The sequence below is a fragment of the Dyella mobilis genome (assembly GCF_016904945.1).
Lineage (GTDB): Bacteria > Pseudomonadota > Gammaproteobacteria > Xanthomonadales > Rhodanobacteraceae > Dyella_B > Dyella_B mobilis.
In genome coordinates, this window is record NZ_JADIKF010000039.1 from 620,951 (window position 1) to 676,840 (window position 55,890).

Annotated in this window: 59 protein-coding genes (2 of these 59 only partly in view); 30 read left to right on the top strand and 29 right to left on the bottom strand. The window is 59.9% G+C overall.

Annotated elements, in window-relative coordinates; translation table 11 throughout:
- The 4 genes from ISS99_RS13810 to ISS99_RS13825 form a co-directional block, all read right to left on the bottom strand.
- Positions 1-225, bottom strand: the 5' portion of a protein-coding gene (locus ISS99_RS13810) for a CheR family methyltransferase (protein WP_204632177.1). The gene continues 621 nt to the left of window position 1, outside the view; only the first 225 of its 846 coding nucleotides appear in the window; the start codon lies at positions 223-225; its stop codon lies beyond the left edge, outside the window.
- Positions 226-241: 16 nt separating this feature from the next.
- Complete coding sequence (locus tag ISS99_RS13815) at positions 242-3,892, bottom strand: response regulator (protein ID WP_204632178.1); 3,651 nt, start codon at positions 3,890-3,892, stop codon at positions 242-244.
- Between the two features lie 154 nt (positions 3,893-4,046).
- Positions 4,047-5,447: an FAD/NAD(P)-binding protein gene (locus ISS99_RS13820; RefSeq protein ID WP_204632179.1), complete on the bottom strand. Its 1,401-nt coding sequence runs from the start codon at positions 5,445-5,447 to the stop codon at positions 4,047-4,049.
- 75 nt (positions 5,448-5,522) lie between these two features.
- Positions 5,523-6,110: a cysteine dioxygenase gene (locus ISS99_RS13825; protein ID WP_204632180.1), complete on the bottom strand. Its 588-nt coding sequence runs from the start codon at positions 6,108-6,110 to the stop codon at positions 5,523-5,525.
- Positions 6,111-6,616: 506 nt separating this feature from the next.
- On the opposite strand from ISS99_RS13825, the gene ISS99_RS13830 reads away from it, so the two are divergent.
- Positions 6,617-7,783: an AAA family ATPase gene (locus ISS99_RS13830; protein ID WP_204632181.1), complete on the top strand. Its 1,167-nt coding sequence runs from the start codon at positions 6,617-6,619 to the stop codon at positions 7,781-7,783.
- An 8-nt stretch (positions 7,784-7,791) separates the two neighbouring features.
- Here the strand turns inward: ISS99_RS13830 and ISS99_RS13835 are convergent, their stop codons facing one another.
- Positions 7,792-8,937: a beta-propeller fold lactonase family protein gene (locus tag ISS99_RS13835; RefSeq protein ID WP_204632182.1), complete on the bottom strand. Its 1,146-nt coding sequence runs from the start codon at positions 8,935-8,937 to the stop codon at positions 7,792-7,794.
- Positions 8,938-9,127: 190 nt separating this feature from the next.
- On the opposite strand from ISS99_RS13835, the gene ISS99_RS13840 reads away from it, so the two are divergent.
- The 3 genes from ISS99_RS13840 to hmpA all read left to right on the top strand — a co-directional run bounded on the left by ISS99_RS13840 (position 9,128) and on the right by hmpA (position 11,909).
- Positions 9,128-9,496 carry a hypothetical protein gene (locus ISS99_RS13840; protein WP_204632183.1) on the top strand — a complete coding sequence of 123 codons (369 nt, stop codon included), beginning with the start codon at positions 9,128-9,130 and terminating at the stop codon, positions 9,494-9,496.
- A 134-nt stretch (positions 9,497-9,630) separates the two neighbouring features.
- The gene (locus tag ISS99_RS13845) at positions 9,631-10,596 is read left to right on the top strand and encodes a hypothetical protein (protein WP_204632184.1); all 966 of its coding nucleotides are present in this window, start codon (positions 9,631-9,633) and stop codon (positions 10,594-10,596) included.
- Between the two features lie 104 nt (positions 10,597-10,700).
- Complete coding sequence (gene hmpA / locus ISS99_RS13850; protein ID WP_204632185.1) at positions 10,701-11,909, top strand: NO-inducible flavohemoprotein; 1,209 nt, start codon at positions 10,701-10,703, stop codon at positions 11,907-11,909.
- Here the strand turns inward: hmpA and ISS99_RS13855 are convergent.
- From ISS99_RS13855 to ISS99_RS13875, 5 genes are all read right to left on the bottom strand, one after another.
- Positions 11,906-12,340, bottom strand: a complete 435-nt coding sequence (locus ISS99_RS13855) for an RrF2 family transcriptional regulator (RefSeq protein ID WP_204632186.1) — start codon at positions 12,338-12,340, stop codon at positions 11,906-11,908. The genes hmpA and ISS99_RS13855 overlap by 4 nt on opposite strands.
- Positions 12,341-12,403: 63 nt before the next feature.
- Positions 12,404-13,207, bottom strand: a complete 804-nt coding sequence (locus ISS99_RS13860) for an alpha/beta fold hydrolase (RefSeq protein ID WP_239537929.1) — start codon at positions 13,205-13,207, stop codon at positions 12,404-12,406.
- The gene (locus ISS99_RS13865; protein ID WP_204632187.1) at positions 13,204-14,280 is read right to left on the bottom strand and encodes an NAD(P)H-dependent flavin oxidoreductase; all 1,077 of its coding nucleotides are present in this window, start codon (positions 14,278-14,280) and stop codon (positions 13,204-13,206) included. Before ISS99_RS13865 ends, ISS99_RS13860 begins: the two co-directional genes overlap by 4 nt.
- Positions 14,281-14,424: 144 nt before the next feature.
- On the bottom strand, positions 14,425-14,904 hold the full coding sequence (locus ISS99_RS13870; RefSeq protein WP_284343731.1) for a GNAT family N-acetyltransferase: 480 nt from the start codon (positions 14,902-14,904) through the stop codon (positions 14,425-14,427).
- A 56-nt stretch (positions 14,905-14,960) separates the two neighbouring features.
- On the bottom strand, positions 14,961-16,529 hold the full coding sequence (locus ISS99_RS13875; protein ID WP_239537930.1) for a tetratricopeptide repeat-containing diguanylate cyclase: 1,569 nt from the start codon (positions 16,527-16,529) through the stop codon (positions 14,961-14,963).
- 9 nt (positions 16,530-16,538) lie between these two features.
- Here ISS99_RS13875 and ISS99_RS23320 point away from each other — a divergent pair, with 9 nt between their 5' ends.
- A complete protein-coding gene (locus ISS99_RS23320) occupies positions 16,539-16,745 on the top strand; it encodes a hypothetical protein (protein WP_239537931.1) in 207 nt (68 codons plus the stop codon).
- On the opposite strand, the gene ISS99_RS13880 is transcribed toward ISS99_RS23320, so the two are convergent.
- Positions 16,742-17,056 carry a hypothetical protein gene (locus ISS99_RS13880; RefSeq protein WP_239537932.1) on the bottom strand — a complete coding sequence of 105 codons (315 nt, stop codon included), beginning with the start codon at positions 17,054-17,056 and terminating at the stop codon, positions 16,742-16,744. The genes ISS99_RS23320 and ISS99_RS13880 overlap by 4 nt on opposite strands.
- Before the next feature lie 131 nt (positions 17,057-17,187).
- Complete coding sequence (locus ISS99_RS13885; protein WP_204632189.1) at positions 17,188-18,015, bottom strand: SAM-dependent methyltransferase; 828 nt, start codon at positions 18,013-18,015, stop codon at positions 17,188-17,190.
- Positions 18,016-18,360: 345 nt separating this feature from the next.
- Between ISS99_RS13885 and ISS99_RS13890 the strand changes: the two genes are divergently transcribed.
- Positions 18,361-18,765: an ASCH domain-containing protein gene (locus ISS99_RS13890; protein ID WP_204632190.1), complete on the top strand. Its 405-nt coding sequence runs from the start codon at positions 18,361-18,363 to the stop codon at positions 18,763-18,765.
- Positions 18,766-18,914: 149 nt separating this feature from the next.
- Positions 18,915-19,982, top strand: coding sequence for a serine hydrolase domain-containing protein (locus ISS99_RS13895; RefSeq protein WP_204632191.1), 1,068 nt, complete (start codon positions 18,915-18,917; stop codon positions 19,980-19,982).
- A gap of 5 nt (positions 19,983-19,987) precedes the next feature.
- On the opposite strand, the gene ISS99_RS13900 is transcribed toward ISS99_RS13895, so the two are convergent.
- Positions 19,988-20,833 carry a helix-turn-helix transcriptional regulator gene (locus ISS99_RS13900; RefSeq protein WP_204632192.1) on the bottom strand — a complete coding sequence of 282 codons (846 nt, stop codon included), beginning with the start codon at positions 20,831-20,833 and terminating at the stop codon, positions 19,988-19,990.
- Between the two features lie 93 nt (positions 20,834-20,926).
- Between ISS99_RS13900 and ISS99_RS13905 the strand changes: the two genes are divergently transcribed.
- Positions 20,927-21,823, top strand: a complete 897-nt coding sequence (locus tag ISS99_RS13905; protein ID WP_204632193.1) for an SDR family oxidoreductase — start codon at positions 20,927-20,929, stop codon at positions 21,821-21,823.
- 107 nt (positions 21,824-21,930) lie between these two features.
- Here ISS99_RS13905 and ISS99_RS13910 read toward each other — a convergent pair whose 3' ends face one another.
- Entirely contained in the window at positions 21,931-23,004 is a 1,074-nt protein-coding gene (locus ISS99_RS13910) for an alkene reductase (protein ID WP_204632194.1), read from the bottom strand.
- A 100-nt stretch (positions 23,005-23,104) separates the two neighbouring features.
- On the opposite strand from ISS99_RS13910, the gene ISS99_RS13915 reads away from it, so the two are divergent.
- Positions 23,105-23,980 (top strand): LysR family transcriptional regulator, encoded by an 876-nt coding sequence (locus ISS99_RS13915; protein WP_284343732.1) that lies wholly within the window; start codon positions 23,105-23,107, stop codon positions 23,978-23,980.
- A 14-nt stretch (positions 23,981-23,994) separates the two neighbouring features.
- Here the strand turns inward: ISS99_RS13915 and ISS99_RS13920 are convergent, their stop codons facing one another.
- Complete coding sequence (locus ISS99_RS13920) at positions 23,995-24,357, bottom strand: VOC family protein (protein WP_204632195.1); 363 nt, start codon at positions 24,355-24,357, stop codon at positions 23,995-23,997.
- 329 nt (positions 24,358-24,686) lie between these two features.
- Between ISS99_RS13920 and ISS99_RS13925 the strand changes: the two genes are divergently transcribed.
- Positions 24,687-25,064 carry a YciI family protein gene (locus ISS99_RS13925; protein WP_204632196.1) on the top strand — a complete coding sequence of 126 codons (378 nt, stop codon included), beginning with the start codon at positions 24,687-24,689 and terminating at the stop codon, positions 25,062-25,064.
- Here the strand turns inward: ISS99_RS13925 and ISS99_RS13930 are convergent.
- Positions 25,053-25,817, bottom strand: coding sequence for an SDR family NAD(P)-dependent oxidoreductase (locus tag ISS99_RS13930; protein WP_204632197.1), 765 nt, complete (start codon positions 25,815-25,817; stop codon positions 25,053-25,055). The two genes, ISS99_RS13925 and ISS99_RS13930, sit on opposite strands and share 12 nt — an antisense overlap.
- Before the next feature lie 224 nt (positions 25,818-26,041).
- Here ISS99_RS13930 and ISS99_RS13935 point away from each other — a divergent pair, with 224 nt between their 5' ends.
- Positions 26,042-26,977, top strand: a complete 936-nt coding sequence (locus ISS99_RS13935) for a GlxA family transcriptional regulator (protein ID WP_204632198.1) — start codon at positions 26,042-26,044, stop codon at positions 26,975-26,977.
- Positions 26,978-27,119: 142 nt separating this feature from the next.
- Entirely contained in the window at positions 27,120-28,112 is a 993-nt protein-coding gene (locus ISS99_RS13940; protein ID WP_204632199.1) for a VOC family protein, read from the top strand.
- A 25-nt stretch (positions 28,113-28,137) separates the two neighbouring features.
- Here ISS99_RS13940 and ISS99_RS13945 read toward each other — a convergent pair whose 3' ends face one another.
- The 3 genes from ISS99_RS13945 to ISS99_RS13955 all read right to left on the bottom strand — a co-directional run bounded on the left by ISS99_RS13945 (position 28,138) and on the right by ISS99_RS13955 (position 30,427).
- A complete protein-coding gene (locus tag ISS99_RS13945) occupies positions 28,138-28,482 on the bottom strand; it encodes a TfoX/Sxy family protein (RefSeq protein ID WP_204632200.1) in 345 nt (114 codons plus the stop codon).
- Between the two features lie 89 nt (positions 28,483-28,571).
- Positions 28,572-29,243, bottom strand: a complete 672-nt coding sequence (locus tag ISS99_RS13950) for a CPBP family intramembrane glutamic endopeptidase (RefSeq protein ID WP_204632201.1) — start codon at positions 29,241-29,243, stop codon at positions 28,572-28,574.
- A 425-nt stretch (positions 29,244-29,668) separates the two neighbouring features.
- Entirely contained in the window at positions 29,669-30,427 is a 759-nt protein-coding gene (locus tag ISS99_RS13955; RefSeq protein ID WP_204632202.1) for an NIPSNAP family protein, read from the bottom strand.
- Between the two features lie 932 nt (positions 30,428-31,359).
- On the opposite strand from ISS99_RS13955, the gene ISS99_RS13960 reads away from it, so the two are divergent.
- The 18 genes from ISS99_RS13960 to ISS99_RS14045 all read left to right on the top strand — a co-directional run bounded on the left by ISS99_RS13960 (position 31,360) and on the right by ISS99_RS14045 (position 41,720).
- A complete protein-coding gene (locus ISS99_RS13960) occupies positions 31,360-31,659 on the top strand; it encodes a hypothetical protein (protein ID WP_204632203.1) in 300 nt (99 codons plus the stop codon).
- 411 nt (positions 31,660-32,070) lie between these two features.
- A complete protein-coding gene (locus tag ISS99_RS13965; protein ID WP_204632204.1) occupies positions 32,071-32,463 on the top strand; it encodes an SCO4402 family protein in 393 nt (130 codons plus the stop codon).
- Positions 32,464-32,607: 144 nt separating this feature from the next.
- Complete coding sequence (locus tag ISS99_RS13970; RefSeq protein WP_204632205.1) at positions 32,608-33,219, top strand: hypothetical protein; 612 nt, start codon at positions 32,608-32,610, stop codon at positions 33,217-33,219.
- A gap of 216 nt (positions 33,220-33,435) precedes the next feature.
- The gene (locus ISS99_RS13975; protein WP_204632206.1) at positions 33,436-33,873 is read left to right on the top strand and encodes a hypothetical protein; all 438 of its coding nucleotides are present in this window, start codon (positions 33,436-33,438) and stop codon (positions 33,871-33,873) included.
- Between the two features lie 75 nt (positions 33,874-33,948).
- A complete protein-coding gene (locus ISS99_RS13980) occupies positions 33,949-34,275 on the top strand; it encodes a hypothetical protein (RefSeq protein ID WP_204632207.1) in 327 nt (108 codons plus the stop codon).
- Positions 34,276-34,432: 157 nt separating this feature from the next.
- Positions 34,433-35,158, top strand: a complete 726-nt coding sequence (locus ISS99_RS13985; protein ID WP_204632208.1) for a hypothetical protein — start codon at positions 34,433-34,435, stop codon at positions 35,156-35,158.
- 98 nt (positions 35,159-35,256) lie between these two features.
- The gene (locus ISS99_RS13990; RefSeq protein WP_204632209.1) at positions 35,257-35,634 is read left to right on the top strand and encodes a hypothetical protein; all 378 of its coding nucleotides are present in this window, start codon (positions 35,257-35,259) and stop codon (positions 35,632-35,634) included.
- Positions 35,635-35,815: 181 nt separating this feature from the next.
- Entirely contained in the window at positions 35,816-36,145 is a 330-nt protein-coding gene (locus ISS99_RS13995; protein ID WP_204632210.1) for a hypothetical protein, read from the top strand.
- A gap of 185 nt (positions 36,146-36,330) precedes the next feature.
- Entirely contained in the window at positions 36,331-36,600 is a 270-nt protein-coding gene (locus ISS99_RS14000; protein WP_204632211.1) for a hypothetical protein, read from the top strand.
- A gap of 88 nt (positions 36,601-36,688) precedes the next feature.
- Positions 36,689-36,949: a hypothetical protein gene (locus ISS99_RS14005; protein ID WP_204632212.1), complete on the top strand. Its 261-nt coding sequence runs from the start codon at positions 36,689-36,691 to the stop codon at positions 36,947-36,949.
- A 127-nt stretch (positions 36,950-37,076) separates the two neighbouring features.
- Positions 37,077-37,574: a hypothetical protein gene (locus tag ISS99_RS14010; RefSeq protein WP_204632213.1), complete on the top strand. Its 498-nt coding sequence runs from the start codon at positions 37,077-37,079 to the stop codon at positions 37,572-37,574.
- Positions 37,575-37,662: 88 nt separating this feature from the next.
- Positions 37,663-38,028, top strand: a complete 366-nt coding sequence (locus ISS99_RS14015; RefSeq protein ID WP_204632214.1) for a DUF4288 domain-containing protein — start codon at positions 37,663-37,665, stop codon at positions 38,026-38,028.
- A 229-nt stretch (positions 38,029-38,257) separates the two neighbouring features.
- The gene (locus tag ISS99_RS14020; RefSeq protein ID WP_204632215.1) at positions 38,258-38,803 is read left to right on the top strand and encodes a hypothetical protein; all 546 of its coding nucleotides are present in this window, start codon (positions 38,258-38,260) and stop codon (positions 38,801-38,803) included.
- Positions 38,804-38,878: 75 nt separating this feature from the next.
- A complete protein-coding gene (locus ISS99_RS14025) occupies positions 38,879-39,244 on the top strand; it encodes a hypothetical protein (RefSeq protein WP_204632216.1) in 366 nt (121 codons plus the stop codon).
- 128 nt (positions 39,245-39,372) lie between these two features.
- The gene (locus tag ISS99_RS14030) at positions 39,373-39,837 is read left to right on the top strand and encodes a hypothetical protein (protein ID WP_204632217.1); all 465 of its coding nucleotides are present in this window, start codon (positions 39,373-39,375) and stop codon (positions 39,835-39,837) included.
- Between the two features lie 99 nt (positions 39,838-39,936).
- Positions 39,937-40,269 (top strand): DUF5076 domain-containing protein, encoded by a 333-nt coding sequence (locus tag ISS99_RS14035; RefSeq protein WP_204632218.1) that lies wholly within the window; start codon positions 39,937-39,939, stop codon positions 40,267-40,269.
- A gap of 454 nt (positions 40,270-40,723) precedes the next feature.
- Entirely contained in the window at positions 40,724-41,134 is a 411-nt protein-coding gene (locus tag ISS99_RS14040) for a hypothetical protein (protein WP_204632219.1), read from the top strand.
- A gap of 145 nt (positions 41,135-41,279) precedes the next feature.
- Positions 41,280-41,720, top strand: a complete 441-nt coding sequence (locus tag ISS99_RS14045) for a hypothetical protein (RefSeq protein WP_204632220.1) — start codon at positions 41,280-41,282, stop codon at positions 41,718-41,720.
- Between the two features lie 167 nt (positions 41,721-41,887).
- Here ISS99_RS14045 and ISS99_RS23535 read toward each other — a convergent pair whose 3' ends face one another.
- The 10 genes from ISS99_RS23535 to ISS99_RS14095 form a co-directional block, all read right to left on the bottom strand.
- Positions 41,888-42,373, bottom strand: a complete 486-nt coding sequence (locus ISS99_RS23535) for a YcxB family protein (protein WP_204632221.1) — start codon at positions 42,371-42,373, stop codon at positions 41,888-41,890.
- 158 nt (positions 42,374-42,531) lie between these two features.
- Positions 42,532-42,879 (bottom strand): hypothetical protein, encoded by a 348-nt coding sequence (locus ISS99_RS14055; RefSeq protein WP_204632222.1) that lies wholly within the window; start codon positions 42,877-42,879, stop codon positions 42,532-42,534.
- 62 nt (positions 42,880-42,941) lie between these two features.
- Complete coding sequence (locus ISS99_RS14060; protein ID WP_204632223.1) at positions 42,942-43,328, bottom strand: hypothetical protein; 387 nt, start codon at positions 43,326-43,328, stop codon at positions 42,942-42,944.
- Positions 43,329-43,460: 132 nt separating this feature from the next.
- Positions 43,461-44,198: an alpha/beta hydrolase gene (locus ISS99_RS14065; protein WP_204632224.1), complete on the bottom strand. Its 738-nt coding sequence runs from the start codon at positions 44,196-44,198 to the stop codon at positions 43,461-43,463.
- Between the two features lie 151 nt (positions 44,199-44,349).
- On the bottom strand, positions 44,350-45,195 hold the full coding sequence (locus tag ISS99_RS14070) for a sulfotransferase family protein (protein ID WP_204632225.1): 846 nt from the start codon (positions 45,193-45,195) through the stop codon (positions 44,350-44,352).
- A 57-nt stretch (positions 45,196-45,252) separates the two neighbouring features.
- Positions 45,253-46,260 carry a LacI family DNA-binding transcriptional regulator gene (locus ISS99_RS14075; protein ID WP_204632226.1) on the bottom strand — a complete coding sequence of 336 codons (1,008 nt, stop codon included), beginning with the start codon at positions 46,258-46,260 and terminating at the stop codon, positions 45,253-45,255.
- Between the two features lie 16 nt (positions 46,261-46,276).
- On the bottom strand, positions 46,277-48,973 hold the full coding sequence (locus ISS99_RS14080) for a glycoside hydrolase family 2 protein (RefSeq protein ID WP_239537934.1): 2,697 nt from the start codon (positions 48,971-48,973) through the stop codon (positions 46,277-46,279).
- A 4-nt stretch (positions 48,974-48,977) separates the two neighbouring features.
- Positions 48,978-50,366 (bottom strand): APC family permease, encoded by a 1,389-nt coding sequence (locus ISS99_RS14085; protein ID WP_204632227.1) that lies wholly within the window; start codon positions 50,364-50,366, stop codon positions 48,978-48,980.
- A 209-nt stretch (positions 50,367-50,575) separates the two neighbouring features.
- Complete coding sequence (locus ISS99_RS14090; RefSeq protein ID WP_204632228.1) at positions 50,576-53,794, bottom strand: TonB-dependent receptor; 3,219 nt, start codon at positions 53,792-53,794, stop codon at positions 50,576-50,578.
- Positions 53,795-53,987: 193 nt separating this feature from the next.
- Positions 53,988-55,890, bottom strand: partial view of a beta-N-acetylhexosaminidase gene (locus tag ISS99_RS14095; protein ID WP_204632229.1) — the 3' portion only. Its footprint extends 434 nt past the window's final position; 1,903 of the gene's 2,337 nt are visible here — the last part of the coding sequence; its start codon lies beyond the right edge, outside the window; it ends in the stop codon at positions 53,988-53,990.

The following is a 55,890-nucleotide window of genomic DNA, read 5'->3' on the forward strand; positions in this document are numbered from 1 at the left end:
GGCAGGCACCGTAAGACCGTCGAGTATGCGCGGCAGCAATTGCGGCTGGTGCATCATCTGCTCGATCAGGCCGCTGATGGTTTTGCATTGCATGTGCTCGGCCAGCTGCTGTATGCGCCGCTTCAACGAAGCGGGGGCATACTCGCTGAAGTCGTAGCCGTGGCGGCGCTGCAGCGCCTGCACGAACAGCTCCACTTCAATGTTGTCGAGCTCGGTTGCATCCATGGTTAGGTTCCTTGCGTCATCCGCGCAGCCAGACGTGCATCATCGATGCCAGCTTGTCCAGGTCGATCGGCTTGGACAGGTAATCGTTGGCACCGGCTTCCAGGCACTGCTCGCGATCGCCGCGCATGGCCTTGGCCGTAAGCGCAATCACCGGCAGATGGCTGAGCGAGGGTTTCGCGCGGATCGCTCGGGTTACCTCGTAGCCATCCATGCCCGGCATCATGATGTCCATCAGCACCAGCTCCACTTCGCCATGCTCTTCGAGCTGTTGCAGCGCCTTGTTGCCGTCTTGTGCCATGGTCACGTTCAGGCCCCAGCTGCGCAGCACCTTGGACAGCGCGAACAGGTTGCGCATGTCATCGTCGACCAGCATCACGTGGTGCCCGCTGAGACCATCGTAGGTGGGCGAGGGCGAGGTGGGCTCCGATGCCGAAGCCTGGCGGATGCTGTGCAGGAACAGGCTGACTTCATCCAGCAGGCGCTCCGGCGAGCGCACGCCCTTGATCACGATGCTGTCGGTGTATTGGCGGATGCGCAGGTTTTCCTCGCGGCTGAGTTCGCGTCCCGAATACACCACCACTGGTGGAAGGCTGCCGCCGCGTGCGAGTTTTTCCAGCATTTCCAATCCGGAGATGCCGGGCAGGCCGAGATCGAGCACGATGCAGTCGTAGCCGGTCTCCGCGATTTTTTGCAGGGCTTCCTCGCCGGAGCCGGCCTCGTCGATACGTACGTCGTCCTGATTGAGCAGGGAGCGCACGGCAGCGCGTGCGCTCGCATCGTCATCGACCACCAGCAGGTGTCGGGTACGGCCCTTGGCAAAGTGCAGCAGTCGCTCGAATGCGTCGTTGATGGATTCGCGAGTGACCGGCTTGGTCAGAAAGCCGACCGCGCCCAGCTCGCGTCCGCGCGAGGCCTCGTCGGTGGCGGAAAGGAAGTGCACGGGGATGTGGCGGGTCGCCGGGTCTGCTTTCAGCCGCTCGATCACCGTCCAGCCGTCCATGCCGGGCAGCATCACGTCGAGCAGAATACCGACCGGACGATAGCGGCGCGCCAGCGCCAGGCCTTCCTCGCCGTCGAGCGAGTGCAGTGCGCGATGTCCTTTCTGGCGCACGGTGTCGGCGAGGATGCGCGCAAAGGCGGGGTCGTCTTCCACGATCAGGATCACGCTATCGCCGGGTGCGATGCGTTCGCGGTCGTCCGCCACGCCTTCGGCGGGCAGCAGCGAGCGCGTCACGGGCCGCATCGCCGGCGGCTGTGCGGCGGCCGGCGCGGGGCTGGTACCGGCCTCGCCCTGCGCACTGCGTTCGGGCAGCAGCAAAACGAATTCGCTGCCTTGGCCTACTTCGCTGCGCAGCACGATATCGCCTCCCAGCAGCGAGGCCATGCGGCGGGAAATGCTCAAGCCCAGTCCGGTGCCGCCAAACTGGCGGCTGGTACTGCTGTCCGCCTGTTCGAAGGCGTTGAAGATGCGTTCCAGCTTGTCGGGCGGAATGCCGATGCCGCTGTCCTTCACGCTGATCGCCAGCAGGCTCTGGTCTTTCAACGCCTCCGGCACGGGCAGGTCGCCTGCGGGACGGCCGATGTGCACGCGAATGCCGCCCTTGGCGGTGAATTTGAAGGCATTGGCCAGCAGGTTGTTGACGATCTGTTCGAGCCGGTTGGGGTCGGTGTAAATCTCTGCCGGCAGGCCGTCGTCCAGCTTCACTTCGTAGTTGAGCTTCTTTTCGCGCGCTACGTGATCGAACGTGCGCCGCAGGCTGCGCGCCATGTTTTGCAAGGGGAGGTCGATCAGCGACAACTCCATCTTGCCCGCTTCGATCTTGGAAAGGTCGAGGATGTCGTTGATCAGCCGCAACAGGCTGGAACCTGCATCGTGAATGATGCGTGCGGACTCCACCTGTTCGGAGTCCAGGTTGCCTTCGCGATTGTCGGCCAGGCTGCGCGAGAGAATCAGCAGGCTGTTGAGCGGCGTGCGCAGTTCGTGCGACATGTTGGCGAGAAACTCGCTCTTGTACTGGCTTGCGCGCGCCAGCTCTTCCGCCTTCTGCTCCGTCTCGCGCTGCAGTCCTTCCACCTGCTGCTTCTGCTGGCGCAGGGTATCGGTTTTCAGGCGAAGCTCTTCGTTGGATGCCTGCAGCTCATCGGCCTGTACGCGCAGTTCTTCTTCGGAGGCCTGCAAGCGCTGCGACTGTTCTTCCAGTTCGATGGTCTTGCCTTGCAGGGTGTCGTTGGCGTTGCGCAACGCTTCCTGCTGCTGCTTCATGGTGAGTGCGGAAATGCGCAGCTCGTCGGCCTGTTCGCGGGTCTGCTCGAGCAGGTCCTGGGTGTTTACCGCGCGATTGAGGTTTTCCAGGGTCAGCGCCGCCATCGGCAGCAGCTCGTTGAGCAGTTCCTCGTGCCACGGCGAGGGTGAGGCAAAGCCGGCGAATTCCAGCACGCCAACCAGTTGGTCACGCAACAGCAGCGGGCGGATGGTGATGTGATGGGGCAGCGAAGCACCGCTGCCGGAGTCCACGTGCAAGTAGTTGTCCGGGATATCGGTCAGCGTTATCGGTTTGCGCATGAGCGCGCTCTGGCCGACCAATCCTTCGCCGGGCATGTAGGCATCGGGGCTGATTTGCAGGCGCATGCCGTAGCTGCCCAGCAGGTCCAGCCGCTGGCGCGCTTCGTCGAAACCGTAGAACAGTGCTACGCCAGCGTGCAGCAATGGCGTGAGTTGCGTAGTGAGGCGCTCGGCGAAATCGCGATGGTTGGTAGCCTGCTGCAGGCTGTTGGAGATCGTCGCCGCCTGGCTTTTCAGCAGTGCCTGTTCTTCGGAGTCGATCACCATCTGCTTGAAGACGTTCAGTGCACGTGCAATCTCGCCGATTTCGTCGCCGCGGCCCATGCTGCGCACTTCGATGTCGCGATCATGCGCCGCCAGGCGCGTCATCTGGTTGGTCAGGCGGCGGATCGGGCGCGTGACCAGGCGCGAAGTAAGGTCGATCACCATCAGGCCCAGGATCAGCCCGACCAGGCCGCTGACGATATTGACGTATTTGGTGGTGCGTACCAGTTTTTCGACCTCCTGGGTGCGCACATCGAGCAACTGGCGCTCGGTGGCGCTCATGTCGTCCATGAGATCGGTAAAGTCTTCCGTCTTGACCGTGCGCTTGGCCAGGTAGTCGGTCTGGATTTGCAACAACTGCGCCACGCCCGCAGCTGAACCCGGATTGCCGATTGCGGCATCCGGAGCCAGCAGCTTGTCGTGCAGCTCTTCGTTCCATTGCGCGATCATTGCCTTGATGCGGTCGATGCGTACCTGCTGCAGCGGGTTGTCCACGGTGAGTTCGCGCAATTGCGCCAACTGTTCCTGGAACAGCTTTTCGTCGTGGTTGATGCGGTCCAGGTCGCTGCTTTTGTGCGCAATCAGATAACCGCGCAACCCCAGTTGCGCGGAAAGCGCCGAGCGCTGCAACGACTGGATCTGCAGCAGCACCTGGTAAGTGTGGTCGGACCAGTGCCGCGTCTGCGCCTCTTTGGCTTGCGAGGCGACGTTGACCATGCTGTTGATCAAGAACAGGCCCAGCAACAGGCCGATCGCAAGAGCGATCTTGTATCGGATGGGCAGGTTGGCCAGCCACGAATACTTTTTCTGGGGTATCGGCGTTGCAGTGAAGCTGACCATGAGAAATCCCGCGTAGGTGGCCCATGGCGAACCCACAAGTCTCGGGGTGGATTTCTTACAGACAGGGTCGCCAGAGGCCAGATTAGCGAGATGGAGGCGCGGGTGGTAGCTAGCGCCGGCAGCAGCCTCGTCAGTGCGACGAGGCTGCTGTTGCTCAGGCGACGGCGGGGGAGGCCCGTCCTGTGCCTTGGGCTTGCTGCCCGTTGCTCAACGCATGGGCGAGCGAGTGCGCGGCCGCGCGTATTTCAGGCATGGCCGTGCACTCCCACAGGTTGCCGCGCAGCAACGATCCGATCGCATAAAGGCCCGCCTGGGCCTGGCCGGCGGCATCGATCAGGCGCCCATCGGGGAGTGCCGATACGCCCAGTTGCAACGGATCGGCCACGGCGAGGCCGTCGGCCATCATTTGCGACAAAAGTGCATGTTCCGTGAAGGCCACGGCCGTATCCAGTCCGGTCGCTTGCACCACCAAGTCGGCCTGCAGGCGCGAGGTCACTTGGCTGGCCCGGTTGCGCACGGTCATTTCCAGCGGTCCGTGCCCGTCCACGCCGAGTACGCGTGCGGCGAGAATCTGCAAACGACCTTCGTCGCGCAATTGCTGGATGCTCTGGGCCGATCCCGGTGCGGTGCGGTGGCGCGCCGCCTCCCAGATCCAACGCGCGTGACGCAGGAACTGCCGCCGCCGCGCCAGCGTCAACCCTTGCCACAGCGAAGCATTGATCGGCCGCATGCCATCGATAAAGCTGCGCCAGTCGACATCGGGCGCCTCGTTCGCGGCCTGGCGGATGGCGTGCAACATGTCCGCGGTGCCTTCGCAGCCGAGCAAGGTGGCATTGAGCCGGCTTTGCAACGAGTACGGCTGGGCCGGCAACGGCGGGTGCACGAACGGCAGCTGCCCGTGGCGCGAAACCGCCACCAGTTCGGCATGGGGCCACTGCGTCGATGCCGAAAGCAGGGTGTCGACGGCAGTAAGCCCGGTGCCGATCACGATCAGCCGACGCGGTGCGCGCACGTGCTGCGGCAGATTCCACGGGTTGAGTTCATAAGCGCCGCTGGCCAGTGCCTCCGCGGCGACCGTGCGCAACGGACGCGGCGACAGGGCGCCAACCGCCAGCACCACTTTGCCTGCTCGCAGTACTTCGCGATTGGCAAGCAACACGTCATAGCCGTGCTGGCGCGGTTCGACCCGCACCGCTTCGGCGGCATGCAGAGCAAAACGCCGCCCGCGTTTCTCCGCCGCGTCGATGCGCGAGCGCAGCTGCGCTTCGACGAAATCGCCGAACCATCTGCGCGGCAGGAAATCGGTGCCGCAGGCATCTTGGTGATCGCTCTGGGCGTGCTGCAGGAAATCCTCTTCCGGGTCCACGTAGAGGCCCATGCCGCTGGCACGCACGTTGAGCAGATGGCGGTCGTCGCGCGTGGCATAAGCCACGCCGCGCCCAGCGGTGGAAGCACCGGTGATCCAGTGCACCGTGGCGGCACTGTCCTGTTTCAGCAGTGCGCCGAACAAGGCCGCGCCCGCTGCGCCGCCACCGATAATTGCGACATCAGTCATGAGACATCCTCAAGCAAAATTCTGGAACCCTGCAAACTCGCCGCGCATCCGGCGCGGCGTGCGTCTTTGATGAAATCAGGCCCGCGCAGGTTCGCGCACGGTTTGATGCGTTTGGCTGCTCCAGCGCCCGTCGTCTTGCGGGTGATAACTGCGGTAGTTGTCCAGCGCGCCGCCATAAACGTGCAGCGACAGCGCGGCCCGGTTTGAAGAAAGATTGCGGCAGCGATGCGCGTAATCGGCATGGGAAAAGGCCAGGTGATCGCCGATGCCGATAACCGAAACCGCGCGCGAAACCAGATGGGGCCGATCCTGTAGCGAAAGGTCGAACGCCTCCACCTGCAGCACGCCGTCGAGCATGATTTCCATGCCCCACAAGCCGTCGTGGTCGTGAATGGGTGTCTCGTGGCCAGGTGGCCACGAGATCAGCAAGGCTTCGTAGCCGTTGCGGGTGTGATCGGCCAGCACCACGCGCCGATAGGATGCGGTCGAGCCGTCCTCGGTGAAATCCGCTGCGCGGGGACATCCCGGACAGGTCGTGGCCGCAGTCAACGCTTGCGCGAGTCGTTGCAAATGGACGTTGCCGTCATGGTCGATACACGTATCGATGGTGCCGACGATGCGTTGCATCCAATCGTTGGCGAAAGGTTTGAGTGCGTCGTGCATGGGGAGCCCCTGAAGTGTTGGCGTACTCGATTTCGAAGGAAACACAGAGGGCGTTAAAGATCCGCTATACCTTCATGGCCAAAACTCACTTGCACGTGACGAAAGTGCCGGGTGTTAGCCTGGTACGTGAAAAAACCACTTTAAAATAGCGATAAGCGCTTGCCGAATAGGCGTAAGACGGATTTCGTCTTACGAGTGCGGGTCGCGCGAATAAGATATTTTCTGCGTGCGTGAATGGTTCTCTTCTTTGTGATGTTTTTGCAAAGTTTCCGGCTGCGCCACCTTGCGCGACCAGGTCGCATGCGTTCTCGTGGTCTTCGAAACCGGCCTGCAGGTAGTCGGGCATCCCCTCGATGCGGCAAGACGCCAGCGTAAAGATGGGCGGTCTTGGGAATTGAGACAGGTCGTCGGGTACGATGCTCGCGCTGCGAACCAAGGCTCGCGAGATCCTGCTTGCACGGATATAGCGAGATCGTCAAAACACTTTTGTTTCGACAAGGATGCCCATGCTTACGACGCTCGCCGTTGCCAACTACCGCTCGTTGCGCTCATTGGTTGCACCGCTGGGGCGCTTGAACCTGATTACCGGCCCGAACGGTTGCGGCAAATCGAACCTGTATCGCGCACTGCGCTTGCTGGGAGAGGCGGCGCAGGGCGGGGTGATCCATGCGTTGGCGCGCGAGGGCGGGCTGTCTTCCACTTTGTGGGCCGGTCCGGAAAATTTTTCGCCGGGCATGTTGCGCGGCGAAGTGCCCATCCAAGGCACCGTGCGGCAGGAACCTGCCGCGTTGAAGCTGGGCTTTGCCGGCGACGATTTCGGTTATGCCGTCGATTTCGGATTTCCGCCGCAGCCGCCACCTGCCACGGCGTTTTCGCTGGACCCGATGATCAAGCGCGAGGCGATCTGGGCCGGCCCGTTTCTGCGCATGTCCAATCTGCTGGTGGATCGCAATCACGCCCTGGTCCGCGTGCGCGACGGCCGCCAATGGCGCGTGCTGACGGACCACCAAAGCCATTTCGAAAGTATCTTCACCCAGCTGGCCGATCCGCAGCGCGCTGCCGAGGTGCTGGCCTTGCGCGAATCGATTCGCGGCTGGCGCTTCTATGATCACTTTCGTTCCGATGCGGACGCGCCTGCGCGCATACCGCAATTGGGAACGCGTACCACCGTGCTGAGTCACGACGGACGGGATCTTGCGGCAGCGTGGCAGACCATCCTGGAAATCGGCGATCCGGCATCATTGCAAGAATCCGTGCAGGATGCCTTTCCGGGCGCGCAGGTGGACGTGTCGATCAGCGATGGCCGCTTCGGCCTGTGCTTTCGCCAGCACGGTTTGTTGCGCGCGCTTTCCGCCGCGGAGTTGTCGGACGGTACCTTGCGCTACCTGCTGTGGATCGCCGCCCTGCACACGCCGCGGCCACCGTCGTTGATGGTATTGAATGAACCGGAGACCAGCCTGCATCCCGATCTGCTGCCGGCGCTGGCGCGGCTCATCGTGCGCGCATCCAGGCACAGCCAGATCTGGGTGGTTTCGCACGCCCAGCGGTTGATCGCGGCGCTGGAAGAAGCGCCCGATTGCAACAGCGTCCACCTGGAAAAGGAACTTGGCCAGACGCGCATCGTCGGCCAGCGTGCACTGGACGAGCCGGCCTGGCACTGGCCTGCGCGCTGAGCAGTCCGTCAGTCCGGCGTCGGGATCAGCGTTACCTTGCGCGCGTCGAACAGCGTGGCGACGAGTGTGTGTCCATCCGGCAGAAAGGCCACTTCGCGCGGAAAACCCGCGGCCGGAGCAGAAAGCAGTTTGCTTGGCGACATCGTGCTTGCATCGGCCAGGCCGGCGACGCGTCCGTCGCTGTCCGGGCCGAAACGACTGGATAGCGCCACCCACACTTGCTTGCCATCCGGGCGAACCGCCACGCCTACCGGACTGGTGCCGATCGCGAAGCGATCAGTCTGCGCGTGCTTGGGCGAGGCGATCCAGTCGTCCGCCTGAAAACGCAGCAGGGTGTTGTCGCCTCGGGCGGTCACCCAGATCTGCTTTCCGCCCGGCGACAGGGTCACGCGCACGGGATTGCATCCGGCTGGTAGCGCGGCGGCGATGACGTGTCCATCGCCAGCCACGACCTTGCTTACGTCGATCCGGTAGAGCACGCCTTGCGGATGCATGCGGCCATCGCTTTGTTCCGGTCTGCAGGTCGGTGCCAGGCCCGAGCCGGCGCCGGCATTCTGGCTGGTGGCGTACAGCCAACGGCCGTCGGGGGAAAACACCAGCCCTACCGGAGCGATCGCCACGGCAATGTGCCTGCTCGCTGCGACATTCTGAAAGTTGCCGGCACGGGCCTTGGCCAGGTCGAACACGTCGATGCGACGTTCCGCTTCGTCGCTTACCACCAGCAGCTTGTCGTCGGGGCTGATCGCTTCGTAGGTCGCTTCGGCATCCACGCCGTCGGGCAGTTTTCCGAGCACGGCATTCGCATCGCCGCGCTCCAGTGCGGCGACATCCACGGCAAAGGTGTCGTCGCCGGCGGCCACCAGCAATAGGCGGCCGTCGTGGGAAAGCGATGCGCCAAGACCGGCGTGATCCAGTGCTGCGGTGTGCTGCAGAACGAAGTTTCCATCCTGGTTGTGCAACACGGCAACGCCGCCGCTCTTGCCTTGATCGAGCGAGACGAACAGCCAGCAATTGTCGGCGGTTGCGGCGGCGGCGAAGGGATGTCCGGGAACGGCGACGTCGGCGGTTTTAGCTGGTGCGGCACACGTGGATGCGTGGGAAGTGGCGGCAAGTGACAGTGCGATGACAGCAAGCAGTGCAACCGGAAGCCTCATGGCGTGCTCTTAGTCCTTGAACTGGAGGCAAAGGATAGCCGCAAATCAGGTGACAGCTGCCATCGCGGCAGCGGCCATGCGCCGCTGTAAACGTTCCTGCGCGAGGCGGCATCCCATCCGGTGTTGAAGCAAAACCGGCCGCCATGCCCGCGGCCGGACGGGTAAGGCTGTGCCATTCGGAGACCTCATCATGCGCAATGCATTGTTTGTGCTTGGATCGATCGTGGCGTCGCAGTCGGCGAGCGCCGCTTCGGCATGCTACGTCGACTTCATCAATCGCGGGGACGATTCGGTCGTTTCGATCGAACTGGCAACACCGGGGCAGCACGACTGGAAGCCCGTTGCGTTGCGTGGCGTAACGAACGGCGGTTGGGTCAGCGATGCCGGTGGCTATGTGGGAGACGCCATGGTCGGCATCGACGTCGAACGTGGCTATGTGTATGACGTGCTGGTCGAATTCGCGACAGAGAAGGCCCTGCTGGTCAAGGCGTTCGACGTTTGTCACGTACATGCACTGGATATCGACAAGGTGCGACGACAGGCACGGCCGATTTCCTGACAGGGCGTCTCAACCGGCAAAGGCTTCCGGCATCTTGCTGGCGCATCGGAGATGCGTCACAGTTGCCGCCCGCGGAAATGTGGCATCGTATCCGCCGAAAATTCAAATACCAGCATCGACGACAGGGGGGCCTAATGATCGAGCTGGAAGTACAGGCTCTCTCGGTAACACGAGAGGGGCTGCTCATCGACGTCGGCCGGGTCGTCGTAGCAAGCGGGTTTACGTTGCTGCGGCAGCGGTTAGTACAAGATCCGAACGGCGTGCTCGTCACGCTGGTGGTGCGTGGGCCGGAACGCAAGCAACGAGTGCTGGAAGCAGCACTGGATGCACACGAGCGCCTGATCAGTTTCCAGGTGCTGCCTTTCGAAGAAGGCGTCGCCAGGTCGCATTTCGCGGCGGAACGCACGTTCGCCAGGGAGGCGCCGCCCGCGCCACCGGCGCCTGAACCCGTCGTGGAGGCAGTGGTTTTGCCGTCGCCGGCCAAGGCCGAACCGACGCAAGCTGTGGTTGTTCCGCAGGAAGCACCGCAAGCTTCCAAGCCCATGGTTGCACCGGAGCCCGACCCGGATTTCACGTTCCTGCTCGAGCCCAAGCCGTCGCCCGCGCCGTCGCCGATGCCGATACCGGTAGAGCCGTACGTCGAGCCCATGTCATTGGGGCCGGATCTGGAGACGATCGAAAAGCTGATGCCGCGCCTGCAAAGCGATTACCCCGGCATTTTCCCGGCGTTGCACGCGTTGGAAAAATCGGTGGCCGCTGCAGCGCTCGAATCATCGTTGCACGCGATGGGACAACGCACCGGCACTTGGCTCTTCATGCAGCACTACCGGGCCAACGGCAAGCTCGGCTTGAATGAAGCGATCCGACGCATCGGCGTGCCGGCGCTTGGGTCCATGCTGGAAGTGGAATACAAGGGCGAAGGGCTGCACATCCGCAACAGTCCGCTGTGCCGGCCGGATCATCCCTCCGGCTGCAAGTTCTTTATCGGCTATCTGGAAGGACTGCTAGGCCCGGTGCTGCCGCCCGACAGCCTGTCGATTTTCGAGGTCTGCTGCCGTAGCTACGGCGCCGACGACTGCGTGCTGGCCATTTCCGACTGAACCGCGCGACGCCTTGCCCGCCGTGGCAAGGCGTCGCAGCGGGACGGGGCTCGCTCTTAAAGATGCATAATATATGCATCTTTAAGAGCGAGAGTGCACGACCCATGCTGACCCAAGCCCAGCGCGACATCGTCAAGAGCTGCGTACCGGCGCTGAAAGCTCACGGACTGGCGCTGACCAGAAATTTCTACACGCGCATGTTCGAGGGAAATCCCGAACTCAAGCATCTGTTCAACATGAGCCACCAGGCCAGCGGCGAGCAGCAGCAGGCGCTGGCCATGGCGGTGCTCGGCTACGCGCAGAACATCGACGATCCCTCGGTGCTGGCGCCGGTGATCGGCGTGATCACCGCCAAGCACGTCAGCATGGGCATCCGCGCCGAGCACTACCCGATTGTCGGGCACCATTTGCTGGCCGCCATCGGCGAAGTGATGGGCGAGGCCGCCACCGCGGAAGTGCTGGACGCCTGGGCCGCCGCATACGGCCAGCTTGCCGACCTGCTGATTGCCGCCGAGCAGGCTTTGTACACGCAAGCGGCCAGCGTGCCGGGTGGCTGGAGCGGTTGGCGCCCGTTCCACGTGCAGCAGGTGGTACGCGAAAGCAGCGAGATCGTGTCCTTCTACCTGAAGCCCACCGATGCCGGAGCGTTGCCGCCGTTCCAGCCCGGCCAGTTTGTCTCGGTACGCATCGTGGATGCCGAAGGCATGGCGCGCATCCGGCAATACAGTTTGTCGGATGCGCCGCATCAGGAACATCTGCGCCTTACCGTGAAGCGCGAAGACGGACACGGCGACGCGCCTTCAGGACGGGTTTCCACGATGCTGCACGTGGATGTCGCCGAGGGCGACGTGATCGAACTGTCCTTCCCGCAGGGCCACTTCGTGGTGGATCAGCAAAAGGCGACGCCGCTGGTGTTGTTGAGCGGCGGGGTTGGCATCACGCCGATGCTCGGCATGCTCGGCCACGTAACCCGGCAGCAACCCGAGCGCACCATCCACTTTGCGCATGCCGCGCGCAATCGCGAAGTGCACGCCATGAACGACTGGCTCCGCGCGATGGCCGCACGGCACGAGCGTCTCGACGTGGAAATTTATTACGAGAACGTCGGTGTCCATGACGTAGCCGGCGTGCACTACGACAAGCACGGACGCATGGATGCTGCGCAGATTGCCGCGAACGATCGCCTTGCTGACGCGGACTACTACGTCTGCGGCCCACGCGGATTCATGACCACGCAGATCGATGCGTTGAAGCAGGCGGGCATACCGGATACGCGCATCCATGCCGAATTCTTCGGCGCGGCGTTGGCTTAAGAAACGATGTTTAGCGCGATCCGCAGCTTACCGGGTCGCGCCACCAACTGCTTCAGCGTATAGCTATCCAATACATCGAGAAAGCTCGTGCGCGCTTCGTCCAGCACGTGGCGCAGCGTGCAGCTGGGTGTGATCGCGCATTGGTTGTCCGTGCCGAAGCACTCCACGATGGCGAGGTCCGGTTCGATGGCGCGAACGACGTCGCCGATGCGGATATCCTCCGCCCGGCCCGCCAACTTCAGTCCGCCGCTGCGCCCGCGCAGGGCGTCGACGTAGCCGAGCGCGGCCAGCCGCTGCGTGACCTTCATCAGATGGTTTTCGGAAATCGCGTATCGAGTGGCGATTTCGTGGATCGAAGAGCGGCGCTCGCCTTGCACCGCCAGGAACATGAGCAGGCGCAGCGCGTAATCGGTCTGATAGGTGAGGCGCATGGTTGAACTCCGGCAAGCTCTCCATGCTACACGTGTGTTGCCCACCGGGCGAATCTTTCTGCGCTATATAAAACGCTGCAGCAAACTCAGCACCAGCGCCGGCTGTTCGCGGTGCGGCACGTGTCCGCAGCCTTCAACAATTTCCATCCGGGATACACCTGGCGAAAGTCCGACGATGCGTTCCGGATGGTGGATGGAGCCATATTCATCCCCATCGCCGTGGATGGCGAGCACGGGGCAGGCGACGCGACGCAGGTCTTCGTCGAGGCACCAGTTGGCAAAACCGGCGCCGAGCCAGGTGTCGATCCATGCGTGCAAGGCCCAAGCGGCTTTCTCGCCGTGGTATTTCTTCAAGCGTTCGAGCTGGCCGGGCTGCTGGAAAGCCACCCTCGCTTGCTCGATGCCGGCGATCGTGCGGTCCTCGACGAAAGCCTGAGCCGATTCGGTGATCAGCATTTTGCAGTCGTCCGGATACTCCGCCGCGCAACCCACGGCCATGCCGCCGCCCACGCTGTGGCCAAAGGCGATGAACGCACCGATACCCAGATGGCGCCGCAAGGCCAGAAAATCGCCGCGCGCTTCCTCGTGGATGAAGCCGTTGCCCAATGTTCCGGGGTGCGCATCGGATTGGCCGAAGCCCAGGCGGTCGTAGGCGATCACTGTGCGCGATGCGGTATCGGCGAGTTGCTGCGGAAAATCCCGCCACAATTCAACGCAACCCAGCGAGTCGTGGAACAGCACGATGGGAATGTCGTCAACGACGTGCCCCGACACAGGCTGCCACTGTTTCGCGTAGAGCTTGCCGCGCTCGGTGGGTATCCAATGCTCGCGGATGGGTGTCGGGTTCACGTGTGTCGCGTCTTTCAAGACAGGGCCTGCTCCAGTTCGTTCTTCAATACCTGCATCAGCGCATGCGCCGACATCGCACGCGCCAGCGGCGCGCCCTGGCCTGCCCACTGCGCGCCGTAGCCGGGCATGCCCGCGGCTTTGCCTGCGGCGTTCAATGCTTTGCCGGCATCGTAGGTGATCGGATATGCGGGAATTGCCTCGTCGGGTACGTCGGCGCCCCACTGCGTGAAGGCATTGGCGAGGCACCGCGCGGGACGCCCCGAAATCACGCGCGTCATGGTGGTGTGATGCGCAGAGTCGCTGAACAGCGCACGCCGGTAGCCCGTATCGGCGAGCGATTCGTCGGTGCCGACGAATGCCGTGCCCAACTGCGCGGCGCCTGCACCCAGCGCCAGGGCAGCGGCAATACCTGCGCCATCCATGATGCCGCCGGAGGCAATCACCGGAACCTTGGTCTTTCGCGCCAGCAGACGGGTCAGTGCGAAGGTGCCCAGGCGACTGTCCTCGGCATCCGGATCGAAGACGCCGCGATGGCCGCCGGCTTCGTAACCTTGGGCAACGATGACGTCGATCCCGGCCGCTTCCAGCGCAAGCGCCTCCTGCACATTCGTGGCACTGGCCAACAGCACGATGCCGGCGCGGCGCAGGGCATCGATCTGCGCCGCGCGCGGTACGCCGAAGTGAAAGCTGACCACGCGCGGTTTCTCTTCGCGCAAGGTGGCCAGCATGTCGTCGTCGACCAGGAACGACGTGTAGATTTCGTGCAAGGCTTCCGGCGGTTTGGCATCCGCACGTTCGAACTCCGGATTCAGACGCTTCAGCCAGGCGGCCTGTTTTTGCGCATCGCCCCGCGCCGGCTGGTGCACGAATACGTTGACGTTGAGCGAACCGTTGCTCAACGCACGAAACTGCCGAATGGCCTCGCGCGCCTTGGTCGCCGTCATCGCACCCACACCCAGCGAACCCAGGCCGCCCTGGTTGCTCACCGCGGCGGCCATCGCCGGCGAGGAAACTCCCGCCATCGGCGCCTGGACAATCGGGACGGTAATGTCGAGCAGGCTGAGCAGGGAAGCGTGGGAGCGGGTTGCCATGATCGATGACTCCTGCAAAGGCGCGGGGAGAAGGGCAGCCGCTCGAAGGGGGATCGCGGCTGTCGCTTCCCTCATTTTGCAGGATGCGGCGGTGCGCAGGTAAGTGCGCTGACGCGCCGGACGACAAGCTTGACGTGGGATCTATCAGCCGCCCTGCAACGGCTTGCTCATGGCCAGGCACGCAAGGCTCACGCCGAGCGAGGATTCATAGAGTCTTTCGCCTTCGTCCTGGAACCCCAGGGCTCGATAAAATGGTGCGGCATTCAACGTGGCTTCCAGGTGTACGTGGGAGAGCCCGGCGCGCAGCGCAAGCCGTTCCAGATGATCCACGATAGTTCGCCCCACACCGCGCCGCATGCAATCGGGGCGCACGAAAACGGCGTCGATCTTGCCGGTGGAAAGATCGATCATGCCGCTTCCAGCAGTGCATCCCTCCACGTCGGCGACGTAGAACAGTTCGCCGACGCGACGGGCAAACGTGTCCGACATCGCACCGGAGGTCCAGATTTCAAGATCGCGTACCGGATAGTGCCCGGCGCATTGAGCAAGGATGGCCTCGCGCCGCAGCGCAAACACCGTTGGTGCGTCTTTGATGGTTGCCTTTCTCATCTGCGCGTTGGTCACCGGGTTTCCTTCGTTGCGCCGAGGTGGCGATGCTCGTTACGGACCGTTTCAGACGCTTATCCGGCCCCCGCTGCCGATATCGCGATCACGCGATTGCGTCCGGTTCGCTTGGCCTTGTAGAGCGCCGTGTCCGCTTCCCGGCACAGGCGCTGCAGGTCGTAGCCGGCCGTTTCGGTGCAAGCCATGCCTACGCTGGCGGAAAACGATATGACGCATCCATCGGCATCGAGCGGGCTGGCTTCGATGGCCCTGCGGATGCGGTCGGCGGTAGCAATGCCTTGCTCGCGCTGGCAATCCGCCAACAGGATGCCGAACTCCTCGCCGCCGAGACGCCCGAACAAGTCGCTCGAGCGCAATTGGCGCCGGCAGATGGCGACGGTATGCCGTAGCACGGAGTCGCCAACGGCGTGTCCGTAGTTGTCGTTGACTTGTTTGAAGTAATCCAGGTCGATGGATATCAGGCAGGCCGGGCTGCGCTTTTTTTCCAGCATGCCAAGCATGCGCATGGCCTCGCTCATGAAATGCTGGTGATTGCTGATGCCGGTCAACCCGTCCAGGCAGGAGAGCTGCTTGAAGCGCATTTGCGAGCGCTTGAGCCGAAGCAGCCAAAAAGCGATGAAGACCAGCGCCATCAGCAGCATGGCGATATAGAGCCTGCTGGTTTCCATGGCTTTGGTGTTGAGGGCCTGTTGCAGCTCGAGGATGTTGTTCTGCTTGCTGAGCTTTTCCGTCTCGAGTTTTTGCGCCAGCGTGTGCTGCTGCGCCTCGTCGTAAGCCAGTGCCGTTGCGCTTACGTTGTTCAGATAGCCGATGTCCTGCTCTACGTAGCGTTCGTAATAGCCCAGTGCCGTCGCTGCGTTACCGTGCTTTTTCTCGATGCTGTAAAGCACTTGGTAGGCGTCTCTGAGGAATTCGCTGGTATCGCCCGGATCGCTGATGGCAATGGCTGCGAGCGCGGATTCGCGCGCCTTGTCGTCGTCTCCCAGTTTCAGGTAAGCCTGGGCGAGCTGCGTTTGGGCAACCAGTACGTGGGTATGGTATTGGTCCGCGCGAATATTGGGCATGACGCGGTCAAGCAGGGAAATGGCTTTTTCGGCCTGATTTTCATCCAGATACAGACCGCTCTTCACCAGCCAGACCGAGTCCAAGAATACGGATTGTCCCGATGCTCGGCATGCATCGATGGCTTGCTGAAATACGGGGTTGGAAGAGTTCAGCTTGTGACCGGCATACAGCGTAGTTAGAAGCACCGTTTTGGGTGCGCACTGTGTTTCTCCTGGCGCGCGAACTTCCGTCGTTTGAAGAGCGTAGCTAGCTGCAAGGTCGTATTGCCCGGCTGCCGTGAGCAGTTGGGATACATAGAAAAGGACCATGAAGCGAGCCGTTTCGTCCTGGATGTTCGGGAGATTGGCGACCAAGCGGTTGGCGAGTTCAAAAGCCTGCTCGTAGTGCTTGGAGGTGCGCATGTCATCCATGAGCAGTGCGGATGCTTTCGTTGCGATGACTTGATCGTTGGAATGATCGATGAGGTCCCGCAGCGCGAGGTCGGCGTTGGCGTAGTCACCTTGGTAAGAGGCCTGCCATGCGTCCAGATAGCGCAATTGCCACCGCTCACGCGTAGACATGTGCGGAGCTTGCTGATCGAGCTGTCCAAGAAGGCGAAGAAAGCGCGGGTGATCAACGGTGCGCAGACTTTCGGTTTGTGCCAGCAATACGGCGGTATCGGACGGCGCCGTCGTCGTAACCGCAGGCTGCGCGGAAACACCAAAAGCCACGGCCCCGATCAAGAGCCATGGCTTGGTGTGAAGCCTCCTTGGCGACATCCGGATACCGCCTATTAGAAGTGCGCGGATTCGCTCTGATCGGGATGAGGTCTCCGGCTGGGATCTTCTTTGGCAGGCTCGCGTTCCGGTACGTCTTCTTCCTCGCGGCATGGAGCATGGGAATCGACCACTCGCATGGTCTTGTAGCCGAATTCCTCGCCGAGCAAGGAGCCATCACCTGCTTTTGCTGCAGCTTTCAGGGCATCCGAGGCGTCGGCTCGTTCCAATTCACGCATCAGTTCTTCGGTGGGTGCGTGGCGCAGCACGGCACTTTTGCCAATGGTTTCCAGCAATTCAATCGTATCTGTCACGGTTTTCCCCTGTTCCATGTGATGTACGTGCATCGGTGCGATGCGGGCTAAAAATCCTGGTTACGAGACTGCATCAATGTGCGGCACAAAACGAATCGTAGGTGCCGCGTCCCCGGCGATCGCTGGATGATGAGGGCGGGGTGCGAAATTCACGTGAATGCCTCGGCCCCTTCCAAGGCCTGCAAACGCTCCAGCATGGCGACGTTCTGTTTCATCTCGGCTGCGGGTGGCAGGATAACCGTTTCGGCCGTGGTCAACGGGACGTGCGGCAACTCATGCAAGGCAATGCGCCGGATTTGTGGCTTGTCGATCGGTAGCGTTGCACAGCGATAGATGATGATTTCGTGTGTCAGCGGGTAATCATTGCTGAGCAGGTCCACCAACAATTGCCGATGCTCGGATCCTGTCTGAAGTTTCTTCGACGACCAGTCTCCCACTACACCGACCTGCCACAGCACGAGATAGGCAGTGGGATCGATGCGGCGTTCAAAAAAAAGCAGCTGGCTGGCTTCAAAATGCTGGCAACCGAGACGGCCAGGGTCGATACCCAAGTCTGCGTAAAGGCAATCCTCCGCAGAAATGCCAGGCTCCATGTGCGCTTCGAAGCCCTCGGCACGCGCTACTTTGATTACTTTGTGAGGCGACCAGGCAAACACGCCGGGGTGTCCGTAAAACACGGCGCACACGCGCTTGCCGGCGCGCACTTCGCCCATGAACAGCTCGACCCATTCCTGGTAAGTCTTCATTCGCGGCTTGCCGTCGCCGTAATAGGGCTGAAGACTGCGCACATCCGGGTGCATGCGTTCCAGCCATACCTCTACGACGCTATCGGAAACCGCCGCAAACACCACGTCGGCCTGCTCGATATAGCTTCGCGCCAATGGCGTGAGGTGCGAGCCGAGCGTCATGCCCAGGCCGACGCAGGCGATGCTGCCGCGGCGGACATTGTTGGATGTTTCTGAAGAGGATGTAGTCATTGCGTGATAGTAAGCAATTTTCGTGACGTTGAGCAGGCGGCGCGAGACATTCAAATGGACCGGGAAGGCGTTTTCCGCCGGTGCGTGCCGTGACGACTGAAATCGATATCAATGAATTTGGCGCGACGCGATTTGAAACAAACTGTCATGACAAGTGACAGGTCTTGTGCTGGTATTGTCTGTGCGTCTCAGAATTGAGATTTTTGGCATGGCTGATGCTTCAGGCGAGGCACTTCGTCGCGGCAGCGATCCGGCACTGCCGTCGCGCTAAGCTCGCCGGGATATTTTCCAGGGATGGGGAAGTGAAGAGCTTCCCGCCGAATCGAGATGCAGAGGCAGGCAAGGATGAACCGAAGAAAGCGATTGACGTTCTGGGGCGCCGACGAGAACGACGACAGTCTTCCGCGCAGCGTAATGGATGGCCGGAAGACGGTTACGGCCGATACCGTCGAGGACTACTACAAGCCGTACAACGAGTATTGCGATGGCAGCTACGAGCCGGGCGACGTCATTGAAGTGTATGACCTGAAACAACGCCTGCGCTGCATCATCCGGGCCACCAAGGTCTATACGATCGAATTCGGCAACATTCCGGAAGAAGTCTGGCGCGGCGAAACGTTTTCCAACGCCGAAGAATTTCGCCAATGCCACATCCGCTGCATGCCGCACCTGGATCTGCACGACCGGTTTCAACTGGTGACGCTGCACTTCGAACTGGTGGAGATCGTTGCGCGGGATATTGCGGATTGAGGGTTTTAGACCATGGCGAGCCCAGCTTTTCAAAAAGGAGGGCTTGGTGGATCGACTTTACGACGGATCGGTCATTTCAGGGAGGCATTGAACACGTGCGCGCAATTCAATTTACTTTTTCGCTCTTGGTATGCGTGGCCGCGTCGGCCATGGCTGATGCACCCGCCACATCAAAAAATGTGCAAGACGCTTTCGCCGCCTCGGGTTTGCCCGGCGGTTGTGCAATGTCTTTTGACGGAAGCCACGTGCTTACGCAATATGCCGACGGTTATGCCGATGCCGCGAGGCAAAAGAAATACGGCGTGGACACCATCCAGCCGATCGCCTCGGTCAGCAAGACCGTCATCGGCCTGGTGCTGGCGCAGCTCGCATTGAAAAAGCAGATCGACCTGGATGCGCCGATCGACAACTACCTGCCCTGGAAAGTGCGCAACCCCCGGTTCCCGAATACGCCCATCACCTTGCGCGAATTGGCTACGCATACTTCCGGTCTGGTCGACGGGCCGATATACGACAAGAGCTACCAGGACGGCCATACGCCGAGCATGAGCATGCGGGACTTCGTGCGGCGCTATACCGATCCTCGTGGCGAGTGGTTCAGTGCCGCCAATTTCAGCGACAACGAGCCGGGCGCCCACTACGAATACAGCAACCTGGGAGCCGACCTTGCCGCGGTGATCATCGGATACAAGACGGGTGAGCCGTTCAGCCGCTACGCTAGCGAGCACGTGTTTCAGCCGCTCGGCATGCAGGACACCTCTTTTGCCTATCACCAATCGCCGCGCGACACCGCCTTGTTCGACGGCAAGGGAAAGGCCCTGAAGCCGTATACGGAAGTCACCTATGCCGATGGCAGCATGCACACGACGTGTCGGGACGTGACGAAATATCTGCAAGCCGTGTTGCGCGCCCGCGCCGGGGAGTCGTCTCCCCTCGATGCCGCGGTCGTGGCGATGGCGTTGGCGCCGCAGTATCAGCCGGGCAAATTGCCCTCGGGCTTGAAGCATCCCAACCAGGGGCTGTTCTGGTCTTATAACGAGCTAGTGGCGGGTGTGGGCCACAACGGCAGCGACCCGGGTGTCACGTCATATGCGTATGTGTCGCTGCACGGCGATCGTGGTTTTGTCTTCATCGCCAACTCCAGCGTCGAAGACAATCCAGCCTATGGCAAGGGCATCATGGCGATCTGGAAAGCGTGGTCGCCATTGCAGCAGTAGGTGCATCAACCCGCAGGCGCCTGCGCCGCGATGAGCGAATGGATGCGCTCGGCGTCCGCAGGTGTCGCCGGGTTGTACACCACCATGCTGAGATCCTGTCGGCCGTCGACCGCGAAGGCCGAATACTCAAAAGCGATTGGGCCGAGCACCGGATGGCGCAGATGCTTGACCGCTTCAATGCCGGGCTTGCGCACGTCGTTGTCGCGCCACATGGCATTGAATTCGGGGCTCAGCCGGCAGAGTTCTTCGATCAGCGGTTCCACTTCTGCAGCGGCCCCGGCACGAACTGCTTCCACGCGGAACGTGCTCAACACGACGCGCGCCACGCTTTCCCAATCGTAATGCGCGACCCGTGCGCGCGGATCGAGAAAGATAAAGCGCAACACGTTGCGTTGCTCGGGCGGTAGCGAGGAATAGTCCATCAGCATCACGGTGGCTGCATGGTTCCAGGCGACCACGTCCCATGCAGCGGTTCTGATCAATGCTGGGCTGGGATCCAGCGCATCGAGCACACGTTGCAACCGTGGCGTGACGCCGTCGCTTTTTTGATAGCGAGCCTCCGGCGGGCGGCCCAGGCCCAGCAGAAACAGATGTTCGCGCTCGATCTCCGTCAGCATCAGCGCGCCGGCGATACGATCGAGCACATCCGCCGAGGCGGCGCCGCCGCGTCCTTGTTCCAGCCAGGTGTACCAGGTCGGGCTGATGTTGGCGCGCTGCGCGACCTCTTCGCGGCGCAGGCCCGGTGTGCGGCGGCGCTGGGGCGGATAGCCGAAGGCCGCCGGATCGAGTTTCATCCGGCAGTTCTTCAAATAGGTTCCGAGCGCGTTCTCGTGGGTGGTCTGGGCGTCCATCCTATTAATCTCTATAACAGGATAATTTCACTACTTTACTAGCATAATCCCGGGGTAGAGATTTGTCGCCAGCGAACCTTGGAGACTTAGCTCATGCGCGTATTCGTAACAGGTGCCACCGGATTCATCGGCTCAGCGGTGGTGAAGGAATTGATCGCGGCGGGCCATCAGGTGCTTGGCCTTTGCCGTTCCGAGGACAAGGCAGCGGCGCTCGCAGCCACCGGCGCACAAGTGCATCGCGGCTCCGTGAACGACCTGGACGGCCTCAAACAGGTTGCGGCTCAGTGCGATGGCGTGATCCACCTGGCTTTCAACCACGACTTCTCGACCTTCGCGGCCAATTGCGAAGACGACCGGCGCGTGATCGCCGCGCTGGGTTCGGCGCTTGCCGGTTCCAACCGTCCGTTGATCGTCACCTCCGGAACGGGTATCGCCAATACCGTCCCCGGTCAGCCGGCGCGCGAAGACAATACGACCGTCGGCGCCGACGTGATTCCGCGCGCGGCATCGGAAGAGGCGGCCGCCGCGGTAGCCGCCGAGGGCGTCAACGTGTCAGTGGTGCGCCTGCCGCAAGTGCATGATCCAGTCCGGCAGGGGCTGATCAGTTACGCGATCACCGTCTATCGCGAGAAGGGTGCATGCGTCTATATCGACGAGGGACGCACGCGCTGGTCGGCTGCACACGTGCTCGATGTGGCGCGCTTGTATCGGCTGGCGCTCGAAAAGGCGGAGCCGAATGCCAAGTATCACGCCGTGGCGGAGGAGGGCGTGTCGATGCACGATATCGCACATACCCTTGGCCGCCGTTTGAACCTTCCGGTGAAATCCATCACGGCAGACGAAGCGCAAGGCTTTTTCGGTTGGCTGGCGATGTTCACCAGCCACGACATGACTGCTTCAAGCGAGCAGACGCGGAAAAAATTGGGATGGCAGCCGACTGGTCCGAGCCTGATTGCCGACCTGGAACAGCTGAGTCTTTCCGAAAGTTGAGTGAATTTTTGCAAATCTGTGATTGCGAATTGATTTGCTCCTCCCCCTGCGCGCAGGGGGAGGTTGGGAGGGGGTAACGCTTTTGCTCTTGTGGAGCCGTGCCGCCCTCAAGCCGCCACCGCTTCGCTCAATGTCGGGTAATCGATATAACCCCGCTCATTTCCACCAAAGAACGTCGCGCGATCGGCATCATTCATCGGCGCATCGTTCTTCAGTCGCGTCACGAAATCCGGGTTGGCAAGAATCATCTGGCCGTAAGACTCCAGGTCGGCAAGCCCTGCGGTGATATCGCTGCCGATCTGCTCGCGCAAGCGGCCGGGACGGTTGAGGATCAGCGGCTGCTGCCAGCGTTCGCGGATGTTGGCGAGCAGTGCGTCGTTGCCCTGGTGCAGCAGATGCAGATAGGCCAGTCCCAGCGCGTCGAGTTTGCCGACCAGGTAGCGATACAGCTCCGGGCCGTCGGGGCCTTCGTCGATACCCCACATCGTGGTGCCGGGAGACAGGCGGATGGCCGTGCGATCGGCGCCGATCTCCTCGGCAATCGCGGTCACGACTTCGATGGCAAAGCGCGCACGGTTTTCGATCGAGCCGCCGTATTCGTCGGTGCGTACGTTGGCGCTCGGTGCAAAGAACTGCTGCACCAGGTACGCGTTCGCACCATGGATCTCCACGCCATCGGCACCGGCTTCAATCGCGCGCCGCGCAGCATGCCGAAAATCGGCAACGGTCTGCCGCACTTCGTCAGTGCTCAAGGCGCGCGGTGCGGGGATGTCCTGCATACCCTTGGCGGTAAACATCGGCGCGCCCGGGGCAATGGCCGAAGGCGCAACACCTTGGCGATGGTGTGACGTGTTGTCCGGATGCGACATGCGCCCGGCATGCATCAGCTGGATAAACAGGCGGCTGCCTTTGGCATGCACGGCGTCGGCAATCGTGCGCCAACCGGCGACGTGCGCATCGGTATAAATGCCCGGCGTGGTGAGATAACCCTGGCCGTCGTCGGAAGGCTGCGTGCCCTCGGTCACGATCAGGCCGAGCCCGGCGCGCTGCGCATAGTATTCGGCGGCCAATGTGCCTGGTGTGCCATCAACTTGGGCGCGGCTGCGCGTCATCGGCGCCATCGCCAGGCGATTGGAGAGGGTGTGGCGGCCAACGCGAACGGGTGTGAACAAGGTGCTCATGGGAAGTCCTCGGAAGCGGGTTGAGGACATCATGCGGTACGCCATCCATGGGATAAAGATGGTATGGTGGATAACATTGATCCATTTATGGAGCAATATCGTGGAGCTTTTGAACGACATGGCGCTGTTTGTGGAAGTCGTCAAAGCCAAGGGCTTTCGCGGCGCATCCGAAGCGACCGGCGTCCCCAATTCCACCTTGTCGCGACGGATCGGCGCGCTCGAAAAAGCGATCGGCCTGCGCCTATTGCATCGCACGACCCGCAAGGTGGAGTTGACCGAAGCGGGCCAGATTTATTTTGAGCGCTGCAAGCGCATCGTTGACGAAGCCCGATTGGCGCACGAGCAATTGGGCGATCTGCTGGCTCAGCCAAGCGGCGTCTTGCGCGCATCGTTGCCGGTGGACTTTACGGTGATTTACCTGGCGCCGTTGATCGCGGAGTTCGCCGAGCGTTATCCAGGCATCAGCTTCGAGTTCGATCTCACGCCAAGGCAGGTGGACCTGATCAGCGAACCGTTCGATGTCGCCATTCGCATGGGCGAGCCGAGCAACTCCAACTTGATCGCGCGTCCGCTGGTGTCGCTGGTGCCGCGCCTCTACGCCGCGCCTCGCTATCTGAAACGCATGGGCGAACCGGAGAAGCCGGCGGACCTCAAGCGGCACGAATGCCTGAACGTTCAGAAGGGCGGTATCTGGACGCTGCGTAAAAACGCGCAATCGGTGCAGCTCAGCATCGGCAGCCGATTCACCATCAACAACGTCGGCTTGATTCGCCGCATGGCGACATTGGGTATGGGCATCATGCTGATGCCCGAAGAAGTCGTCGCCGAAGACGTGGCTGCCAAGCGCCTGGTCCGCGTGCTGCCCGACTGGCACGGCAAGCCCATGCCGGTCTACGCGCTGACCGAAACCCGTTTGCTGCCGGCGAAAACGCAGCGCTTCATCGAATTTCTCAAGGAGCGCCTGGCGCAGGCATAAGGCCGTTCAGCGCCTCATCCGGGCTGCCAAAGTTCGATCGGGTTTCCTTCCGGGTCGTGCAAATGCGCAAAGCGCCCATGCGGATAAGCCTGCGGATCGACCTTCACCTCGATCCCCGCGGCCTGTAGCTGGGCGACCAGCTTGTCCAGGTGATGCACGCGGAAGTTGATCATCCACATCTTGCTGGGATCGCCGAAGTAACCCGTTTTTTCCGGAAAAGGCGCAAACACGGTCTGTCCCGCTTCCTGCTCCCAGACGGGGGCGCCTTCGCGTGTGGGCATGAGTTCGATGCCCAGGTGCTGCAAATACCACTGCCCCAGGGTGTCGGGGTCGTGCGCGCGGAAAAACAACCCTCCGATGCCGGCTACCTTTTCCATTTCCGTTCCTCCCGATGGACGTTTGGCGGTGGCTTTTGCAGGTGGGGCAGGGGTCTGCGCCGACGCGGCTGCGCTACGTCGAGGCAAAAAGAGGCTGGTCCCGAAGGCATACGACAGGACCTGAAGTATCTGGCGCCGTTGAAAGCCCATTTCATTCCCCTCCCGTGTCGTTGCGCGCTTCTTGACACTACCGCTGGGCGCAAGGAGCTATTTGTACAACCGGAACCCGTGCCGGCGCCACCTATGGCAGACGTTAAAATGTTGCAGAACGGTGTCGATTTTCAAAAACGCGGTTCGTCGCTCCCACATCAGGCCCCAGGAGACGGACCATGCGCGTTTTGGTGTTGGTGAAGGCGACCGAAGCCAGCGAAAAGGAGAGTGCCTCGCCGGAGTGGATGGCCCAGATGATGGACGCGATGGGCAAGTTCAACGACAAGTTGCGCGATGCCGGTGTCCTGCTGATGGCCGAAGGCCTCCAGCCGACGTCGCGGGCCAAGCGCGTCGGGTTCAAGGGCACCGCCCGCACCGTTACCGACGGCCCTTTTGCCGAGACCCACGAGCTGATCGCCGGCTTCTGGATCTGGGACGTCAAAGACCTGGATGAAGCGGTCGCCTGGGTAAAGCTCTGCCCCAATCCCATGCCGGGCCCGAGCGACATCGAGATTCGGCCGTTTTATGAAATGGCCGACTTGCCGTCAGGGCAGTGATACGCCGGTCATCTCCGCCAGTTTTGCGATAAGCCGATCCTGAAAGCGGCGATCGGATACTTCCGCGGCAGGCTGCCGCGGTTCGCGATGATGCCAATAACCGCCACTGGTTTTTGCCGGCGCATCGTCGCTGGCCGCAAGCCAGGTCTGGGTGAGGTGTCCCATCTGCAGATCGTCCGGCGCGCCGCGGCCGCCCATCTTGGTCGGCACCCAGCCCGGATCGACAGCGTTGCTCAGCACATCCGGCCAGCGCCGCGCCAGCGCGAAGGCGAATGCGGTGAGATACAGCTTGCTTTCCGAATAAGCCTGGCTTGCATTCCAGCGTCGCTCGATCCAATCGATGTCGTGCAGCGAATCGTCGCCGCCGTGATGCATGCCGCTGCTGAGATAGATCAATCGGCCGGGCCGCTGCATCAGCGCCGTCAGCACGTAGGGTGCAAGCGTGTTGATGGCGAGGGTTCTGGCATGCCCTTCGGGCGTGGCGTCGCGATCGCCAAGGTAGATGCCGGCATTGTGGATCACCGCATCCATCCGGCCCATGGCGTTGACCTGATCGGCGATGTTCCGTGTCTCGACGGCGCTGCTGAGATCGCCGACGACCACGCCCGCCGATTGCCTGGCAAGATCGGTCAGCGTCGCGGCGCGCTCGCGCGAGCGTGCATGCAGAACGACCTGGTGGCCTTCATCCGCGAGAGTCTGCGCCGCCGCGCGGCCGAGTCCATCGGTACTGCCGGTGATGAAAATACGGGCCATGAAACCTTCCTTTCTTGAGCGACGCTGCCGGCGCCGAATGTCCGTGACGAGTTTCGGCGCACCCGAAAATAATAGTGCGACTATCGTTTTTTTTAGGTCATGGCTTGGTTTGGGATACGACAAGGCGGATTTTGCGATGCGCCAACCATGACGTATTCACCTTGACGTCCACCGCATGCTTACGCCACTTTCGGGCAACTGGATCAAGGGATGCGCCTGCCACCATGCGACGCGAGATCGCCATCGTCGTTTTTCCGGGATTCCAACTGCTGGATGCTGCCGGCCCGATTGCCGTATTCGAAATGGCGGAGCGGTTCCGGCCGGACAGTTATGCCATCCACGTGCTCGCTCCGGGTGGCGGCGTGGTGCGCAGTTCGTCCGGCGTGTGCCTGGCTGCCGCGCCGATTGAACAGCGGCATTTCGATACGGTGATCGTATCGGGCGGCAATCTGGCGCAGGTCGAAGAGGGCCAGGCCGATATCGCGGCGATGCTCGGCAACGATACCTGGCGCCGCGCGGCGGGCGTCTGCTCCGGCGCTTTTCTGCTCGCGGATGCCGGTTTGCTCGACGGCCGGCGCGCGACCACGCATTGGGCCGCGGCCGAGCGTTTCCGCCAGCGTTATCCCAAGGTACGGCTCGACGCCGACCGGATGTTCGTGAGAGACGGAAACACCTGGACCTCTGCCGGCATTTCCGCGGGAATCGATCTTGCACTGGCGCTGGTCGAAGACGATCTCGGCCCCGGCATCGCGCGGCGAGCGGCGCAGCAACTGGTCGTGCACCAGCGGCGGCACGGTGGACAATCGCAGTATTCCGTTCTGGTGGAGCAGGGCGGCAAGACCGGACGGTTCGGCGATCTCATCAGCTGGATGCGCGCACGCATCGGCGAACCGATGACGGTGGAGCGCCTGGCCGAGCGCGCCGCGATGAGCCCGCGGAATTTTGCGCGCGCCTTTGCCGCGGAAATCGGTGCAACGCCCGCGAAAGTGGTGGAGGGCCTGCGGCTGGAAGCTGCCCGCGTCGCGGTCGAGACCAGCCACGCCCATCTGGATCACATCGCCGCATCGACCGGCTTTGGCGATTCCAATCGCATGCGCCGTGCTTTCGTGCGCGCCTTCGGCTCGTCGCCGCAATCGCTGCGCCGAAGTGCAAGCGCCTGATGGCGGCGATGCCAGGCGCGGCGTGCTGCATGCATTGGCCGTTTTCGCACGGAACTTGTCCTTGCAGGCAACGCGTGAAACGCACATAAAAGAGTGCGCCGCACTAGTCGCGGCCTCCGTCATCTTATTTTCGAGGATACGCATGCGCCTGACTCTGGTCATTTCGGCATGGTTTTTGTGTCTGGGTGTCGCGCAGGCTTCCACGCCTTCGCCCGCACCCGCAGCGTCCACCACCCAGCTCGAACACATCCTGCTGTGGGGGCGCAGCATCGATCAGGTCACGTCGATCATGGCGGTCAAGCTTGGCTTCCAGGTGCGGCCCGGACACGATCCCGATGGGGTCGCCAATCGCTATGTCCGTTTTTCGGATGGCAGCTATATCGAACTGCTCGGCATCACCCGGCCCAATCCCACCTTCGATCCGGGCATGCAAGCAGATCAGGAAGCCTTGAAGGGTGGACCGGGTTCGCGCACCTTTGGTTTTCGCACCTCGTCATTGGATGCCATCCACCGCTCGCTGCAGTTGCTGCACTACGCCGTTACGCCGTTCTTCTCCGGCCCCGATAGCAAAAAGCCGGGCTGGCGCTTGTTTGCATTCACCCGTGCGCCGCTGTCGAGCAACACTTTCTTTATCGATTACGCCAGCGGCTATGCGCCCGACCAGTTCGATCCTTCCAATAAAGACGACTACCGCGTAACGCGCGAGCACCCCAACGGTGCGCAAATGCTCTCGTCGATATGGCTGGTATCGGCCGATGCCAATGCCGATCGCCAACAGCTGGAGAAGATGGGCTTCGGCCACGCAGTGCCGGTGACCTTGCCGGAAGTCGGCGCACAGGGATTCTGCGTGCCGGTGGGCCCGACCGCGTTGCTGGTACTTCAACCACAAGGCGCCGGCCTGGCCGGGCAGGTCATGGCCAGCGGCGGTCCGCGCATTCTGGGCGCGAGTTACGGCGTGATCGATCTTGGACGTGCGCAGCGCTGGGTCGAGCGCGGCTACGAGCGTTCGCTTGCCACCTACCGCGGCGTGTACGGTGAATCCTTTCTCGCCCCCACGCAGGACGACCTTGGCATGACCATCGAATTCCATGCGATGCAGCCGGGTACCTCAGTGTGTCCGGCGGCAAGCCCGTAGGCACCGACCGCCGGATACGTGCCGGTCATTTGCGCGGCTTGCGTGGTGCGGCCGCTTTCTTGGGCTTGGGCACAGGCATCAACGCCGCCGTTTCGAGAATCAGGCGGCGAATCGCGTCGGAGTCGTCCAGCAGCTCGTCGGCAACCGGATAATCCTTGGCGCCCGGATAGGGCGGGCGCTGCGGCAGATCGGGGGCGAGCGTCGCTGCCGCCTTCGATGGCTTGACGAAGAGACTGTTGTCGCAGGCAAACGCCACCACTTTCTCGTCTACGTAGAGGGCGTATTCGCCAAACATCTTCTTGTGGGTGAAGCGATCGCCAAGGGCCACTTGCTCGGTTACGTAGTCGACGAAATCCTGGTGGGTAGCCATATCAGTGAAAGTCCAAGGTGTGAATAGAGTCGCGCACCGGTGCTGAAAGAAGTTTTTGGTCGGAAGCGTTTGTCTGTGAGCCACCCACGTCAGGCCGTTTCCTTTGCTATGGATGGCTTGCTACGACGCCATTGCAGCGCAAGCCAGATGCAGGGAATTACCAGAACGAAAAGCGAGAAGATGCTCCCCTCGGGCCCCGTGCTTCCGCCACTCCACAAGGGGTTGCCATGGGAAGACTCCGTCAACAACCGATACCCGAAACGCATGCCGCTGTTGGCGGTACCGTAGAAAAACGATTCTGCCCAATCCCACGACGCATGGAAACCGATCGCCCACCAGAGCGATCCGGTAATGCGCAAACTCAGGCAGAAAAACAGCGCCATGATGCCCGTTTGCGCAAGCCCTAACGGCGTTTCACCGTCGTTGCCCGTGTGCATCCAGATAAAAATGGCACTCCACCACAACGCCGCCCACCAGAAACCAATGCGCCGGCCCAACGCATACTGGAGATAGCCGCGAAGCAGTAGCTCCTCAAAAAACGCTACCGCGTAAAACGCGAGCAGCCAAGCAATGCCGGCCAGGATTATCCATGCCAGGGTGGTTGGCTCTTTCGCGAACGTGGCGTAACCGCCAAACAGGAGTGTCGCAACGAGTGCGGAAAGCGTCGCGAATCCCAGGGCCGAACCCACGGCTAGCAGCTTGGTTCGGGATGCGCCGCCGAGCCCGTAGGTCAGCCAGCTACGGCCTTCGACGCGCGCCATGACGCACGTTGCAAAGATCACGATGCCCGCGCGAAGGGCTTCTTCCAGCAGGAAGTCGGGTGGATGGGTCAACGTGAGGTGGCGCGTAAGAACGAAATACTGGGCAAGCCGCAGGGAAACCACGATGAACACAAAAAGCAGGATTCCCCAGCCGGTTCGAAGCTCGCCGTTTTTGAAGAAGATCTTCCGCATGATGCCCCCTCATTCGCCAATCCGATGCCTATCGCGTGCGGATCGCTGGACGGCTCGGCGGCAAAGCTTGCCGCTGCCATGCATGCGATGGGTCATGAGCCGCTTTGTAGCGAATGCGCCAGGCCATGTACAGCACCTCGACGCACGATCCGGCGGTGCAATGATCGGTCGCGGTCGCTTCACGCGCCAGCGCGACCTGCACGTTGCACTGAGTTTGGCGGAATCGGGGTGCGCTAATCGTGTAGCGTAGAACGCGGCGTGGGGACCAGCCGCATGGATTGGGTGCCATCCCTCAGCCACGCATCAAGAGTGGGCGCGACCCGTTGATGCCAGGCCCCCGATTCGATAAACGCGCCGTAATGCTGCGTATCGCGAAACACGGCGATGCCGACCAATACGTGTTCGCCAGTGCGGACCGGTAGCCCCGGAAAGTTATTGGGCGCATCCTCGGTGACATACCACGCGATATCGTGCGCACCGGCGTTTTCCAGCACGCCGGTCATTTCCTGTTTGCAGAAATCCAGCAGTGGCTGGTCGGCGGCGGCTTTCAGTGCGAATACGGTTACATCGATAAGGCCTGGCGGCTGCGCCTGGCTGCCAACGGGCGCGCGACCAAGCGGGCGGTGCACCAGGCCCGAACCGTTCCAGGCTGGCTTGAGCAATAGCACGTTGTCGGAGTCGATCATCGTGTCATTGGCGGTATTCCGGTTTGCCATCCAGACCGGGCCAGTATAAAACCCGGTCAGCCCTTCCAGGCGCGACGGCATGTCCTTGAATCCGCGCAGCCACACAAAGGTGTCGGGGTTGTCCAGGTTGCGGAACTGCCCAAGCAGCCGCATGCCAAGCACCTCCTGCGACTCGACGAATTCGCGCTCGAACACGTCGATCAAAACATCGCGCTTGCCTGGATGCAGCGTGTATTGGCGCAGCTCGATGACCGCGCATTCGGTGTTGTCGTCATGGCTAGCGGAAGGCGAGGCGGGCGAAGTCATGGGGCATCCTGCAATGGCGAGCGGGAGGCAAGGCCGGGCTAACCCTAACCTGGCGAGCGGGCATTCGGTATAGCCAGTTGACGCGTATATCCGCAGCCACCGCATATCCAAAGTGAGACCGCTCCACTCCCTCTCCCCTCCGGGGAGAGGGGCCACTCTTGCGCAACGCCACGTTAGTGCGCGCTCTACTCCCTCTCCCCTCCGGGGAGAGGGGCCACTCTTGCGCAACGCCACGTTAGTGCGCGCTCTACTCCCTCTCCCCTCCGGGGAGAGGGCTGGGGTGAGGGGCCGCTCTTGCGCGACGTTGCGTTAGTGCGAGAGCAAAAATCACTCGCGCCACGCAAGCACATACCTCGTCGCAAGCCCCGACCCCTCACCCCAACCCTCTCCCCGGAGGGGAGAGGGAGCACGTCGCGCGAGATAAACCGTAGCGCTTTATCAGCTTCTACTGACAGCGCCCAAACGGCAGGGAACGCGACAATAGAAACGTCGGGCGAGCCTCTGCAGATGAGAACCGCATCGCCCGACAAGCAGTGAAGAACGCGGATCGCACGGGGTGCAACCCATACGACCCGCTAACCACCATTAACTTATGTAGGAGTTAATCATGGCTACGCCCGATGATACGTCACGCGCCCACGCGCGTCCTCGCTCCCGAGCACCCCTCCCGTATTTCTTCACCACCGTAAGGCTGATGCGATGTCGGGCCATCGGGGCGTCCGACTGATCCGGTCAGCCCATTCCGATTAGTCGTGCAGGATTTTTCCTGCAAGCCCTTCACGCCGTACGCAATGTACGGCGTGATCTAACCGTGTGGAGAAAACCGTGAACCCTTCGAAGCATTCTCGTGCGACAGGCCTTCTATTGCCCGAAGCCAGCCGTTCGTTCGTGCAACCGGCAACGCATGCATCGATCACCGCAAGGAGCCACCCATGAAGAAGCGCGCCCAAGGTGCCTGGATCACCCTCAACGCCAGCTACTACTGCGCCCCCGTTTGCCATCCCCTGAAACTCGTGGACGACGCCAGCCTGCTGCTGGAAGGTGCACGCGGCATCACCCAAAGCCTTGCCGATCTGTTGAGCCAGGACGTGGACATCAACCCAGAGGATCTCGCCAAAGCCCTATGGGCGGCTTCCGTGCTGATGGAAATGGGGCAGAGCAGCGCCGAGATAGCGTATGGGCGTATTCGCAAAATGCGAAAAGAGCTCGGCAAGACGGAAGTTGCGCCCTGATGGATGACGCCTGAAAGAGTTTCGTGTAGCCGGCTGCGCCTGTCGATTGCCTGGCGTCGTATTGGAATGGCTACACGAATTTTTCTTGTTGACGATGTGTGCAGCTTTGCATTATTTCTACCCGCACACCTGCGCGCAAAGCGCTGGCCTCAGGGGACAATGCGATGAGTACACGTTGGCAAAGGAACTGCCTGTGGGCAGTCGCGTTTTGGGGCCGAATCGGGGCGGCATCGGGGCTGCTCATCAATTGACCCATCGCTGGCAACGTGGCGCGACAGGTGCGGATAACGCTCTCCATGGCCCCGGCGCAAAGAAGGGGCTATGTATAAGCCTGCGCGCGGGTGTCGACCGTGGCGCGTTGAGCATTTCGTTTAAATAGTGGATGTCCACGATCTGGTGATGGTTTAAAAAATGGCTGACCTTGACAAGCACTACGACATGAATGTGTCCGCGTCATGGAAGAGAGAGGAGATGATTGGTCTGCTTGAAGAACTATCCGATAGAAGCACGCAGGAACGCCTGTGGATAAGGCTTGAAAGCTACCCACTTTCGTCCGGGATAGATGACGTTTTTCATTTTTTCTTCGATGACACAGATCTGGCTCAAGACGTTAATTCTGAGATCGGGCACATATTGAGCAATGCGAGCGAGGCTGTTGCAATCAGGAATCTATGCAACGCGCTGGATAACTTATGTCAGGATTTGGGGGATGTTGGTTCAGGTGCGTATATTTCACATCCCGATTGGCCGTCATTGGTGCACCTTGCGCAGGCCGCGCTGATCGTCTTGCAAAAGCCGAGTTAGCGCCTTGCGAATGCGGGTCGCGGTGAATCGCAAACCGAATTTCCTAAGAATGTTGATCGGGTTGACTAGACGGACGACCTTTCAAGGGCGCAAGAGCACGCCCATTTCAAAGATGGCGCGCCGAAAAAAAGGATGGGACGATTTGTGATGCTCACAAAGGAACTCCAGATCCTTCAGGAAAAACTGAACAGGGGCTGGAAAAGCATGGTTGGCTTATCGGGTCTCAACAACAATGAGGGATCGGCGATTGGCTTGCACGATTTCTATGAGATTTACTGGGACGATCCGCCGGTCTTATTTTTAAAGGATGGGGAGGCGGAACGGCTGGGCTTCTCGCCCCTGGACGCGAAGATCATCGAGGAGGTCGGACTTCCCGAGTGGGCTGCGCCTAATATGTTTTTCCACAAACCTGAATTATTGAGCAAGGAGATAATACTTATTGGCGAGGATCGAGAAGATAGACCCATTCATTACAGAATTAATGACCGTTGGGTCTACGCGATGGGCGATGGATCTATTAAGTTGATTTCGGTAGGCCTAGATGGGCTAGTTTTTACGCTCGTGATTTATGCGGCGATGGTTGAGCTTGCCATTGAGAAAGATCGGGATGCTTGCAGGCTGAATAGAATTCCATCCTTTTTGATCGATAGACTTCGCTTAGCCTATTGCAGGGAATTCGGCGACCTGTATGAGAACGGCTTTGTTGAGGAGCAAGTTATGAGACTGAGCGATCGGCGGGACCCTGGTTTTGAGTGATTTTCAGCGATGTCGGCCTATGGAATGAGTTTCCTCTGAATTTGTCGCTTGATGTGTTGAAGCTGAAGTTTGAAGCGTTCTCGCCGGCTGTATGGGGGCGTCTAGCAGCTAATCCATGGCTATCATTGTGGCGCAACAGAGGTGGGCCATGGGGAATCATGGGTCAGCGATAAGTTGATAGATGTGCCATGAGAATTATGGGCGAAACGGAAAAAGGTGCCCGTTTTATCCCTTGGCTTGATCTTCGGGGGAGCGATGATTAGGAAAACATTGTGTTCGGTCGCATTTGCAGCGTTGAGCATTTTCAGTGGAGAGCTTGCCGCTCAATCAGATAGGGACTTCACGTATCATTACGCGCCAAGCAAATCCAAATTGCATGGGTTCATGCATGCCGAAAATGTGAAGCTTGATGATCCTAAGATGACGTTTACCGCCTACATACTGGTGTTAGATAAGGCAATCTCTGTGCCTGAAAGTGGCTCTTACGAATCGGTTTCTGGCGAAACGCGTATTCAGTTGCAGTTTCAGCACCATCTTGCCGCCCCTTCGTCGGGAACTTGTATCGATGTTGCAGGAGACTTGTTCGGGGCAGAAACGGCATCTGATGTTCTTCCACTGACCATGCAAGTCGACTCTTACAGTACGTGTAAATGAGGGCGCATCGGCTCGGACGGATCGCCATGGGTGGATTGCAATTTTCAGTTGGATTAATAGGGGGGGGGGCACAAAATGCCAACAATATTTGCCTATGCGATCGTGATTTTCATTCCTATTTTATTCTTGAGTGCTATTTCGTACTATGTGGTGCTTTTTATTCTAAAAAATAAACTTAAAAGACATGGCGCGGATATTTGGGCGGATTTTCGAAATAACGCTAAGCCCTTTGAGTCCGAGTTGGCGACTACGTACAAAATAATCATGGATCGGCGGGCGGGGCAGGGGATGCGCAGTTCGGAAAGAGCCTTGGCAAAAGCAGCCAAATGCAACCTTTATGTATCTATGTCCTTGTTTATGGTTGCGTTAGCGGTTGGCCTTTATGCTTCGGTGAACAAGTAGCAGCTCGCGAATGGCGGCGGCAGTCGCGGATAAAGCCTTTCGTGACCTCGCTGAAGAGAAGGGGGTGATGTATAGGTTTGAGCCAGGCAGATCTCGAGCTGGGCGTTTTGGACGTTTCGTTCAATAGTGGATATCCCTGATATGGAATTTAAAGGCCATGGATAAGCGTTTAGCCAAGCGAATTCTCTCGAGTCTTCCGACGGGGTATGCATATGCTGACGGGGTGTTCTATTGGCGTGACTTTAAAAGCGTTCTGGTGGGCTTTGCTTTTGATAGTTCTCCGTCGTACATAATGTCTTATAAGTACGCATTGCCATTATTTCTTCCACGTGAAGGCCATCACTTTGGATATTCTGAAATTATCGCAATGCAAAACAAGAGGTTGGGCGAGAGAAACGAGGAATTTGAGAGATTTTATATAGATAGCATTGCCCCGTATCACGAGACTGTGAAAGAGTTGGGTGATTTGAGCCATTTCATTGACTATGTTCAAGAAAAAATAGAATCGAACCTCCGTAGCGGTCACGGTAGCCAGATTCAAGTCGCTGATTTGCGATATTGTTACGCCTGTGGCCTCGTTTTGCAGGGTGATTATCGGTCTGCAAGGATTCAAGTGGAATCGATTGTCACGGCATACGCCGACTATTCAAGGGAATTGACGGGTGAGGATAAGGAGATCGCTATCTTGGAGCGCAGCGGAGTTCGTGTAACGGAATTCAGGAGTGGCTCTCTACGCCCATCCGAAATTGCATTCTTGGAGAGAGTCAAAAAACTTGGCAACGCACTTGATCAAGGTGGCGATCAGGCGAAGTCGCTTGTCCTTGAAGTTGAAGAAGCTAATCGCAGCGGCATATTCGGGAGCAAGTCTACGATTTGCGGCTAGCGGGCGTGAAGGGAATCGGGACTACGTTAGGCGATTTTTGTATTCCAAGGACGCCCGAGATCGAAGGCGATACTTGCCCTAAGGTGTTCGTTGGAAAAGTGGCAAAGGCTCAGTGCAGAATTCAAGCGCGGTTGTTCCGCCTGATACAAACGAGCGACAGGCCTGTTGCCGCAACAGTAGTTGCCTTTGGTTTTCTGATCTGTCAGCAGCGCGACGGGAAATGCTTAGAGGAGACTGATGTGGAAAGGGTTTGGATTTTGGACCACGTCCGCGAGTGGGACGATGGACACGAGGACGTTAAGTTGATTGGCGTCTTTGCCTCAGAGAAGGATGCACAGTCGGCACTTGCGACTGTTCGGCACAAGCCGGGTTTCTGCGATCTTCCCGACGGTTTCTGCATCAGCGAAAAGGTGCTTGGCCGCATCGGTTGGACTGACGGTTATGTCACGCTTCAACCTGGTGAAGAATTCACATAAAAACTGAAGCGGCAGAAATAAGCCGCCCATCAGCTGACTCATCGTTGGCAACGCAGTGGTAGGGGGTGTTGCCGTGGCTCCGGCGCGCCGTCTTTGCGATTCGATGTGGTTTTTGCTGATCATATTGCAGTGAGGGTGACGACACGGTCTCATCCTCTTCCACAGTTACCAATGAGAAAAAATGAGCAAATCACTTAGTTACCTGAAGGCGGCTTGTCGGGAGCTTGGGTTACAGATTGAGCCTGGCTTTGTCATCAAGACACAAGCTGGAGCAGTCCAGGCGGAAGCAAGGATCGTACATCTCGGCAGCGTCAATGGCATGCTGATATTTTCGAACTACAGTCAACTCCGCGAACACCAAAGCGAGCTCTTGACGGGCGGATATGGCTTTTCGGTTCTAGATACTCCACTTCACAACGAGACATACGACCTGGAGTCGTATATTGAAATGTTTCGCGATTGGGGTTGGGCTGGACCAGAAGCGGAACGGCCAGAATGGATGGATGAGTAGAGAGAAATCGAGGCCGCTCATCATTTAGGTCATTGCTCACAAGGTGGCGACAGACTCGGATAACGCAGCCTATGGCTCACAGGCTTGGATCAGCGCTGGTGCCAGGCAGGGCGTTTCGGGCGGTTCGCCTAAATACCGGGGGTTCCAGGTCTGTCTGATCTGTGCTTCATTTAAGGGAAAAATTAATGAGTCGATTGTATCAAGAGCTGAAAATTTGGCGAGATGTAAGTGATTCTACAGCGATACGATATTCTTGCTTTATCGACTTGGCGACGGGAAAGTTTGCTGTCCAAAACGCCGACTTTTTTCATTTGCCTATAACGCTGGATCAAATTAAGTTTCTCGACGCGCAGTTCGTTGAGCTGTTTATCGAGACCTCACCAAAAGATCGCTGCGAATGGTTTGAGACGTTGGAGCAGGCTATCGACGCGCATGACCGGGATTTTGACAATTAATCAATGGCAGTGCGAATACTAGGGATCCCTGACCTGCATCTAGGAGGAGTGGGGCAGTGAATGGTGAAGTGACGACCTTGAAATTCAAATGCCCCGTTTTTGGTTCGGACGGAGACGAGCAGATTTTTTAAGCTGGCTGCACGTGTTCTCTTTTGAGGTCGTCGGCGTGCTGGACAGTATTGAGATCAAGTTCCGCAATGATGAGGACACTTTGAGGGAAATTATTGCGATATGTCATAGGTACAACATTTCCATGGAAGATCTGGCTTCACTGGAAAATGAAGGCAATTCGCAGTGGTTTAATTGTGAAGGAAAATTTTGGTACGAAAAAGTGTTTGGTAAGGCTTGAAATTTCAGGATGAAGGCCTGGAAGCGAACTGGCAAAGCGAATCGATGCCATTCGTTTGTCATGATGTTCATGATCTTCTTGGCTTGTGGTCCTTGGCAGGCTCGCTTATTTCGACGGGGAGGGGCTGGTGCAATACATTGATCCGAGATTTCGAGCCGGAGTCGCCGCCCTGGCTGTTCTGGTATTTGCCTTCGGTGCATCCGTTTGCCTGGGTCAAGACAGTTCGATGGAGCAGCTGAACCTCGTTAGGGGAACCTGGGTGCTCAAGTCCATCTACAAAACTCAGAATGTCCAAGGTCCTGGCGTTTCTGAGCAGGAAAAGCTGCTGGGTACAACTGTCAGCGTAAGCGGTTCTGTGCTTAGTTCCTGCGGTCAATCAGTGCCAGTCAAGTCCATTAAGGTCTTGGAGATATCGCCGGACGACTTTTTGACTGACACGCGAACACGGTTTAACGAAGTCGGTGTTGACGCTTCAAGTATTGAGGAAGTCGTCTTGAACGATCGGAGGTCGGGTGCGTGCTTTGCCGCATTTCCCCTTCCTGGCCAGGATATCTACATCAAGAGTCGGGACGAATTGCTAATCGACTTCGAGGGCGTGTTTTATCGTGCGGTGAGGACGAAATAGCAGCCAGGAAGGCATCTTCAGTAACAGCATATAGATCGTAAGATTCGGACCAACGAAACGAGACACCTCAAGGTTCCAAGGATCCGTTATGTGGTATTGCGCCCACGGCATTTTTTACTTCAAGGTCGAACATCAAGAAACCTACCTGGTTCAGGAAAATGTCTATTTGATCGACGCTGGGAACGAGAAGGATGCGCTACAGCAAGCCGAGGCAATTTGTCGCGGGAATGAGGATCTCAGCGAAGATGGGCATTTGGAGCTCAATGGCGAAAAGGCTCAGTACCTGTTTGCAGGCATCAGGAAGCTCATTGAAATTGAGCATGATCCGGAAACGGCCAGAGGCCATCTTCGCTCGGGCGTTGAGGTTACCTACTCCGAGTTGGAAGTAGATACGATGGAAGAGGTCCGGGGTTTGGCGAAAGGGGCGTTTGTGAACGTCCTATACCGCGAGTAGCTAACGGACCTGGTTTGAGAGCGTTGGGGCGTTGATCAATTCGGGGGAGTTGGTTGTGGGGTTGGCGTGATCCTTTGCGATGTGTGGTCATGGACTCGGGACCGCAACCGCTGCTCGCATTTCTTCCCGGTGATTTGACGTGCGCTCGAAGGCGAGGTTGGCATCAATTGACCAAAGCCAACGAGCTTGCCAGGTATCCATCCGGTCGTCCTCCTGGAGAATGTTGGCGATGAAGCCTAAGAGTCGTGCAAGGTGGAAAATAAAAGCGGGGGTGCTCTTTCTCTTCGCACTCAACGCGCCGGTTTTGCTCGCGCAAAGTGCATGCGTTCCGCCGTTACTGAATGCTAGCCTTGGGAAGCAATTTGAAGGATGGCACGTCGTCGACGTTTCGGATCTACGGGTGGACGACCAGCACATTTGGAGGGCTCGAAACGTTGGAAATTGCCCGGGAATAACGAGTGGTCACTTCGAGTCTTCCGCGAGAGAAATGATCGCCATTAGCCTATATAAAAGTCGGGCAAATGGCGCCTATTTACAGATGCTTCTGGTGGCAGATGAGCATGGTGGTCACTACAAGCTGACCGTGCTCAGTCCTCCGCAGGACGTGGCCTATCTGGGGGTGATTTCAAAGTGGCCGCCCGGCATTTATTCAAGCGTAACCGATAAAAAACTAGACATCCGACTGGACTCCATCGAGTACGAGGCGATCGAGGCGGGTTCATTGCTCTTCTTCTATGACAATGGAAGTTTTCATTCAGAGGTGGTCGTTCAATAGATCCACGACCCTAGGTACCTCGCTGGGGTAGTGGCGAGGTATAAGCTGGGTCGGCGCAGATGCCGATGTGATGGGATGAAAAATACTATCTTGAATTTAACAGAGACTTATTTGCAGCTTGTCGAAGCGCCGCCGACTTTGATTCGTAGGGTGGGTCTTTTTCATAGAGAAAAGCTGCCTCTTGGTGACGTTCTTGAAATTCATTCAATCAATCGCGATGCCGTCACCTGTGATGAGGTCATGATTTATTTCAGTTGTGCAGATGATCGAGAATTTCTGATATCTGAGTTTGATAAAAACTTCAGCAACGTTATGAAATTTCTCAGGGAAAAGTTTCCGGGGATCGAGAATTGGCGCGAAGTAATCAAGGGACCGCCATTTGAGCATCGGATAGTGACGCTATGGAAAAATGCTGATGGATCCGATCCGAAGGGAGCTTGAGTCCAGTAGGCTGAAGGGCTCGCTCGTGGCCCGTCATCTTTAATCCATCATTGACAAAGGTGGTTCGGCTGGCGCGACACACGCGCACGAACGATCGGAATGACGCATTCCAAGGGCAGGCAACATCTATGCAAGAGCTTCGGGTTGAAATGATAGAGCAGTCAATGGCTTTATCAGGCAGCGGTGCGATAAGCGGAAACATATATTTCGACTTCGGAATATTTCAGTTTCCGGAACGAGCTTGGAGTGACACAGCGGTCGTAATCGTCGAATGGTGGCTTACGGCCCTCAACGGTTTGGTGATGGGCAGAACAGACGAAGTCGAGCTCCGCTTTATGGATGGACCATTTTGGCTGTCAGTTCAAAGAGCATCGGGTGATGAATGCCAGGTGCGGTGCGAAGATGGTTTGCGCGAGCAGATACAGTTTCAGTGCCGAACCTCTGCTTTGGAACTTTTGAGATCAACCTTTGGCGTTGCCACGAGATTGCTGCAAGTCTGTTATCAGAGGCAATGGAGTTCGGCGGACGTAGAAACCCTTGAGCGTCAAGTCATTACCGTTCGGGAGCTGGCAGGAGATTGGCGGCTACATTGATGATAAGTGTTGCAACAGGGGTGCCGATCTAGGAGTCCTGGCAATTGGATTCAAAGAAATATGCCATCATCGAGCCAACGTTAAATGAGAACGTCAAAGATGCTAAAAGAACTTTTAGTTCCACCATCCGCCCTGGATGATCCTCATGCCGTGGAAATGGTGCGGGTCTGGATCGCCCAGGGAAAGCTCGAAAGCTCGATAAAAGTCGGCATGTACGCAGAATCTACGGACATAGCAGAAGATTTTGCCTGGGGCGTAATACTTGCGGATCTGGCTAGACACATTTCCAATGCGCTGCAATCTGGCTACGGTTTTACAGGGGATGTGCTGGAGCGAATCAAGACCAGCTTTCTTGACGAGCTCGGCGCGCCTACCTCGGCGGTTCAAGGAGCGTTTGTGGATGAGGGTTCTCTTCAGTCCAAGGATCGCTAACACGGCAAAAACCGAGAGGGCAAGTCAAGCATGCATGGTCATCGGTGCTGGTTGTTGCTTGGCCTTCTGCTCAAACGCACCGCCATGGCATCGCCAACCAGAACATCTGCCGCTGGATGACTCGAATGATGATGGTCTCACTTGGTTTATACGACTAGTCAATGTTGAAAAAATTGATAGCGATCTCATTGATGTTGCCATCTTTTTTTTGCGGGTGAGTCGTTGGCCTCGGCTTTCTTTGAAGGCAAGCCTGTTCCCTATAATCTGATTGTGTTTCTGTGGTCGGTGCTGAGTCTTTTCGTGATGTTCCGTTTCTGCTTCAACGGGGAGAAGACAGTAGTTCATAGAATGATGAATTTTGTCTTCTTTCAAATTTTGATCATTGTTGTCGCAAGTTGGTTGTACGCTTAAAGGAGCCCGGAAACCGGGATTCCGCCTGAACTGAGGTAAGGCAATGAAGGAATCAGAAGTGATCAGGAAGCACTTCGGGCTTCGAGTGATGAAATTGTATGGTGTGTTCGCAAGCGTATTGTTGCTGTTTACGGTCGTTGCTCGTGCTGGTGAAGCGCCTGGCACATCGCAGTGGATTCCTACGGCGCAGCAAATCAGCGCGGTGGAAGCTCAACTGGTCATGCCTTCAGGTAGTAAGCCGCTTCCCGTCTATACGCGTTATTACTATGGCCAGATCGTGCTAGGGCGGCACCTCCTGATAGGAGAGTTTGTGCTTGGCAAGGGACGCGGTTTTAGAATTGTGAGCCCGAATAAAGCTCCTCAAGTTCTCGATGGCGGTTGCTCAGTGGTCAATTTGAAATATGACATTGAGCGGAAGAAGGCGGTTGCCATTTTCTGTAATGGGATGGGCTAGCGCCATCCCGGTCAACTCGCGTCCTCAAACTATTTGCACTCATCTACCAAGAGTCATGAAGACATTTTCTGTGAAGATTCCATTGCTCGTGACTGTCGTTTGTTTCAGCTGTGGCCTCCATGCTCAACAGCCTGAGCCAACGCTCATGCGTCAGGCAACCCATTGCCTGGCCAAAAAGGGGTTTCTCCCATACTCGGAATCCAAGGCATTGACCTTCGGCTACCTTGTTGACGATAAGTCCTACCCGGGCAAGACACTGCTTTATGTCGTGAATTATCCGAATCGCTCCAAATCGGAAGGATCCGTATTTACGCTCGTTCTGGCAAATTCGGGTGGCCGTCAGGATTTTTCCATACAAAATAATGCTCGTTTCGTCGAGCCGGCAGGTGGACGTGGAGACGTGTCTTTCGTAGCTCCCCCGCTTGGCGGCAGCTGGACCCAGGCGCACCTTGTCTCTGCCATTCGGAAGATAGAGAAGCAGCCGAACCTGGCGATTTCGGCCAGGGACATGCGTGCGGTCGACTCTTCTGCGGACTGCGAGGCATATTCCGATGCCCTGCCAGGGCAGGGGGAGCCCAAAGAATGAGTGGCGGTGTGTAAAGCAATTTTATTTTCAATGGGGCAAATTGATCTGCTTGCGAGAGGCGGTGTGCTAGCAGAAGTGATTGCCCCTGGTTTCATGCGATGCGGGAAAAATGCCGATCATGCTTCCTGCAGAATTGGGGGCAGCGATGTCGACGGGATCGGCCCGCTTCAGCCACTGCCGGAGCCATGCCAGCGTCGTATGTCCGTGAGAAAAGCTTCCCTGGAGGCTTCGCTCTGGAACGCTCGCTTGGGAATGATCAATGCGTTACCCGAAGTGCTGACGATGAAGATGGATTCATCGTTGCTTTGAATGGCCCCGACCATGCGCCAGGTTCTGGAACCGCTCTTTTTGGCTATGCGAGTGGACCAGCCTTCGGGGCCAACCTCCAGGGTCCGCTCTTGGCGTTTAAATGCGATCTGCGGCCAGGCGGCGCAGATGGCAATGATTGTTGGTGTAATCCAGATGAATCGGACCAGGCATCTAGATAGTGAAAGCTCGCCGCCCTCGACCGCTAACGTTTCCCACGTTGCGGCCGCTCCGATGAGCAGGTGCCACCACCAATATTTGGAGCGCCACGCGCTCCAGTACCAATGCCAGACTTCGGCGCGGCTTGATTTGTAATGAAGCGAATGTGACTTCTCGTCCGCGTCCACTCGTTGTCCCCTGGGTTGCAAAATAAATTTTCCGGAGCATGCAGTGTGTGCGCTCCGATTTGTGCCATCAGCCGGTCTTCAAAGGCGGAACGGCGGTTATTCGTTGTGATGATGTTTGTGATGCGGCCCGTAAAAAGATAGCCAAGGACTGCCAGTGCCTAAGATCCAGTGTTCTTGGTCTGTATCACCAATGCCTTGATGTCTGCATCCGTCAAGCGCTGAAGATCGTCGTAGGCGGCATCGGTAGCCGCTTTGTTGCCGGTTCCCTCGCCACTAAGGCGGCCGCCGTTAAATGTGAAATAGAACGGCGCAGCAGGGCTTCCGGGGGCGGTAACGACGACGATACTCTGCCCGTCATCGCAGCTGTATACGAGCCATGGCGTTTTGCCGTACGTCTTTTTCACGGGGCCTGTCACGCAATTCAGGTTTGTTTGCTGCGCAAAAAGCGAACCGCAGGGCGAACTTGCTATCAATAGAACGGCAAACAATTTGGCGAAATACTTCATCGTTTTTCCCGGTTGTTTTTAAGGAAGTATTTTGGGGTCAAGAGTAAGTCTTTCCGCTTCGGCTACGTGGCGCCGGAGGCACCATCCTTCAATAATTTCTTGGGCTTGATCACACGCCGAAATTCGAGTGCCGAGGCTACTAGGTAGGCTAATGAGCTGACTGAGTACGCGTACCAGCCCACCAGTAAGTTGGTCGCCCAGGAGGGCGCAGTAAACGTTACGAAGTACAGTCCTGCCAGACACGCGCCAGCACCAGTGAGAATGGCTGAAATTCGATACTTGATGCGCAAGAAGGCGGTCAGTGGAAGCAGGTAAATTGCGGCCATGGCGAGGTTGCCAGGTAAGTCGCCCGAGAGCGGATATAAGATTTCGGTTTGGCCGTGATACGTGCACGACTGCAACGGTAATAGCAGACATAGCGCGATAATGATGGCGGATATCTTGCGCATGCCTAGTCCTTGACTAGTCTTCGTTGAGAGTGCCCCTTTCGGGTTTCGGTCTTAGTCGACAGCAAGCGTTTCACGGTCCACGCTTGGAGTTGAACGCCTTCGTGTGCGCCACTTCAGGCTAGCCTTAGGTGGTTAGGTGGCTCCCCGCTTTACAAAACTGCAAAGCTCAGGCCTTTCCCATACCCCATTGTGGGACGTGGGTACGTGGAGCCAGCGGACGGGCTTGCTGGGAAATGCCGCCACCAGGGCTTGCGTGCGCGCCGCCGAAATAATTTCATCCTGGTCGGCCTGCAAAATGGCTACGGGTACGTTGCGAAGGTTCGCGGCGGCAGCGGCGCTGTCGTAGGTATCTCTCATCAGCCATCGCACCGGCAGGTAGGGGTAGTGATCCTGTGCGACGAGGTCCAGGCGGTCGTAGGGGGTGACCAGAAGCAGTTGGTCCGGTTGTGTCTGCGCTGCAACCTGGGTGGCAACGCCCGTGCCCAGGCTGACGCCGATAATGCCGACCCTGCGATGCGCTTGCTCCACCTGCTTGACGAGTGCGATGCCGTCGGCAACCAGGGCTTTTTCGCCGGGGGATCCCGCCTGGCCCTCGTAGCCCCGGTATGGCATGAGGTAAATCGCGCGATCGGTGCAGTCCCGCCATTGGTCGCCGACTGGATTGAGCGCCAGCGCATTGCCGCCGAACACGACCCAGGCGGAGTCCGCTTCCGGATGGACAATCCAACCGTGAAGGGTGATATCGGGACGCTTGAGAACGAGCTTGCCCCACGGTGCCGATGGCGGTGGGGCAGGGTAAATGAGCCGATTCTGGGCGAAGAACAGCACTGCGAAGAAAATGCCGACGATGACGACGATGGCCAGGATCATTTCCAATAGCCTGCTTGCCGCTCGGTTCCTTGGCATGATCCCCATCCTGCGTTTGTGAACTCGCCTCTTGCCGAGAGTAGACAAGAGGCTGGGTCGCCTGGCAAGTGAGTCGGCTCCATCTGTCGCCCGGTCCCTGGGCGACGGGAAGCGCTTATACGATGGGCACCTGATTCACGTTGTTCTTCGGATCCATCCAGAACGCCTCGTTCGCAAAGCGCCCAAAAATCTCGCGCGGCAGCACCGGCTGGCGTTCGATCGATGCCACCTTGGGCCGCACGGCATGCAGCCCGGGCATGCCTACGCGGGCGTCGAATTCGTCGGCGTTGTACTGGATGTTGTCGAAGTCGTGCTCGAACCAGGGCTCGCCCAGGAATTGGTAGACCGCGCGCATGGCCGTGGCGGGATCGCGCACCAGGCTTTCGTAGGTGAGCATCAGCAGGTGCTCTTGCGCGTGCTGGCCGTAGAACGCTTCCTTGGTGGCCTGGTAGGCAAAGCCCACCATGCCGCGCGGATCGGTCATCGCCTCCACCCGCGAGTACACCGTGGTGTTGGTGTCGAACCGGAACACCTTGCTGACGCTTACCGGTTGCCGCTGCACCAGCCGCTCCATGCTATCGAGCACCCATGCCAGCTGGCGCACGCAGGCGATTACCTTCACGCCGGGAAACAGCAGGCTGAGCAACTGCATGCGGCTGCACCACAGCCGGCTGGTGTCGAACACCACGCTGGCGTCCGCCTGTAACGAATAGAAGTTTTCAACCAGGCCGCGCAGCAGCGCAACGCGTTGTTCGTCGGATACATCGAAGGAGAAGTCATTCTTGCTGCTCGCTTCGGCCATCACCACGCCCATGATGTCGGCCAGCGGGCTGGTCATGCCGGCGCGAAAACGCGGGTTCTGGTTGAGGATGGCGGCCAGCAGGGTGGTGCCGGCGCGCGGCAGCCCGGAGATGAAATGGAACTTCCGTGGCGCGTGGCTGGCGTCTGGCGTGGCGGGCATGCGAGCAGTCTCCTGTGGATCGATGGCCTGGATGGCAAAGGCGTTGCTGCAAAGGGTTCAGGGCGCGGGAGCCGTCGATGCGCGCATGCGCATTTCGTAGCCGACTTCGACCATGCTGGCTTCGCCTTTGCCGAGCACGCGAAGCAACAGTTCTTCGGTGGCGCGCTTGCCCATTTCGCGCACGGGCTGGTGGACGGTAGTCAACGGCGGCCACACCTGGGTGGCGATGTTGGTGTCGTCGAAGCCGCAGATGGACATCTCGCCGGGAATCGATACGCCGGCTTCCGCAGCCGCCCAGATCGCGCCGACGGCCATGTCGTCGTCGGCCGCGAAGATGGCGGTCGGGCGGTTCTTGAGCGCCAGCAGGCGACGCGCGGCGGCCACGCCGGATTCGAAAGAAAACCGGCCCTGGACCATGTACGCGGGGTTTTCTTTCAAGCCCGCGCGCTTCATGCCGTCGCGGTAACCGGCCAGGCGCCAGATGCCGGCGCCGTGCTTGGGGTCGCCGATGATGTGCGCAATGCGGTGATGGCCCAACGAGACCAGGTGCTCCACCATCGCCGCGGCGGCTTCGCGTTCGCGCAGCATCACGCCGATGCAACCCTTGGGTTGGCGCGGAGCGATCGAGGCAAACGGCAGGTCGCTGTTGCGCAGGTGGTTGAGCAGCTTCGCGTGGTCGGTGATGGGCGGCGTAAGGATCAGCCCATCGGGCCGGTGCCGCGAGAGAATGCCCTCGACACGTTCGACGAAGTCCGGCGCGGTGGAGACCAGCGGCTGCACGATCATGCTGTACTGGCGGGCTTCGCAGGCCTCCAGCACGCCGGCCTGCACTTCCATGATGTAGCTGGGCGACAGGTTGTCGTAGAGCAGGCCGATCATGAAGGATCGATTCGTCGCCAGGCTGCGCGCCGAGGTGAGCGGCCGGTAGTTGAGTTCCGCTACGGCGGCCAGCACGCGCTCGCGCACTGAGTCGCGTACGTTCGGCTCGTTGTTGAGCACGCGCGATACGGTTTTCTTCGAGGTGTTCGACGCGCGGGCGACATCGTTGATGGTTACGCGCGACATGGAAGCCTTTGCGTCTTCAATGGTCCGTCCCCTGCTTGGCGGAAGCTGGAATGCTCCGGGTCGGAACGTTCCAGCCACTTACTTCGACGACAGGACCCGCCGTTCCCTTCGCTTCGTATCGCGCGGTCAGGACGATCGATTCACCAGGCCAAAGCGTGATGTCATTGTCATTCCAGCGTATCGGCAGCGCAAGCTCGCCACCGGCGCCGCGCCTGATCGAAACGTGCTGGAATAGCGCCACGGCCTTGGACGATGCGGGCACCGACAGGGTGACCGTGGTGACCTCGTCATTTCCCTCGCGCCGCGTGCTTGCCTGGACGTCGCCGGTTGCGGCCGGCAACGCGTGCAGAGCGGTCAGGTCGGCATACTGCGTAACGGGGGTGAGGTACCAGTTGGAACGCGGCCAGTCGAGCGTGTCCGGCCGCGTGGACAGCCAATAGACGTTGCGGCTGACCGGCTTGCCGTCGGCGGAGGCGAGGTCGAGCTCGATGAAGTAAACGCGCGACAGATCCGCCACGGCCGGCAGGGTAGCCAGGGCCAGCGTGTGATTTCCCACAAGGTCGATACCTTGCAGGTGCTTTTGATAGCGCACGCTGCCGTCCAGGTTGCGCACGCGGATGTCCGCCTGCAGGCCGTGGATATCGTCCAGCGTGTGGTTCACCAGCACGATGCCGTTGGCATCGTAGGCATATTGGATGTGCACCGGCTCGTTGGCTTTCTTGGCGCCGAAATAGGCGCCGGCGGGATTCATGAAGTAGTCGTACAGATGCCAGTGCAGGGAAGGCCAGGCATTGTTGAGCATCCAGTAGATGACGCCGGTTGCCGGCTTGGCGGCATCCATCTTCGCGTTGAACGCCTCGAACTGCGCGCGCACGTTGTCGTAGTTGTCGAGCTGGGCCTTGGCGACATAGTCGGCAAGGCTGGTGGGCGCGCCGTAGCGCTGGGCCAGGGCCTTGTCGAACGGTGTAAGCACGGCGAACGGCGACCAGTCCGCGGATGCGTGGTATTGCCGCGCATCCGGGTATTTCCACAGCGCTTCCTGCTCCTGCGGCGACAGCATGCGCGTGATGTCTTCCAGTCGCGGGATGTCGGCGCCTGCGCTGACTTCGGAGTCGAAGCCGAATGCGCCGCCTAGTTGATCGGCATACCAGTAGGAGGGCGGTATCCACGCATACGGCCCGGCCATCTTCATGCCGGAGGGGCCGGTTTCGGCTGTGGCCTGGTCGCTGGCCGCGGCGACGATGGGCAGGGACCAGTCCGCCGCGTGCAGCGCATCAACGTACATCTTCGCGATGGCCGGCGGCGGTGCGTTGTCGCTGCCGATCAGAAAGCCGATCACTGATGGGTGATTGCGAAGCAGGCGCGCTTCGCTGGCGATGGAATCTTGCGCCACTTTTTCATCGGCGGCCGTCCAGGGCGCGCCGCCGGTCTTGGCAGCCGACTCCCATTTGTCGCAGCACTCCCAGCCCGGCAGGATCAGGATGCCGTTGCGGTCGGCAAGATCGTAGAAGCGCTGGTTTTCCAGCTTGCCTTCGCTACGGATGGTGTTGAGGCCGAGGTTGGCGACGTAGCTGAATTCGGCTTGCATGCGCGCAGGGTCGTCGCGCAGGAACATGTCCGGCGCCCAGCCTGCGCCGCGAATCAGTAGCGGTTTGCCATTGATGAAGAACTGCCGATAACCCTGTTTCGTGAGATTCGAACTGACGCTGCGGATGCCGAACGTCGCGGTGGCCCGGTCGGAGCTTGTCCCGTCGACCGTGGCAGTCATCTCCAGCTGATACAGCGGATGATCGCCCATGCCGACGGGCCACCAGATCTTCGGGTGATTCAGCGCAAGGCCCGGCGTTGTGTTGGACGTGAACGAAACGACTTGCGTTTGCCCTGGCGCGAGATGAACGGTCTGCTGCAACGGAACGCCGGCTACCGTGCCGGCGATCGTCGCATCGTGTGCCACTGTGTCGAGGTTCTTCGCTTCCACGTTTACCGCCAGCGTGGCGCGTGAAAGATCAGGCAGCGATAGCGTGGAAACGACTTGCGGAAAGCTCAGCTCGACCGGGCCGGTCTGCACGATATCCACGCCGCGCCACGGACCCATGTTGTTGTCGGGCGGTGTGGGGTTCCAGTCCACCCAGCCGATCGACAGGCTCTTTCTCGGATCGGCCGGATGCACTTCCATGGCGAGGGTGTTGCCGCCCGCGTGCACCCACTGCGTTACGTCGAGCTCATGTACGGGATAGGCGCCGGCGATGTCAGCGTGATCGGCGACCTGATGTCCGTTCACCCACACGTCGGCGCTCGCGATCATGCCGTTGGTGCGCAGCAGGGTGTGCATGCCCGATTTCGGTAGCGTGAATTGGGCGCGGTACCACCAGGGCGTAACGAACAGATTGCCGCTGGCATCGGGCACCTGCACCGCGCGCAGGTTGTCGCCGTAGAACACGTCGTTCTTGTAGACGCCGTTTTCCAGCAGTCCGGCCATCACCGTGGCCCGGCCGCTTACCGGGAACCAGCCTTCGGTGGAAAAGCCGTTGGAAGATATCTCGGCGCCGCCCTGTTGCGCCTTCGCACTGTCCTGGATCTGCCAGTGCGCGATGGCGATGGTGGAACCGGCGCCGGCAGCGACCGGAGTAGGGGAGTAGCTGGTTTGCGCGTACGCGACGGACATCGCCATCGCGGCCATCATCCCCATTACGTGCGTGGCTGGCGTTTTCATGGCGTTACGGTTCCCCAAGATAGGTCTCGCGTATTTCAACGGGCGCGAACGGCCACGAACGATTGTGCTTGGCCCATGCCACGAACACCACGAGGCCGGCAACGATCCAGATACCGGACAGGATCAGCGACAACGCGGAAGCGGACACGTACACGTAAATCCACCCCAGCAGCGCGATCACGCACGGCACCGGGTAAAGCCATTGTTTGTACGGGCGAGCGAGCGTCGGTTGGCGCTTGCGCAGTACGACCAGCGCGGCGATCTGTGCAATCGACTGCACGATGATGGTGGCGGCGAGCAGCATGTTGATCACTTCGGTGAGGTCGAAGAACGTGCCGATGGCCGTCACCACACCCATCGTGAGCAGCGCCACGTGCGGGAAGCTGTATTTGGTGTGCAGGCGCGCGAACACCGATAGAAAAACCTTGTCCTGTGCAGCCTGGAACGGCACGCGCGATCCCCCCAGCAGGCCGGTGAACACCGAGGCGAACGCCGTCACGATGATGAGCACGGTCATCACGGCGGCAGCGGCGTGCCCCCAGCTGCGTTCCACCACCATCGATGCGACGGATTTGGACTGCGCGATGTCCTGCCACGGCGCCACGCCAAGCACGCTGATGTTGAGCAGCAGATAGACGAACATCATCGCGATCACCGAGACGATGATCGAGCCGGGCATGGTCCGTCCCGGCTGACGCAGCTCGTCGCCGATATAGGCAGTGGTGTTGTAACCGAGGTAGTCGTAGATGCCGATGATCAGCCCCGCGCCCAGCCCCACGAAGAAGTGGTTGCCGAACGCACCCGCCGGGTAGGTAAAGGCGAAGCCCGCGTGGAAGTGCGAGAAGCCCGCAGCAGCGACACCAACGACCGAGACCAGCATGATGACCCACAGCGCGACGGTGATCGTGCGCACCGATTCGATGCGGCGGTAGAGCATCCAGGTGACGATGGCCGTGGCCGCCAGGCTGATCAGGTGCACCGGCCACCAGCCCAGTTTCGGGAAAAAGAACTCCAGGTACTCCACCATGCCGATGATGCCGGTCGACATGAGCAAGGGAATCGCCAGCAGCATCGTCCAGATGAACAGGAACGGCATCAGTTTGCCGGTGCGGTACTGGAACGCCTCGCGCAGGTAGACGTAGGTGCCGCCGGAGCCCGGCATGGCCGCACCGAGTTCGGCCCACACCAGACCATCGGCCATCGCCAGGATGGCGCCGGCGATCCAGCCGATGGCCGCCTGCGGACCGCCCATTGCCGCAACCATGATGGGAATGGTGATGAACGGCCCGATGCCGCACATCTGGGTCATGTTGATCGCGGTTCCCGAAAACAGCCCGATGGAGCGGTGAAGGGTGTTGTCGCGAGCGGGTTGGGGCGTGGTGGAATCCTGCATGCTTGCCTTGTGGTGATGGAGTGCGGTGGCGTATCGATGTGGCAACCACGGCGAGAGACGGGGCTTGAACAACCCCCGCTTAGTCGTCACCCCGGCGAAGGCCGGGGCCCAGTGTCTTTAGCACATCGACAGCCAAGACGCCGGGTCCCTGCCTTCGCTGCGACGATGAGTAGGAGGGGGCTACTCAAGGTTTCCAACGTTTGCTCCGGTTACCACTGCCCGCGTATGCCCAACATGAACATGCGCTCCGAGAAAGTCGAGTGCGCAGGCTGGTCAGGCCATACCAGGTAGTAGTGCTGGTACTCGTTGGTGAGGTTGGTGCCGTCCAGGAACACCTCGGCGTATTTGTTCAACTTGTAGGAAATCGATGCGTCCAGGTACTTCTGCGGCGCCTCATACATCTCCATGCCGGTGATGCCGCCCACGCTGTCCATCACCGCGCGCCGCGAACGGTAGTTGTACGCGAGACGCGCCTGGAAGTGGCCGTCCTGATACCACAGGATGAAGTTGCCCGATTCGGTGGAGTTGTCCTGGAACGGAATCTTGCGCCCGGACAGATCCGTCTCGCCCGAATTGCTCGGCGCATACGTGGCGTTTACCTCCATGCCGGTCTTGGACAAAAAGCTAGGCAGGAACGTGAAACCCTGGCGATAATCGAATTCCGCACCCTGGATGCTGTTGCCGGTGCCTTGCACAGGTTCGGTGATCACGATGCAGTGATCGCGGACCACGCCGTCTTCATCCGGCAGGCTGCAGTTCACTACGCTGCCGTTCTTGATGAAGCTTTCCACGTTGATGCGGAACAGCGCCAGGCTGAGCATGCTGGTGGGGTTGATGTAGTACTCCAGCGATGCGCCGAAGTTGGTGGAACGCCACGGGTTGAGATCCGGGTTGCCGGTGGATGTACCGTTTGCGACGCGAAAAATCGGCCCTTGCGGAGTTTCCGCCAACGAGTAGTTCAACTGCAGGCCGCCGCCCCAGGTGCTGAGGTCGAGCGGCATCATGTTCTTGGAATAGGCCAATCGCAACTTCAGCTCGTCGGTGAGATCCAGCGAGAAGTTGGCCGACGGCAGCACGTCCTGGTAAGTGCGCTTGGTGAGCGAGGTGCCTGCTTCGACCGGTTCGTCGCCATACGAACCCGGCGCGCCGCTCAAATACTGGGTGACGTCCAGGTTGGTGTGGATCATGCGCACACCCACGTTGCCGCTATAGGGCATGTCGCCGATGGTGCCGTTGAAATCGCCTTGCACGTAGCCGGACAGCTCTTTCAGTCGCACCGCCCAGGTGGTGCCCGGTTCGCCCACCTCGACAGTATCGGGGTAGAGCGATTTCCAGTAAGAAATGGGATTGATCAAGGCGTTGGGATCGACCGCCCAGAAGTTGATGCCCGAGCCGAGCAGGTTGGTGTATTCCCTGAAGTTGCTCGACAGCGGCGCCGCGGTATTGGGCATGGATATCGCCGAGAGCGGTCCTGCGCGGTAGTAGCCCAGCGCATTGCCTGCGGTGCAGGAGCCGCTGTCCATCACCACGTCGGCGCCGACATAGCGCACCAGGCATCCGTTCGGGTCGCTGGCGCCCATGCCGCCATAGACAGGGGTCTCCAATGTCCAGCCGACGTTGGAAGCATTGCGGATGCTGTTGCGCAGGCCGAATTCGAGCTTGAAGCCGTCCTGGAAATCGAATTGCCCGTCGAAGCGCAAGGCATTCAATGCCACCTGGCGGTTGTAGTCGCCGGAGGATTCCAGCGTCTTCATCGTCCAGCCATCGGGATTGGCGAAATCGGTTGCCAGCGAGGACGGCATGCTGACGGTAAGGTAGCGGCCTTCGAAGTTCGCGATAATCGGAATAGTGTTCTGCGGCACGCCGTTGGCATTGAACACGCGATTGCCGCCCAGCTGCGCGGGGTAGATGAAGGTGCCGGGCGGTACGGCGTTGGAAGGCACGCCGGGCATCAGCACGTTGGGCCACAGCGCGCCGTCGGAGTCGGAAACGTTGATGTCGGTTTCCACGTTCGACTGCGATGCGATGTCGTGGATGCCGCGCACGCTGGCCGTGAACGGGCCGCCGTCGTCGTAATCCAATTGCAGGTTGTAGTTCTTCGCGACGGAGCTTTTCTGGGTGATCTGCGAGAACGACTCCACGTCGCCGGGCCACTTCTCGTAGACCTGCGTGGTGTAGATCTGCGAGCCCTGCCAGCCGGGTTCCGGCGTGCCGTAGGCGCCTAGGGCGGGGCTGCCGGTATCGCGCGATTGCAGCGGCACGTAGGTGGCGCCTTGCCAGTTGGTGGAGTTGAACTGGATGCCGAAATTGCGATCGAACTCGCGCTGTTGCGAATAGAAGTAGTCGGTGGTCAGGCTCAAGCCGTTGCCCAGGTCCATCTGGAACGAGGCGTTGCCGGACTTGCGCTTGCGTTGGGTGGTGGTGTCGTACAGGCTGATGTCCTGGCTGCCCATGAACACGCCGTTGGATTTGCCGTCGCCATTGACGTCCACGCTGCCGTCGGGGTTCTGCACGATCTTCGACGGAATGGGCGCGCCGTTCCACGGTGTGAGGAAGCCGTTGTAGCCGCCCGCGCTGGCTGCGTTCTCGCCGTTGAGCACCACGCCGTATTGATCCAGACCCTCGGTCGAGTTCATGCGTGTGGTGTTGGAGAAATCGGCGGAGACCAGCAGGCCCCAATGGCCGCTGTCGTTATACGAAATGAGGCCGTTGGCCTCGGGCCCGAAATGGTCGGTGCTGCTGCCACGCTCGCCGTTGGCGGAATAGCTGTAGGTGAATCCGCTGGGGAGATCCCAGGGGCGGTAGGTGTGCAGATCGATCGCGCCGCTGATGCCGCCGTCGGTCTCGTTGGCGGTGGACGACTTGACCACGTCCACGCCGTGAAACAGCGTGGAAGGCAGCATGGTGAAATCGGGCTGCTGCGAATCGATCTGGTCGGCGGTGATGAATACTTCGCCGTTCAACATGGTGCCGACCTGGGGCAGGCCGCGTACGTCCACCGAGGTGCCAACGCCCGCATCGCGATTGATCTGCACGCCGGTGACGCGCTGCAGGGAGTCGGTGATGGTTGTGTCGGGCAGCGCGCCGATGTTTTCCGCCGTGATGCTGTCCTGGATGTTCGGCGCCTCGCGTTTGAGGTCGATGGCGCGCATCTGCGATGCGCGCACGCCGGAGACGGACACGGTCGACAGCGTCAGCGCGTTTTTCTGCGCGTCGGTGCTGCCGGGTTTTGCGTCGGTTTTCTTTGCATTGGGCGACGTTGCTGCCGGTGCCGGTGCCGGCGCGGTTTGCGCCGTGGTGGCCTGCGTGGCCTGGCCGCTTGCCTGGGCATCGGCGGACGTCGACGCCATGGCCGACGTCGACACGACGGCAAACAGCGAAACGGTAATGGCAAATGACAATGGATGCTTGCGAAGTGCGGTGGACATGGGCTTTAACCTCGTTGGTGTTGCCTGTCGAACTTCTGGTTCTCCGTGGTATTGCAAAAAAAACGTGTAGCCCGGCGCTGCCTGCTGGTGCGCATGCCGTCGTGATGCCGTTTCTTTGTCTTCCCCGGCCTTGGTTTCGTGCCAAGGCCAACTGCTCAATCGCACTGCACGGGACGCAGGTCCCGCATTCCCCTCATTTCGAAAATGTCATTCGCGCCAACGCCCACTGGCCATCGCGCGGATCGCCGGTAGCGAAGACGCACAGATTGCGAACGCCGGCCCCCACCGGCGCGGCAAGCTTTGCATCGAGACGGATTTGCCCCTTTGCCTGCGCTGCGCTTTCCAGCGGCAAGCGAGCAAGCAACGGCCCGCTGCAGGTATCGAGGTGAATCTCGAAGTCGCCCGCGGTGCTGGTCTTGCGGCGCACGACGGCGTCTTTGGATTCGTCGCCGAAGCGCCAAGCGATGCGCTCGGCCGTTATCGCAACGTGCTTGACGCCATCCAGCGGTGCTTGCGGCCACAGCCAGCAAGCGTTGCCGATATCCACGGCGTAGACCGGCTTCGATCCTTGCGCAGGCCTGCTGCCTTCCAGGCGCGAGGCTGGTTGCTTGGAGCACGTCGGCAGCACGTTGCTGTCGCGGCTCAGCAAGGTGGTTTCATCCAGCACCTGGGTGCGCGCTGCGGCAAGCTCGAAACCGTCCGGTGCAAAAGTCGCGGCGTGCACCGTTGCGTTACCCGGTAGCGTGAATGGCCCGGCATAGCTGGGCGATTGTTTGTCTGGGTTGCTGCCGTCCGTCGTGTAACGGATCGTGCCAAATCCGGTCTGGTTGGAGAGCTCGACCCGGAACGCACCGTTGGCCGCCGCGGTCACCTGGAAAACAGGTGCGAACGCACTGTCGGCGTAGTCGATGCCAAGGGCGCGGTAGCGCGCCAGTTCCGCCGGCATGCGGTGCAGAAAGCCGTTCCAGTCGTGCGCGCCAACGGGCGACCAGCCAAGTTCTGACAGTGCGGCGATACGCGGAAACACCGCGTGCTGGTCGTGGGCAAAGGTGGGCATCTGCTCGGTCCACAACCCGGCCTGCACACCGATGACGCGCCGGGCTTCGGTCGCGCTCGCGCCGTTCGGAATGACGGCCGTGTCATAGGCTTGCTGCAACGTTGCCGCGGGCGGCGGCCCTTGCCACTCGTCGGGCAGGTCGGACTGATAGTGGTCGAAGTACAGCGATTCCTGTGGCGTCATGACCACGTCGTGGCCTTGCCGGATCGCCGTCAGGGCGACACGTTCGTTGTCGTCGCCGTGCCACGACATCACCACTTCCGATGCTGGCAGCTTCGCGCCGGCCACCAGCTCGTCGTCCCAGCCGACCGGCGTGCGGCCGTGCTGGATGAGATGCGCGGCGACCTGGTTGGTGAACCAGCCTTGCAGTTGATCCGCATTGGCCAGGCCCAGCGCGCGCATCCTGGCTTGCACTTCCGGCGATGCGTTCCATTGCTGCTTGTCGGCTTCGTCGCCGCCAATGGAGACGTATCGCGAGGGGAACAGTCGCATCACGTCGTCGAGCACGTCGTCGACAAATTGCAGGGTTTTTTCGTCAGGCTTGAGCAGCCACGGACTCACGCCCCAGTCGGTCCACACGGAAGGACGCTGGCCGGTGACACCCAGCCACGGGTAAGCGGCGATGGCGGCTTGCGAATGGCCGGGCAGATCGATTTCCGGCACCAGATCCACGTAGCGTTCGGCCGCATAACGCACGATGTCGCGTACATCGGCTTGGGTGTAGAAACCGCAATAGGGCAGGTCGGCGGAGCCGGTCAGTTCGCTGTCCAGGCCCACGGACTTGCGGCACGTGCCGATTTTCGTGAGCTCGGGATATTTGGGGATTTCCAGGCGCCAGCCCTGGTCTTCGGTGAGATGCCAGAGCAGCACGTTGAGCTTGTTGAGCGACATCCAGTCGATCAGCTGCTTGATCTGCGCCACGCTCTGGTAGTGCCGTCCGGAATCGAGCAGCAGCGCGCGCCACGCGAAACGCGGGTGGTCGTCGATCACGCCGTGGGCGACCTCGACCGGCGTGCCACGCGTCCATCCCGGTGGTGTG

What these genes read in the sequence shown, in the direction of transcription:
- ISS99_RS13815 (WP_204632178.1), bottom strand. Translation starts at nt 3,892, where the DNA reads ATGGTCAGCTTCACTGCAACGCCGATACCCCAGAAAAAGTATTCGTGG.
- ISS99_RS13820 (WP_204632179.1), bottom strand. Translation starts at nt 5,447, where the DNA reads ATGACTGATGTCGCAATTATCGGTGGCGGCGCAGCGGGCGCGGCCTTG.
- ISS99_RS13825 (WP_204632180.1), bottom strand. Translation starts at nt 6,110, where the DNA reads ATGCACGACGCACTCAAACCTTTCGCCAACGATTGGATGCAACGCATC.
- ISS99_RS13830 (WP_204632181.1), top strand. Translation starts at nt 6,617, where the DNA reads ATGCTTACGACGCTCGCCGTTGCCAACTACCGCTCGTTGCGCTCATTG.
- ISS99_RS13835 (WP_204632182.1), bottom strand. Translation starts at nt 8,937, where the DNA reads ATGAGGCTTCCGGTTGCACTGCTTGCTGTCATCGCACTGTCACTTGCC.
- ISS99_RS13840 (WP_204632183.1), top strand. Translation starts at nt 9,128, where the DNA reads ATGCGCAATGCATTGTTTGTGCTTGGATCGATCGTGGCGTCGCAGTCG.
- ISS99_RS13845 (WP_204632184.1), top strand. Translation starts at nt 9,631, where the DNA reads ATGATCGAGCTGGAAGTACAGGCTCTCTCGGTAACACGAGAGGGGCTG.
- hmpA (WP_204632185.1), top strand. Translation starts at nt 10,701, where the DNA reads ATGCTGACCCAAGCCCAGCGCGACATCGTCAAGAGCTGCGTACCGGCG.
- ISS99_RS13855 (WP_204632186.1), bottom strand. Translation starts at nt 12,340, where the DNA reads ATGCGCCTCACCTATCAGACCGATTACGCGCTGCGCCTGCTCATGTTC.
- ISS99_RS13865 (WP_204632187.1), bottom strand. Translation starts at nt 14,280, where the DNA reads ATGGCAACCCGCTCCCACGCTTCCCTGCTCAGCCTGCTCGACATTACC.
- ISS99_RS13875 (WP_239537930.1), bottom strand. Translation starts at nt 16,529, where the DNA reads ATGTCTACGCGTGAGCGGTGGCAATTGCGCTATCTGGACGCATGGCAG.
- ISS99_RS13880 (WP_239537932.1), bottom strand. Translation starts at nt 17,056, where the DNA reads ATGGAACAGGGGAAAACCGTGACAGATACGATTGAATTGCTGGAAACC.
- ISS99_RS13885 (WP_204632189.1), bottom strand. Translation starts at nt 18,015, where the DNA reads ATGACTACATCCTCTTCAGAAACATCCAACAATGTCCGCCGCGGCAGC.
- ISS99_RS13890 (WP_204632190.1), top strand. Translation starts at nt 18,361, where the DNA reads ATGAACCGAAGAAAGCGATTGACGTTCTGGGGCGCCGACGAGAACGAC.
- ISS99_RS13895 (WP_204632191.1), top strand. Translation starts at nt 18,915, where the DNA reads ATGGCTGATGCACCCGCCACATCAAAAAATGTGCAAGACGCTTTCGCC.
- ISS99_RS13900 (WP_204632192.1), bottom strand. Translation starts at nt 20,833, where the DNA reads ATGGACGCCCAGACCACCCACGAGAACGCGCTCGGAACCTATTTGAAG.
- ISS99_RS13905 (WP_204632193.1), top strand. Translation starts at nt 20,927, where the DNA reads ATGCGCGTATTCGTAACAGGTGCCACCGGATTCATCGGCTCAGCGGTG.
- ISS99_RS13910 (WP_204632194.1), bottom strand. Translation starts at nt 23,004, where the DNA reads ATGAGCACCTTGTTCACACCCGTTCGCGTTGGCCGCCACACCCTCTCC.
- ISS99_RS13920 (WP_204632195.1), bottom strand. Translation starts at nt 24,357, where the DNA reads ATGGAAAAGGTAGCCGGCATCGGAGGGTTGTTTTTCCGCGCGCACGAC.
- ISS99_RS13925 (WP_204632196.1), top strand. Translation starts at nt 24,687, where the DNA reads ATGCGCGTTTTGGTGTTGGTGAAGGCGACCGAAGCCAGCGAAAAGGAG.
- ISS99_RS13930 (WP_204632197.1), bottom strand. Translation starts at nt 25,817, where the DNA reads ATGGCCCGTATTTTCATCACCGGCAGTACCGATGGACTCGGCCGCGCG.
- ISS99_RS13935 (WP_204632198.1), top strand. Translation starts at nt 26,042, where the DNA reads ATGCGACGCGAGATCGCCATCGTCGTTTTTCCGGGATTCCAACTGCTG.
- ISS99_RS13940 (WP_204632199.1), top strand. Translation starts at nt 27,120, where the DNA reads ATGCGCCTGACTCTGGTCATTTCGGCATGGTTTTTGTGTCTGGGTGTC.
- ISS99_RS13945 (WP_204632200.1), bottom strand. Translation starts at nt 28,482, where the DNA reads ATGGCTACCCACCAGGATTTCGTCGACTACGTAACCGAGCAAGTGGCC.
- ISS99_RS13950 (WP_204632201.1), bottom strand. Translation starts at nt 29,243, where the DNA reads ATGGCGCGCGTCGAAGGCCGTAGCTGGCTGACCTACGGGCTCGGCGGC.
- ISS99_RS13955 (WP_204632202.1), bottom strand. Translation starts at nt 30,427, where the DNA reads ATGACTTCGCCCGCCTCGCCTTCCGCTAGCCATGACGACAACACCGAA.
- ISS99_RS13960 (WP_204632203.1), top strand. Translation starts at nt 31,360, where the DNA reads ATGAAGAAGCGCGCCCAAGGTGCCTGGATCACCCTCAACGCCAGCTAC.
- ISS99_RS13965 (WP_204632204.1), top strand. Translation starts at nt 32,071, where the DNA reads ATGGCTGACCTTGACAAGCACTACGACATGAATGTGTCCGCGTCATGG.
- ISS99_RS13980 (WP_204632207.1), top strand. Translation starts at nt 33,949, where the DNA reads ATGCCAACAATATTTGCCTATGCGATCGTGATTTTCATTCCTATTTTA.
- ISS99_RS13985 (WP_204632208.1), top strand. Translation starts at nt 34,433, where the DNA reads ATGGATAAGCGTTTAGCCAAGCGAATTCTCTCGAGTCTTCCGACGGGG.
- ISS99_RS13995 (WP_204632210.1), top strand. Translation starts at nt 35,816, where the DNA reads ATGAGCAAATCACTTAGTTACCTGAAGGCGGCTTGTCGGGAGCTTGGG.
- ISS99_RS14000 (WP_204632211.1), top strand. Translation starts at nt 36,331, where the DNA reads ATGAGTCGATTGTATCAAGAGCTGAAAATTTGGCGAGATGTAAGTGAT.
- ISS99_RS14005 (WP_204632212.1), top strand. Translation starts at nt 36,689, where the DNA reads ATGCCCCGTTTTTGGTTCGGACGGAGACGAGCAGATTTTTTAAGCTGG.
- ISS99_RS14015 (WP_204632214.1), top strand. Translation starts at nt 37,663, where the DNA reads ATGTGGTATTGCGCCCACGGCATTTTTTACTTCAAGGTCGAACATCAA.
- ISS99_RS14020 (WP_204632215.1), top strand. Translation starts at nt 38,258, where the DNA reads ATGAAGCCTAAGAGTCGTGCAAGGTGGAAAATAAAAGCGGGGGTGCTC.
- ISS99_RS14025 (WP_204632216.1), top strand. Translation starts at nt 38,879, where the DNA reads ATGAAAAATACTATCTTGAATTTAACAGAGACTTATTTGCAGCTTGTC.
- ISS99_RS14030 (WP_204632217.1), top strand. Translation starts at nt 39,373, where the DNA reads ATGCAAGAGCTTCGGGTTGAAATGATAGAGCAGTCAATGGCTTTATCA.
- ISS99_RS14035 (WP_204632218.1), top strand. Translation starts at nt 39,937, where the DNA reads ATGCTAAAAGAACTTTTAGTTCCACCATCCGCCCTGGATGATCCTCAT.
- ISS99_RS14040 (WP_204632219.1), top strand. Translation starts at nt 40,724, where the DNA reads ATGAAGGAATCAGAAGTGATCAGGAAGCACTTCGGGCTTCGAGTGATG.
- ISS99_RS14045 (WP_204632220.1), top strand. Translation starts at nt 41,280, where the DNA reads ATGCGTCAGGCAACCCATTGCCTGGCCAAAAAGGGGTTTCTCCCATAC.
- ISS99_RS14055 (WP_204632222.1), bottom strand. Translation starts at nt 42,879, where the DNA reads ATGAAGTATTTCGCCAAATTGTTTGCCGTTCTATTGATAGCAAGTTCG.
- ISS99_RS14060 (WP_204632223.1), bottom strand. Translation starts at nt 43,328, where the DNA reads ATGCGCAAGATATCCGCCATCATTATCGCGCTATGTCTGCTATTACCG.
- ISS99_RS14065 (WP_204632224.1), bottom strand. Translation starts at nt 44,198, where the DNA reads ATGATCCTGGCCATCGTCGTCATCGTCGGCATTTTCTTCGCAGTGCTG.
- ISS99_RS14070 (WP_204632225.1), bottom strand. Translation starts at nt 45,195, where the DNA reads ATGCCCGCCACGCCAGACGCCAGCCACGCGCCACGGAAGTTCCATTTC.
- ISS99_RS14075 (WP_204632226.1), bottom strand. Translation starts at nt 46,260, where the DNA reads ATGTCGCGCGTAACCATCAACGATGTCGCCCGCGCGTCGAACACCTCG.
- ISS99_RS14080 (WP_239537934.1), bottom strand. Translation starts at nt 48,973, where the DNA reads ATGAAAACGCCAGCCACGCACGTAATGGGGATGATGGCCGCGATGGCG.
- ISS99_RS14085 (WP_204632227.1), bottom strand. Translation starts at nt 50,366, where the DNA reads ATGCAGGATTCCACCACGCCCCAACCCGCTCGCGACAACACCCTTCAC.
- ISS99_RS14090 (WP_204632228.1), bottom strand. Translation starts at nt 53,794, where the DNA reads ATGTCCACCGCACTTCGCAAGCATCCATTGTCATTTGCCATTACCGTT.